Source organism: Butyricicoccus pullicaecorum (genome assembly GCF_002160355.1).
Classification (GTDB): Bacteria; Bacillota; Clostridia; order Oscillospirales; family Butyricicoccaceae; genus Butyricicoccus; species Butyricicoccus pullicaecorum.
Map to the genome: position 1 here is coordinate 115343 of NZ_NFKK01000005.1, position 56532 is coordinate 171874.

The 56532-nt window shown below is 56.1% G+C and carries 59 protein-coding genes and 1 riboswitch (1 of these 60 running past the window's edge); of the genes, 42 read left to right on the forward strand and 17 right to left on the reverse strand.

All coding sequences use genetic code 11. From position 1 onward, the window contains the following. Positions 1–127 precede the first annotated feature (127 nt). The 3 genes from B5F17_RS06310 (at position 128) to B5F17_RS06320 (ending at position 5178) form a co-directional block, all read left to right on the forward strand. The gene (locus B5F17_RS06310; protein WP_162608103.1) at positions 128–3217 is read left to right on the forward strand and encodes an alpha-mannosidase; all 3090 of its coding nucleotides are present in this window, start codon (positions 128–130) and stop codon (positions 3215–3217) included. 177 nt (positions 3218–3394) lie between these two features. Next, positions 3395–4366: a carbohydrate kinase family protein gene (locus B5F17_RS06315; protein ID WP_087372015.1), complete on the forward strand. Its 972-nt coding sequence runs from the start codon at positions 3395–3397 to the stop codon at positions 4364–4366. Further along, positions 4363–5178, forward strand: a complete 816-nt coding sequence (locus B5F17_RS06320) for a Cof-type HAD-IIB family hydrolase (RefSeq protein WP_087372018.1) — start codon at positions 4363–4365, stop codon at positions 5176–5178. Before B5F17_RS06315 ends, B5F17_RS06320 begins: the two co-directional genes overlap by 4 nt. A 46-nt stretch (positions 5179–5224) precedes the next feature. Here the strand turns inward: B5F17_RS06320 and B5F17_RS06325 are convergent, their stop codons facing one another. Then, complete coding sequence (locus tag B5F17_RS06325; protein WP_016146919.1) at positions 5225–5896, reverse strand: YoaK family protein; 672 nt, start codon at positions 5894–5896, stop codon at positions 5225–5227. Between the two features lie 363 nt (positions 5897–6259). On the opposite strand from B5F17_RS06325, the gene nrdJ reads away from it, so the two are divergent. From nrdJ to B5F17_RS06340, 3 genes are all read left to right on the forward strand, one after another. Further along, positions 6260–8614, forward strand: a complete 2355-nt coding sequence (gene nrdJ, locus B5F17_RS06330; RefSeq protein WP_087372021.1) for a ribonucleoside-triphosphate reductase, adenosylcobalamin-dependent — start codon at positions 6260–6262, stop codon at positions 8612–8614. Between the two features lie 128 nt (positions 8615–8742). Then, positions 8743–9312: a chromate transporter gene (locus B5F17_RS06335; RefSeq protein ID WP_164470502.1), complete on the forward strand. Its 570-nt coding sequence runs from the start codon at positions 8743–8745 to the stop codon at positions 9310–9312. Then, on the forward strand, positions 9309–9884 hold the full coding sequence (locus B5F17_RS06340) for a chromate transporter (protein WP_087372026.1): 576 nt from the start codon (positions 9309–9311) through the stop codon (positions 9882–9884). Before B5F17_RS06335 ends, B5F17_RS06340 begins: the two co-directional genes overlap by 4 nt. Positions 9885–10070: 186 nt before the next feature. Here the strand turns inward: B5F17_RS06340 and B5F17_RS15280 are convergent, their stop codons facing one another. Continuing rightward, positions 10071–10991 (reverse strand): GNAT family N-acetyltransferase, encoded by a 921-nt coding sequence (locus B5F17_RS15280; RefSeq protein WP_330396592.1) that lies wholly within the window; start codon positions 10989–10991, stop codon positions 10071–10073. Positions 10992–11192: 201 nt separating this feature from the next. Then, a riboswitch (Fluoride riboswitch) is annotated at positions 11193–11274 on the forward strand. A 52-nt stretch (positions 11275–11326) separates the two neighbouring features. Here B5F17_RS15280 and B5F17_RS06350 point away from each other — a divergent pair. Next, positions 11327–12508: a cation:proton antiporter gene (locus tag B5F17_RS06350; protein WP_087372030.1), complete on the forward strand. Its 1182-nt coding sequence runs from the start codon at positions 11327–11329 to the stop codon at positions 12506–12508. Between the two features lie 356 nt (positions 12509–12864). Here the strand turns inward: B5F17_RS06350 and B5F17_RS06355 are convergent, their stop codons facing one another. Beyond that, positions 12865–14175, reverse strand: coding sequence for an alpha-amylase family glycosyl hydrolase (locus tag B5F17_RS06355; RefSeq protein WP_087372032.1), 1311 nt, complete (start codon positions 14173–14175; stop codon positions 12865–12867). A 285-nt stretch (positions 14176–14460) separates the two neighbouring features. Between B5F17_RS06355 and rplS the strand changes: the two genes are divergently transcribed. From rplS to B5F17_RS06450, 19 genes are all read left to right on the forward strand, one after another. Continuing rightward, a complete protein-coding gene (gene rplS, locus B5F17_RS06360) occupies positions 14461–14802 on the forward strand; it encodes a 50S ribosomal protein L19 (RefSeq protein ID WP_016146911.1) in 342 nt (113 codons plus the stop codon). 239 nt (positions 14803–15041) lie between these two features. Further along, positions 15042–15620: a signal peptidase I gene (gene lepB / locus B5F17_RS06365; RefSeq protein WP_087372035.1), complete on the forward strand. Its 579-nt coding sequence runs from the start codon at positions 15042–15044 to the stop codon at positions 15618–15620. A 25-nt stretch (positions 15621–15645) separates the two neighbouring features. Beyond that, complete coding sequence (gene ylqF, locus B5F17_RS06370) at positions 15646–16524, forward strand: ribosome biogenesis GTPase YlqF (protein WP_016146909.1); 879 nt, start codon at positions 15646–15648, stop codon at positions 16522–16524. Continuing rightward, a complete protein-coding gene (locus B5F17_RS06375) occupies positions 16499–17152 on the forward strand; it encodes a ribonuclease HII (protein WP_242968716.1) in 654 nt (217 codons plus the stop codon). Before ylqF ends, B5F17_RS06375 begins: the two co-directional genes overlap by 26 nt. Further along, a complete protein-coding gene (locus tag B5F17_RS06380; protein WP_087372156.1) occupies positions 17149–17499 on the forward strand; it encodes a YraN family protein in 351 nt (116 codons plus the stop codon). The genes B5F17_RS06375 and B5F17_RS06380 overlap by 4 nt, the downstream gene beginning before the upstream one ends. A 13-nt stretch (positions 17500–17512) precedes the next feature. After that, a complete protein-coding gene (locus tag B5F17_RS06385; RefSeq protein ID WP_162608104.1) occupies positions 17513–18481 on the forward strand; it encodes a dipeptidase in 969 nt (322 codons plus the stop codon). Positions 18482–18507: 26 nt separating this feature from the next. Next, positions 18508–19995: a threonine synthase gene (thrC, locus tag B5F17_RS06390; RefSeq protein WP_087372043.1), complete on the forward strand. Its 1488-nt coding sequence runs from the start codon at positions 18508–18510 to the stop codon at positions 19993–19995. A gap of 9 nt (positions 19996–20004) precedes the next feature. Beyond that, entirely contained in the window at positions 20005–20706 is a 702-nt protein-coding gene (locus B5F17_RS06395; protein WP_087372046.1) for a metallophosphoesterase, read from the forward strand. Between the two features lie 72 nt (positions 20707–20778). Then, positions 20779–22107, forward strand: a complete 1329-nt coding sequence (gene tig / locus B5F17_RS06400; protein WP_087372048.1) for a trigger factor — start codon at positions 20779–20781, stop codon at positions 22105–22107. An 89-nt stretch (positions 22108–22196) separates the two neighbouring features. Further along, a complete protein-coding gene (clpP, locus tag B5F17_RS06405; protein ID WP_016146902.1) occupies positions 22197–22781 on the forward strand; it encodes an ATP-dependent Clp endopeptidase proteolytic subunit ClpP in 585 nt (194 codons plus the stop codon). An 87-nt stretch (positions 22782–22868) separates the two neighbouring features. Further along, entirely contained in the window at positions 22869–24140 is a 1272-nt protein-coding gene (gene clpX / locus B5F17_RS06410; RefSeq protein WP_016146901.1) for an ATP-dependent Clp protease ATP-binding subunit ClpX, read from the forward strand. A 209-nt stretch (positions 24141–24349) separates the two neighbouring features. Beyond that, positions 24350–26785 (forward strand): endopeptidase La, encoded by a 2436-nt coding sequence (lon, locus tag B5F17_RS06415; RefSeq protein WP_087372051.1) that lies wholly within the window; start codon positions 24350–24352, stop codon positions 26783–26785. A gap of 19 nt (positions 26786–26804) precedes the next feature. Then, on the forward strand, positions 26805–27410 hold the full coding sequence (yihA, locus tag B5F17_RS06420; protein WP_087372053.1) for a ribosome biogenesis GTP-binding protein YihA/YsxC: 606 nt from the start codon (positions 26805–26807) through the stop codon (positions 27408–27410). A gap of 651 nt (positions 27411–28061) precedes the next feature. Then, positions 28062–29216, forward strand: coding sequence for a BMP family ABC transporter substrate-binding protein (locus tag B5F17_RS06425; protein WP_016146898.1), 1155 nt, complete (start codon positions 28062–28064; stop codon positions 29214–29216). Between the two features lie 111 nt (positions 29217–29327). Beyond that, complete coding sequence (locus B5F17_RS06430; RefSeq protein WP_016146897.1) at positions 29328–30845, forward strand: ABC transporter ATP-binding protein; 1518 nt, start codon at positions 29328–29330, stop codon at positions 30843–30845. Then, positions 30842–31915 carry an ABC transporter permease gene (locus B5F17_RS06435; RefSeq protein ID WP_016146896.1) on the forward strand — a complete coding sequence of 358 codons (1074 nt, stop codon included), beginning with the start codon at positions 30842–30844 and terminating at the stop codon, positions 31913–31915. The genes B5F17_RS06430 and B5F17_RS06435 overlap by 4 nt, the downstream gene beginning before the upstream one ends. Before the next feature lie 3 nt (positions 31916–31918). Next, on the forward strand, positions 31919–32875 hold the full coding sequence (locus B5F17_RS06440) for an ABC transporter permease (protein ID WP_087372056.1): 957 nt from the start codon (positions 31919–31921) through the stop codon (positions 32873–32875). A 386-nt stretch (positions 32876–33261) separates the two neighbouring features. After that, the gene (locus B5F17_RS06445) at positions 33262–33654 is read left to right on the forward strand and encodes a TFIIB-type zinc ribbon-containing protein (protein ID WP_087372059.1); all 393 of its coding nucleotides are present in this window, start codon (positions 33262–33264) and stop codon (positions 33652–33654) included. A gap of 97 nt (positions 33655–33751) precedes the next feature. Next, positions 33752–34075 (forward strand): SCP2 sterol-binding domain-containing protein, encoded by a 324-nt coding sequence (locus B5F17_RS06450; RefSeq protein ID WP_087372062.1) that lies wholly within the window; start codon positions 33752–33754, stop codon positions 34073–34075. A gap of 197 nt (positions 34076–34272) precedes the next feature. Here B5F17_RS06450 and B5F17_RS06455 read toward each other — a convergent pair whose 3' ends face one another. Next, positions 34273–34827: a tRNA 5-(aminomethyl)-2-thiouridylate-methyltransferase MnmM gene (locus B5F17_RS06455; RefSeq protein ID WP_087372065.1), complete on the reverse strand. Its 555-nt coding sequence runs from the start codon at positions 34825–34827 to the stop codon at positions 34273–34275. A 128-nt stretch (positions 34828–34955) separates the two neighbouring features. On the opposite strand from B5F17_RS06455, the gene B5F17_RS06460 reads away from it, so the two are divergent. Beyond that, a complete protein-coding gene (locus B5F17_RS06460; RefSeq protein ID WP_087372068.1) occupies positions 34956–36152 on the forward strand; it encodes a pyridoxal phosphate-dependent aminotransferase in 1197 nt (398 codons plus the stop codon). 389 nt (positions 36153–36541) lie between these two features. On the opposite strand, the gene B5F17_RS06465 is transcribed toward B5F17_RS06460, so the two are convergent. Genes B5F17_RS06465 through B5F17_RS06475 form a run of 3 tightly spaced genes read right to left on the reverse strand, consistent with a single transcriptional unit; the run spans position 36542 to position 38412 of the window. Further along, complete coding sequence (locus B5F17_RS06465; RefSeq protein WP_087372070.1) at positions 36542–37201, reverse strand: ABC-2 transporter permease; 660 nt, start codon at positions 37199–37201, stop codon at positions 36542–36544. 3 nt (positions 37202–37204) lie between these two features. Next, complete coding sequence (locus B5F17_RS06470) at positions 37205–38035, reverse strand: ABC transporter ATP-binding protein (RefSeq protein ID WP_087372073.1); 831 nt, start codon at positions 38033–38035, stop codon at positions 37205–37207. 2 nt (positions 38036–38037) lie between these two features. Further along, positions 38038–38412, reverse strand: coding sequence for a GntR family transcriptional regulator (locus B5F17_RS06475; RefSeq protein ID WP_016146888.1), 375 nt, complete (start codon positions 38410–38412; stop codon positions 38038–38040). Positions 38413–39029: 617 nt separating this feature from the next. Here B5F17_RS06475 and B5F17_RS06480 point away from each other — a divergent pair. Beyond that, positions 39030–40364: an MATE family efflux transporter gene (locus B5F17_RS06480; protein ID WP_087372076.1), complete on the forward strand. Its 1335-nt coding sequence runs from the start codon at positions 39030–39032 to the stop codon at positions 40362–40364. Positions 40365–40401: 37 nt separating this feature from the next. Here the strand turns inward: B5F17_RS06480 and B5F17_RS06485 are convergent, their stop codons facing one another. From B5F17_RS06485 to B5F17_RS06510, 6 genes are all read right to left on the reverse strand, one after another. Next, positions 40402–41253 carry a tyrosine-type recombinase/integrase gene (locus B5F17_RS06485; RefSeq protein WP_162608105.1) on the reverse strand — a complete coding sequence of 284 codons (852 nt, stop codon included), beginning with the start codon at positions 41251–41253 and terminating at the stop codon, positions 40402–40404. 89 nt (positions 41254–41342) lie between these two features. Further along, positions 41343–41906, reverse strand: coding sequence for a Uma2 family endonuclease (locus tag B5F17_RS06490; protein WP_087372082.1), 564 nt, complete (start codon positions 41904–41906; stop codon positions 41343–41345). Between the two features lie 17 nt (positions 41907–41923). Next, positions 41924–43114: a type I restriction endonuclease gene (locus B5F17_RS06495; protein ID WP_087372085.1), complete on the reverse strand. Its 1191-nt coding sequence runs from the start codon at positions 43112–43114 to the stop codon at positions 41924–41926. Positions 43115–43191: 77 nt separating this feature from the next. Beyond that, the gene (locus B5F17_RS06500; protein WP_087372087.1) at positions 43192–44031 is read right to left on the reverse strand and encodes a hypothetical protein; all 840 of its coding nucleotides are present in this window, start codon (positions 44029–44031) and stop codon (positions 43192–43194) included. A gap of 44 nt (positions 44032–44075) precedes the next feature. After that, positions 44076–44492, reverse strand: coding sequence for an ImmA/IrrE family metallo-endopeptidase (locus B5F17_RS06505; RefSeq protein ID WP_162608106.1), 417 nt, complete (start codon positions 44490–44492; stop codon positions 44076–44078). Beyond that, complete coding sequence (locus B5F17_RS06510) at positions 44489–44836, reverse strand: helix-turn-helix domain-containing protein (RefSeq protein WP_087372093.1); 348 nt, start codon at positions 44834–44836, stop codon at positions 44489–44491. The genes B5F17_RS06505 and B5F17_RS06510 overlap by 4 nt, the downstream gene beginning before the upstream one ends. Positions 44837–44929: 93 nt before the next feature. Here B5F17_RS06510 and B5F17_RS06515 point away from each other — a divergent pair, with 93 nt between their 5' ends. After that, a complete protein-coding gene (locus B5F17_RS06515) occupies positions 44930–45190 on the forward strand; it encodes a helix-turn-helix domain-containing protein (RefSeq protein ID WP_162608107.1) in 261 nt (86 codons plus the stop codon). After that, positions 45187–45375 (forward strand): hypothetical protein, encoded by a 189-nt coding sequence (locus B5F17_RS06520; RefSeq protein ID WP_087372098.1) that lies wholly within the window; start codon positions 45187–45189, stop codon positions 45373–45375. Before B5F17_RS06515 ends, B5F17_RS06520 begins: the two co-directional genes overlap by 4 nt. On the opposite strand, the gene B5F17_RS06525 is transcribed toward B5F17_RS06520, so the two are convergent. Continuing rightward, a complete protein-coding gene (locus B5F17_RS06525; protein ID WP_087372101.1) occupies positions 45363–46010 on the reverse strand; it encodes a DUF4145 domain-containing protein in 648 nt (215 codons plus the stop codon). The genes B5F17_RS06520 and B5F17_RS06525 overlap by 13 nt on opposite strands. A 67-nt stretch (positions 46011–46077) precedes the next feature. Between B5F17_RS06525 and B5F17_RS06530 the strand changes: the two genes are divergently transcribed. Together B5F17_RS06530 and B5F17_RS06535 are read left to right on the forward strand one after the other, a co-directional pair. Next, entirely contained in the window at positions 46078–46341 is a 264-nt protein-coding gene (locus B5F17_RS06530; protein ID WP_087372104.1) for a hypothetical protein, read from the forward strand. Positions 46342–46348: 7 nt separating this feature from the next. Continuing rightward, entirely contained in the window at positions 46349–46816 is a 468-nt protein-coding gene (locus B5F17_RS06535; protein ID WP_087372106.1) for a helix-turn-helix domain-containing protein, read from the forward strand. Positions 46817–46963: 147 nt separating this feature from the next. On the opposite strand, the gene B5F17_RS14820 is transcribed toward B5F17_RS06535, so the two are convergent. Further along, a complete protein-coding gene (locus B5F17_RS14820) occupies positions 46964–47242 on the reverse strand; it encodes a hypothetical protein (protein ID WP_162608108.1) in 279 nt (92 codons plus the stop codon). Between the two features lie 31 nt (positions 47243–47273). Here B5F17_RS14820 and B5F17_RS06540 point away from each other — a divergent pair, with 31 nt between their 5' ends. Genes B5F17_RS06540 through B5F17_RS06550 form a run of 3 tightly spaced genes read left to right on the forward strand, consistent with a single transcriptional unit; the run spans position 47274 to position 49604 of the window. After that, positions 47274–47984 (forward strand): hypothetical protein, encoded by a 711-nt coding sequence (locus B5F17_RS06540; RefSeq protein ID WP_143287697.1) that lies wholly within the window; start codon positions 47274–47276, stop codon positions 47982–47984. Further along, positions 47981–49387, forward strand: coding sequence for a replicative DNA helicase (locus B5F17_RS06545; RefSeq protein ID WP_087372111.1), 1407 nt, complete (start codon positions 47981–47983; stop codon positions 49385–49387). Before B5F17_RS06540 ends, B5F17_RS06545 begins: the two co-directional genes overlap by 4 nt. Next, a complete protein-coding gene (locus B5F17_RS06550) occupies positions 49365–49604 on the forward strand; it encodes a hypothetical protein (RefSeq protein WP_087372113.1) in 240 nt (79 codons plus the stop codon). The genes B5F17_RS06545 and B5F17_RS06550 overlap by 23 nt, the downstream gene beginning before the upstream one ends. Here B5F17_RS06550 and B5F17_RS06555 read toward each other — a convergent pair. Then, the gene (locus B5F17_RS06555) at positions 49601–50956 is read right to left on the reverse strand and encodes an S-layer homology domain-containing protein (RefSeq protein ID WP_087372116.1); all 1356 of its coding nucleotides are present in this window, start codon (positions 50954–50956) and stop codon (positions 49601–49603) included. The genes B5F17_RS06550 and B5F17_RS06555 overlap by 4 nt on opposite strands. Before the next feature lie 201 nt (positions 50957–51157). On the opposite strand from B5F17_RS06555, the gene B5F17_RS06560 reads away from it, so the two are divergent. Further along, positions 51158–51592: a single-stranded DNA-binding protein gene (locus B5F17_RS06560; RefSeq protein WP_087372119.1), complete on the forward strand. Its 435-nt coding sequence runs from the start codon at positions 51158–51160 to the stop codon at positions 51590–51592. An 83-nt stretch (positions 51593–51675) separates the two neighbouring features. On the opposite strand, the gene B5F17_RS06565 is transcribed toward B5F17_RS06560, so the two are convergent. Beyond that, positions 51676–52137, reverse strand: a complete 462-nt coding sequence (locus B5F17_RS06565) for a hypothetical protein (protein ID WP_087372122.1) — start codon at positions 52135–52137, stop codon at positions 51676–51678. A gap of 471 nt (positions 52138–52608) precedes the next feature. Here B5F17_RS06565 and B5F17_RS06570 point away from each other — a divergent pair, with 471 nt between their 5' ends. The 6 genes from B5F17_RS06570 to B5F17_RS06600 form a co-directional block, all read left to right on the forward strand. Next, positions 52609–53361, forward strand: coding sequence for a rolling circle replication-associated protein (locus B5F17_RS06570; protein WP_087372125.1), 753 nt, complete (start codon positions 52609–52611; stop codon positions 53359–53361). A 354-nt stretch (positions 53362–53715) separates the two neighbouring features. Further along, a complete protein-coding gene (locus B5F17_RS06580) occupies positions 53716–54039 on the forward strand; it encodes a hypothetical protein (RefSeq protein ID WP_087372128.1) in 324 nt (107 codons plus the stop codon). Then, positions 54008–54256 (forward strand): hypothetical protein, encoded by a 249-nt coding sequence (locus tag B5F17_RS06585; protein ID WP_087372131.1) that lies wholly within the window; start codon positions 54008–54010, stop codon positions 54254–54256. The genes B5F17_RS06580 and B5F17_RS06585 overlap by 32 nt, the downstream gene beginning before the upstream one ends. Further along, entirely contained in the window at positions 54256–54585 is a 330-nt protein-coding gene (locus B5F17_RS06590; RefSeq protein WP_087372133.1) for a hypothetical protein, read from the forward strand. Before B5F17_RS06585 ends, B5F17_RS06590 begins: the two co-directional genes overlap by 1 nt. A 210-nt stretch (positions 54586–54795) precedes the next feature. Continuing rightward, positions 54796–55104 carry a hypothetical protein gene (locus tag B5F17_RS06595; RefSeq protein ID WP_242968712.1) on the forward strand — a complete coding sequence of 103 codons (309 nt, stop codon included), beginning with the start codon at positions 54796–54798 and terminating at the stop codon, positions 55102–55104. Continuing rightward, positions 55094–56532, forward strand: partial view of a terminase large subunit gene (locus B5F17_RS06600; protein WP_242968713.1) — the 5' portion only. The gene runs 253 nt beyond the window's last position; only the first 1439 of its 1692 coding nucleotides appear in the window; it begins with the start codon at positions 55094–55096; its stop codon lies beyond the right edge, outside the window. Before B5F17_RS06595 ends, B5F17_RS06600 begins: the two co-directional genes overlap by 11 nt.

Here is a 56532-nt window from a genome sequence, read left to right on the forward strand (position 1 = left end):
GAAACACATGCAATTGGGCGAAAAGCATGTATAATACCAGACAGAGGGAGTGATGCACTCCGGCTGCGGCCTTATGATAACCGCAGTCCAAAACACCCTGATCCCATTGTTTTGTTCTGGAGGAACTATGACACAGGAAAGACAGCTTGCGCGTGTGCTGGACAAGGCACACCGTTTGGAACACATCTATGAAGCCCGTATTTTTCACCGATTGGACGAAGTACCCATGCAGGCATTCTCCTGCCGGGAGCACCTGCGAAAACCACCCGCGGACGCGGCCTATCACCCGATTAAGGCCGGGGACGTATGGGGCGGAGAATGGGAAAACCTATGGCTGCACGGCACGTACACCGTACCCGCGCACCTGGCCGACCGTCCGCTCTATGTCATGCCGCGTCTGGGTGGCTGGGAAGGCTTTCTGTTTCTGGACGGCACCCCGCACGCGATTTTCACCAATAAATACACCACCGAGACCCACGGCAACCACTATGTTGCCCGCATTACGCCGGGCGTACCCGCGGGTACTGCCTTGCAGCTGGATTTTGAATACTACGCTGGACATTATATCCCGGGCTGCGCACCCTTTGAGGACAGCGGCCTGAAAGACTGCCGCCATACCTACGAGGGTGTGTACATTGCCGAGCGGGACGAGGAGATTCTGCGCTTTGTCATGGACTTGCGCGTGCTGAACAGCCTGGCCAAGGCCATGCCGCAGGACAGCTTCCGCCGTGGCGACGTGGTTCGCTGCCTGTATGACGTAGTCGGACTGTGCCCCACGGCTCCCGACGATGCCGACGAGTGGCGCAGCGGTCTGCGTGCTGCCACCCAACGCATGCAGCCGGTACTCGAGGCCAAAAACGCTGCGTCCGCACCCATTACGGCAGTCATTGGACACAGTCACATGGACACCGCTTGGCTGTGGCCGGTGGACGAGACCATCCGCAAGTGCGCACGCACCTACGCAAACGCTGTGCGCCTGATGGACGAGTACCCCGAGTACCGCTTTTTCCAAAGCTCGGCGTACCATACCGAGATGATTCGCCGTCATTATCCCGAACTGTTCGACAAGATGCGCGAGAAGATTGCAACCGGACAGTATGAGCCGGGTGGCGCGGTATGGGTCGAGTGCGACTGCAACATGGTATCGGGCGAGAGCTTGGTGCGCCAGTTCCTGTGGGGACAGAAGTATAACCAGAAACACTTCGGTCTGCGGTCGAATAATTTCTGGCTGCCGGATACCTTCGGCTATAACGCAGCCATTCCGCAGATCATGCGGGGAAGCGGCGTGAGATACTTTTTCACCACCAAGCTGTCCTGGAACGACACCAATATTTTCCCGCACGATACCTTCTGGTGGGAAGGACTGGACGGCAGCCGGGTATTCACCCACTTCAACGCCACCCACTGTGAGCCCGACCCCGAAACCCTGCTGCGCTACACCGTGGGCAATGATGACCCGACCTTTACGCAGGAGAGCAAGGACAAGCACGTCAGCCGCCGCAAGCTGATTGCCTACGGCTACGGAGATGGCGGAGGCGGACCGCAGTTTGAGCATCTGGAACTGGTACGCCGGGAGCACGATCTGGACGGCTGTCCGCGCACCGAGCACCGGTCGGTCGGGGAGTTTGCCGAGGAGATGGAGCGCAATGCGCACGACGTGCCGGTACATGCCGGAGAGCTGTACCTCGAATTGCACCGCGGCACGCTGACCAACCGCCACGAGATTAAGCGCAACAACCGCAAGGGCGAGGTGGCGCTGCACGATCTGGAAGGCTTAACCGTGCTGGATGCCATCGAGCGGGACGTGCCTGCCGATGATACGGCCATCCATCCGCTGATGGAAACGCTGCTCAAAAACCAGTTCCACGATATCTTGCCCGGCAGCTCGATCTCGCGCGTACACGAGGAGAGCATTGCCGAGATGCACCGCATGATCGCGGAGGCCAAGCAGCAGCAAAACGCGGTTATGAACGCCACAGGCGAGGGCGTGACCGTGTACAACCCGCTTGGATTTGCGCGCAATGACACAATTTACTTGCCCTTTGCCGCACCGGCATGGGGACAGACCTTTGAAAACGTCTTTGGTCAGACCGTGACCGCGATTGAGGGCGTAAGCCTTGCGCCGATGGAGACCTGTACCCTGAAAGACGGCGACCTGCACCCGGTGACCGACACCGTCTTTACGGTGACAGACGACGGACTGGAAACCCCGTTCTACCGTGTGACCTGGGGCGAAAACGGCGGTTTTGCCTCGCTCTTTGACAAGCGCGTGCGCCGAGAAGTGCGTTCCGGTCTGCCGCTCGGCACCTTTGTGCTGGCCGAGGACGTTCCGGCCAACTGGGATAACTGGGATGTGGACGCGGACACGGTCGAGGATCGTTTCCAGCCGACTGCCAAGCTGCTCAGCCGTACCTGTGTCAGTGTGGGCAGCAGTCAGGCACGTTTCCGCTGCACTTATCAACTCACCGCGCGCTCGACGCTCACGCAGGACGTGGTATTCTTCGCAAACCGTCCCGAGATCGTCTTTGAGACCCGCATGGACTGGAACGACAAACACCGCTTCTTAAAAGTTGCCTTTGATACCGACATCCACAGCCGTTTTGCCTCGCACGAAATCCAGTTCGGACACATCGAGCGCCCGACCACGCGCAACGGCTCGCGGGAGCAGGCTATGTTCGAGGTGTGCAACCACAAGTACACCGACCTTTCCGAGTCGCGTTACGGCTGTGCCGTGCTCAACGATGGCAAGTACGGCGTATCGGTGCGCGGCGGCAGCATCCGACTGTCCCTGCACAAGGCCGGATGCCGTCCTGACGCGACCGGTGACAGTGGTATCCACGATGTAACCTACGCCTTTTTGCCGCACACCGGTGCACTCAGTGCCCAGGCGGTCACCCATCCGGCATACTGCCTCAATGAACCCGTGCTGACCTTCCAGGGCATACGCCGCTTGCCCGAGGCACCGGTTACGACCGACTGTGACCATGTCATCATCGAGTCGGTCAAGCCTCTGCACGAGACCACAGCCCGTGCGCTGGTTGTCCGTCTGTACGAGTGCGAGGGTGCAGCCGATCACGCAGACCTGCGCTTTGCACCCTATATCCGCTCAGCTGCCCTGACCGACCTGCTTGAGGAGAACGAACAGCCGGTTGAGGTTCCCATGTGCACCTGTTCGTTCAGACCGTTCGAGATCAAAACGCTGGTATTAACATACTAAGTCGTTTGCCGGAAAAAGCGACCCATTGGGCACATCGTCAAAGCGAACAAAAAACCCGGACGAGCCGTTGACGCGGCTCGTCTTTGCATTCTATAATAAGACCGTATACAAGGAGCAAGTAACCTGCGGTCTGCCGGCGTGCGGCGCGCAGAAAGAATGAAAGGGAGGAACCTTCAGATGTTTGATGTAACAGCACTGGGCGAAGTGCTCATTGATTTTACTGAGTGTGGACATAATCCCGACACCGGTATGGCGCTGTTTGAGCGCAATCCGGGCGGTGCACCGGCCAATGTTGCCGCGGCGGTCAGCCGTCTGGCAGGCCGTGCCGCGTTTATCGGCAAGGTGGGCGAGGATATGCACGGCGCATACCTCAAGAAGACGCTGGACGAGATTGGCGTAGATACGAGCGGCGTGAGCGTGGATGCAGGCGCATTCACCACGCTGGCATTTGTATCGCTCGAGCCGTCGGGTGAGCGCGTGTTCTCGTTTGCCCGTAAGCCGGGTGCAGATACCTGCCTGACTGCGGAGGACATTCCGACCGAGCTTCTGACCGGCAGCCGTATCCTGCATTTTGGTTCGCTGTCTCTGACCAACGAGCCGGCACACAGCGCGACGCTGTATGCAGTTGCAATGGCCAAGAAGTCTGGTGCAATCATCTCTTATGACCCCAACGACCGTCCGCTGCTGTGGGACAGCCGCGAGCGTGCGCGCAAGGTCATGCGCTCGGTGCTGCCGCAGGTTGATGTTATCAAGATTTCCGACGAGGAGACCGAGCTTCTGACCGGTGCAGCCGATCCGGAAGAGGCTTCCCGCCGCCTGATCGAACAGGGCATCGGCTGCGTGGTTGTCACGCTGGGTGCAAAGGGTGCGCTGGTGCGCACGGCGGCACAGGCCGAGCAGTCCGAGATCGTTCCGGGCTTTGCCTCCAAGGTTGCCGACACGACCGGCGCAGGCGACTCCTTCTGGGGCAGCTTCCTGTACCAGATCGCACAGAGCGGCAAGCGTCCGGGCAAGCTGACCCTAGCAGAGGCGGCACAGTTTGCACGCTTTGGCAACGCAGTTGCGTCTCTGTGCGTAGAAAAGCGCGGTGCAATCCCGGCGATGCCCGATATGGACACCGTTCGTGCACGTCTGGAGGGCCGAGCATGAAGCTGATCGCAGTAGATTTGGACGGTACCCTGCTCAACCACGACAAGGAAATTCTGGAGGGCAGCCGCAAGGCCATTGCCAAGGCAACTGAGGCCGGCATTCGTGTGGTTGTCGCGAGCGGGCGCAGCAATCTGGAAGCACAGGGCTTTGTCAAGGATACCGCGTGCGACCGCTGGCTGATCTGCTCGAACGGTGCGGTGATCGTCGACCGCATGACCGGCGAGCGCCATAAGGTCTGGCAGATTCCGCGTGAAACAGCAGCCGAGACTGTACGCCGCGGTGAGGAATGCGGCTTGCGGATGTTCCTGTACGTGGACGACGAGATTTGGATGACCAACGATACTTATGAGCAGATTTTCTCTAAGATGCGCGGTTTTCAAGTGCCGGGCAGCATGCTGCACCTGACCGATGATCTGGTCGGGGATGTCGCATCCTGTGGGGGTGTCGTCACCAAGCTCATGGGTTGGAGCATGGACGCGGACAAGAAGCGCCGTGCAAAGGAGTGGATGAGCGAACTGCCCGGACTGACCTTCACAAGCTCTGGCCCGGATAACTTCGAGATCATGGCCGAGGGTGCTGGTAAGGGCGAGGCCATTCGCTGGCTGGCACAGGAGCTGGGCATTTCGATGGACGAGACCGCGGCAATCGGTGACTCGGACAACGATCTGAACATGCTGCACGCCGTGCGCCACCCGATTGCGATGGGCAACGCCTCCGATCATGTCAAGGAGCAGGTAGAGTTTGTAACCGGAACCTGCAACACCGATGGCATTGAACGTGCGATTGCCTGGGTCATGGAACAGGACGCATAAAACCGAACATATAACAAAACGCTCCCAATCGGGAGCGTTTTTTCTGTCAGTCGATATGAACGGGGTCGGGTTCGTGGGCGAACATGAGCAAAAAGCCAATGAGCTGCAATCCGGCTGCAATCCAGATGGCGCGCTCACCGATGCGCTGAGTGAGCACAGCGCCGATGGCGGCGCCCACGGCAAAGACCGCGATGACGAAGTAATAGTGCATGCTTTTGCGCTTGAGTTCGGGGTCACCGGTCGTGTGGTAACCGCACAGCAGCGAGGCAGCCGAGCGCATATTGCCGATGCACATGGTGGTCGCGCAGGGCAGTCCGCGGAACTTGCGGAAAGCGTTGACCTGCATGGCACAGGCGAAGGATAACAGGACGTTGGCCGCGACGCTCAGCGACTGGGGCAGCAGTCCGGCAATGACGAGCAGCACGATTTCCGCGAGCAGGATGGTCTGCCGCCAGTGGATGCGCGTGCTGTTCTGATAGCGTCTGCACACCAGTTCGGCCAGATACACACCCAGCATGAAGGCCAAAAGCGGGAAGAGGTAGTGCAGCGCACGCCCAGGGTGACCGGTTGCGAGGTTTTGACCGAGCAGGACGATGTTGCCGGTCTGGGCGTTGGCGAATACCTGGCCGCGGCAGTTGTACGAGTAGGCGTCCTGAAATCCGCCTGCAAGCGTCAGAAAGACCGCGAGCGTGAGCGAATCGGACATCTGTTTTTTCATGGGGGGTCACATCCTTATACGAGACAAACGGGGTTATTTTTACCGAGTCCTATTATACGCAGGTCGCCCTGCCCGCGCAAGTGCCGCAGAAGGGACAAAGAAGGATGTCAGAATGGCCAAAACGGGGGAGAATCAGCTGGAAAGCATAGGGAATGTGTGGGAAACAGGAAATAGATACCATATCTAGCGGTTACAAATTCACTTGGGTGTTGACGGGATGATAGGAATTTGAGCTGTTTTCGACCGGAATTTCGTATGCTTTTGCCCTTTCGCTCGGGCGCAAAAACGCTTACAATAGAGAAAGCTTATTGACGCCCCTGCCTGCTGCGGGGCGTTTTGAATGTCTGGAAGGAGCCCGAAAACGTGAGAGTAAAGTATGTAAAAAAACGTACGGGTAAAGTTGTACCCTATGACGGCCGCTTTATCGAGCGCGCCATCCGACTGGCCGCGGTATCGGCTGGAAACTATGAGGAGTCGGTGGTAACCGATGCCATCGCACACATTGAAAAGCACCTTGCCGATCAGCCGGACGAGATCATCCAGATCGAGGCCGTACAGGATCTGGTAGAGCGTGCCCTGTTTGAAGCCGGACGATTTGACGTAGCAAAGGCATACATTCTGTACCGCATGGACAAGGAAAAGAGCCGCGGTCTGTATGAGCACCGCGACGGCCTGCTGCGCAAGGAGTTTTTGAGCCCCTTCAAGCACGCGCCCGGCCCCATGCAGCAGCTGGGCTCGTTCGTCTACTCGCGTACTTATTCGCGTTACCTGTCCCACCTCGGACGCCGTGAGTTCTGGTGGGAGACCGTGCGCCGTGCGGTTGAGTATAACTGCTCGCTGGCCAAGACCAGCCGCGAGGAGGCCGAGGCGCTGTACCGCAACATCTATGAGATGAAGCAGTTCCTGTCCGGCCGTACCCTGTGGGTAGGTGAGACCCGCGTCGGTGAACAGTACCCGATGGCAAACTATAACTGCGCCTTTGAGGTCATCGACAACTTCCACGCATACCACGACCTGTTCTATTTGCTCATGGTCGGCTCGGGTGTCGGCGTGCGTGTGCTCAAGTCGGACGCAGCCAAGCTGCCGCGCGTGCGCACCAACTTAAAGCTGCTGCACGAGATGTATCAGGAAGTGCCCAAGAACGAGCGTCTGGAGTACACCAACCTCACGTTCTCGGGCGATACCGCTTACATCACCATCGGCGACTCCAAGGAGGGCTGGGCACAGGCACTCGACGCGTACTTTAACCTGCTCTACAACAACGAGTACAACAAGATCGGTCATATCGTGGTCAATTACAGCAATATCCGTCCCAAGGGCGAAAAGCTCAAAGTGTTCGGCGGTACGGCATCGGGCTACCAGTCCATGATGCGCATGATCGATAAGATTCACAAGATCATCGGTCAGGCCGGTGCGCGTGACGGTAAGACCCGCACCCAGCTCCAGCCCATCGACCTGCTGGATATCGCCAATATCATCGGTGAGAACGTGGTTTCGGGCGGCGTGCGCCGTACCTCGGAGATTGGCCTCATCGATCAGGACGACCCGACCTGCATCCAGGCAAAGAGCAACCTGTACAAGCAGGTTGGTGACCGCTGGGAGATCGACAAGTCGATCGCGCACCGTCAGATGAGCAACAACTCGATTTTCTATACCCATAAGCCCACCCGTGAACAGCTGCACTGGCACTTGCAGCAGATGCGCTACTCGGGCGAGCCGGGCTGGGTCAACCAGGAGGCAGGCGCAAAGCGCCGTCCGAACTTCAACGGCGTCAACCCCTGCGGCGAGATTCTGCTGGACAACCACGGCCTGTGCAACCTGACGACGGTCAACGTCATGGCCTTCGTTCAGCCCGACGGCACCCTTGACCGTGCAGGCCTGCTGGAAGCACAGCGCCTGTCCGCACGTGCAGGCTACCGTATGACCTGCCGTGAGCTGGAAATTCACGAGTGGAACGCTGTACAGCAGCGCGACAAGCTGCTGGGCTGCTCGCTGACCGGCTGGCAGGACATGGTGAACGCAACCGGCATGGAGCGCGAAGAGGAAGCCGAGCTGCTGGCCGAGCTGCGCAAGACCGCACACGAGGCGGCACGCAAGTACGCCGACGCGCTGGGCATGGCTGAGCCGCTGCTCGTGACCACGGTTAAGCCCGAGGGTACGCTGTCGCTGCTGCCCACCGTATCGAGCGGTGTGCACTACTCGCACGCACCCTACTACGTGCGCCGCGTGCGCATCTCGGCGGAAGATCCGCTGTGCAAGGTGTGCGAGGAGCTGGGCTACCCAGTATTCCCCGAGGTCGGCCAGACCGCCGAGGACTGCCGCACCAAGGTCGTCGAGTTCCCGGTTAAGGCACCGGCTGGCCGCGTCAAGGCCGACGTTTCGGCCATCGAACAGCTGGAAAACTACAAGATGTTCATGACCCATTACGTCGATCACAACTGCTCGATCACCATTCACGTCCGTCAGAACGAGTGGGACGCAGTTGAGGAGTGGGTTTGGAAGAACTGGGACGATATTGTTGCCCTGTCCTTCCTGAGCCTGGACGACAATTTCTACGAGCTGATGCCCTACGAGGAGATCAGCCGCGAGGAGTACGAGCAGCGCCGTGCGGCGATGAAGCCGTTTAACCCGTCGCTCATCTCCAAGTATGAGAAGGAAGAAACCGAGCTGGATATCGGCGCAACCGAATGCGTCGGCGGTGTCTGCCCGGTACGATAACACAGACAGACCGGGAAGGGGGACGTTACCCCATCCCGGTTTTTGTTTGAGATCTGTTTACAATGCCGGGGGAGCGGTGTATGCTAAAAAGGGGTGTCGGCTCGCCGCGCACCCGGAAGGGGGAACCTATGCAAAAGAAAAATTGCTATCTGACACTGTTTCTTTCAACCCTCAAGCTGAGCGCGTTTACGTTCGGCGGGGGTTATGTCATTGTTCCGCTGATGCGGCGGCGTTTTGTAGAGGGTTTGCACTGGATTGATGAAAACGAGATGATCGATCTCATCGCGATTGCCCAGTCGTCACCCGGCCCGATCGCGGTCAATGCGTCGATTATCATCGGCTATCGCGTGGCCGGTGTGCTGGGTGCACTGTGCACCATTCTGGGCACCGTTCTGCCGCCGCTTGTTATCCTGTCGCTGGTCTCGCTGGTGTATGCCGCTTTCCGCGATAACGCCATCGTCAATGTGGTCATGGGCTGTATGCAGGCAGGCGTGGCCGCGGTCATCTGTGACGTGGTCATCTCCATGGCACAGGGCATTTTGAAACTCAAAAAAGCCCTTCCGATCATCGTGATGGTGCTGGCGTTTGTCGGTCAGGCGGTCTTTCACCTCAATGTCATCCTTATCATCGTGCTTTGCGGCCTGATTGGCGCGATCAATACGCTGCAAATGCGCAAAAAAGGAGGACAGGACACATGATTTACGCCCAGCTCTTATGGAGTTTCATTCAGATTGGCCTGTTCAGCATCGGCGGCGGTTATGCATCCCTGCCGCTCATCGAGCATCAGGTTGTAGACGTGCACGGCTGGCTCACACCCTTGCAGCTGACCGATATCATCACCATTTCCCAGATGACACCCGGTCCCATCGCGTTAAACGCCGCAACCTTTGTCGGCACACGCGTCGGCGGACTGCCCGGGGCACTGGTCGCAACCTTCGGCTGTGTCCTGCCCTCGTGCATCATCGTGCTGGCACTTGCCTGGGTCTATACCAAGTATAAAAACCTCGGCATCCTGCGCGGTATTCTGGACGGCCTGCGTCCGGCAGTCGTCGCACTCATTGCATCTGCCGGTTTGACCATCTTGATTTCTGCCTTTTTCACTTCGGGCACGTTTTCTGCGAATCTGTCCGATGTGAACGGCGTAAATGTTGTGATTTTCGCCGTGTGCCTGATTGTCTTGCGGAAATGGAAACCAGACCCGATTTTGGTCATGGTAGGTTCGGGCGTGCTCGGCGGCCTCGCCGTCTTTGCCTTGCAATATTTGAGCTGATTCCCGCCCGCAGGCGAAATGAAGCTTTCGCTCAAGCCTTTCTCGAAAGGCTTGCGGGTTCTCAGGGCAGCGCCCTGAGTCGCTCTCCGCAGAGAGCGAAATCCCCTCTGGATTCCCGGTGCCCGACCCGGGAATCCACCGAAACATACCAAAAAGGTCATGCCGCGTCGGCATGACCTTCTTTTTTTATTCCGTATCCTTCTTCAAATACAACAGCGGGAACGGCTGTCCCATCTCGTCGAGCGGTGACCGACGATATACTACAAATCCAGCATGCGTGTAGAATGCGCGGGTCTTGGGATTCTGCTCATTGACACAAACCTCGCGGACACCGTAAACCTCACACACAAAGTTCAGCAGACGTGTTCCAAGCCCCTGGCCCAGATGGTCGGGATGGAGGAATAACATTTCCAGCTTGTCGCCACTCACCCCAGCAAAACCGATCGGCTGACCGTTCGTGCCCTGTACTGCAATCAGCACGGGCACATTGCGCAGCGCGTCGGGAACATACTGCGCAATCTGGTCGATCTCGCGTGCAGTCAGGAAGGTGTGCGTGGCTGTCACCGACGCTCTCCATACTGCGGTCAGTGCGTCAATGAGCGCAGGGGTGCGCTGGTCGGGTGTTGTGACCGAGAAATCAGCAGGCGGTGCAGATAGCAGCTCATGAACGGCGTCAAGCGGAATGTCCATACGGGCGGCAATCTGCGTTTCCGTCATGCCAGCATTACGAAAACGTCGTGCAACGGCGGTCAGACGCTCGCCGACCTCGATGATGTGCTGGTCAGGGTCGTGAAAGCGGATGACGCGCTGACCCCAGCTGTGTTCGATGATCGGGTGCACCAGCGCTACCCCGTGCGCTTGCAGCCGCTCGGCCAATGCGTCTAAATCATCGGTTTCAAAGTAGAGTTCGCTTGCGTTGTGTCCGAGCGTGACCGCGTCGGTACGCAGGAAAGACTTCCAAGTGTCCATCGTTTGCAGAGAGATGCGGCCGTCAAGGGTGATGTTTGCGCCGAAATCGGCGGTAACGGTCATACCAAGCACGTCGCAGTAGAAACTGCGTGCACGTGCCAAATCGGTGACCGAGAGCAGGGTGCAGATATATTCCATAACTTAAAAGCTCCGATTGTAAAAACGTTGCTTTCAGCATAGCATACAAACCGGATTGATACAATGCCTGCTTTTGTAAAATTATGAAAAACGCGAGATTTCGTATAAATAACTAGAAAACAGGAGAAAATAAGACCGAAAATCACCAAATTGAAGATCGAAAAAACAGGGATTGACAGACAGGCGTGCGCGTGCTATGATAACAGCCGAGGGAATGAATGTCTCCCGCGGCCTTTGCGCCGAAACCGCTTGAATGACGAGAGCTGATGACTTCTGCAACGATTTTTGCAGGAGTTGTCAGCTCTTTTTGTCTGTGTAAGGAGGAAAAAAGAACTATGTTATGGAGTTTGGCACTGGTTTTTCTGGGCGGATTGCTCGCCGGAGAGGTTTTTAGGCGATTGCGCCTGCCGCCGCTATTGGGTATGCTGCTCGTCGGCATTGCCTTCGGCCCCTATGCGCTGGGATTGCTCGACGATAGCCTGCTGGCCATCTCGGCTGACCTGCGCAAGGTTGCGCTCATCATCATCCTGACCCGCGCCGGTCTGAGTCTGGACATTGGCGATCTGCGCAAGGTTGGCCGTTCGGCGGTGCTGCTGTGTTTTGTGCCTGCAACCTTTGAGATCGTTGGTACGGTCATCTTGGCACCGCGCCTGCTGGGCGTGAGCGTGCTCGAGGCTGCGATTATCGGCTCGGTCATCGCGGCAGTCTCCCCGGCAGTTGTTGTACCGCGTATGCTGCGCCTGATGGATGAAGGGTACGGCTCCGGGCAGGGCATTCCGCAGATGATTCTGGCGGGTGCGTCGGTCGATGACGTGTATGTTATCGTGCTGTTCTCGTCCTTTACCAGCCTCGCAGCGGGCGGTACGCTGTCGCCGCTTGATTTCGTCCGCATCCCGACTTCACTGGTGCTCGGCATTGCAGCCGGTGTGCTGTGTGGTCTGGCGCTGGCGTGGTGGTTCTCTCATGTGCACATGCGCGACAGCATCAAGGTCGTCATTTTCCTGGCGCTGTCCTTTGTACTGGTCACCATCGAAGATCACTGCACGGGTATCATCGGTTTCTCTGGTTTGCTGGCCGTTATGAGCATGGGCATCATGTTGGGACAGCGTATTCCGGTCGTGTCCAAGCGGCTGTCTGCCAAGTATGACCGCCTTTGGGTCGGTGCAGAGCTGCTGCTGTTCGTATTGGTCGGTGCGATGGTCAATATTACATACGTTGCGTATGCCGGCGTTGCAGCCATTCTGCTGATTCTGGGCGCAATGGTATTCCGTATGGCAGGCGTATTTTCCAGCGTGGTTGGTACCAAACTCAATGGCAAGGAACGCGCATTCTGTATGTTGGCGTATACGCCTAAGGCAACCGTGCAGGCAGCCATCGGCGGTGTACCGCTGGCAATGGGACTTGCATGCGGTGAGACCGTGCTGACCGTCGCTGTTCTGGCGATCTTGATCACCGCACCGTTTGGCGCGATTGCGATTGATTGTACGTATAAGAAGTGGTTGCAAAGAGCGGTATAAGCACCGCACCCCTAATTGAAGTTTGGATCAAACCTTTTCAAAGGTTTGCGGGTTCTCAGGGCAGAGCCCTGAGCCGGACTCCGCAGAGTCCGGAACTCTCTTTTGATTCCGGTCTTTGACCGGAATCAACCAAAAAAGAATAAAAAAAGCGCGTCCGCAGACGCGCAATTCTCTGGAAAGACCGTCCGAAAGGGACGGTCTTTCCTATTTTGTTTGTTTGAGTTGATTCCCGGGGCGGACACCGGGAATCAATGGGGCGTTTCGAGCCTGCGGGCTCGACCAGGTTCCACCTGGACGGGCTCAAGGGACGCAGTCCCTTGAGAATCCCGAGCTGGGCTGCGGTGCTGGACGTTAGATCAGTGCTCGGTCTTCCAGAACGCGACCGAATACGGCGGGAGTTCTGAGCCGCCGCCGAAGTCGTGCAGCTGACCGGTGATCAAATCCACTGCCTGACCCGAACGCGCGTCAAAGTGTGCGGTGTACGGCTCACTGTCGGCATTGATGGCAACCAGAACGCGCTCACCCTCGGCTTCACGCTCCCAGACGCACTGTTTATTGGTCAGAACCAGCTGCTTAAAGCTGCCGTAGCACAGTGCCTTGGACTGTTTATGTGCCTTTGCCAGTTTGGTGATCCATTCGGTCAGCTCGTTTTCGATCGGTGCGTCGAAGGACGGACGCAGAGCATCGTCCCCCTGTTCCTTTTTGCCTTCTGCGCCCCATTCACTACCATAATAGATGCAGGGGATGCCGGGCATACCGAACAGCATACCGTAGAGCAGCGGCAGGTGCTTGGGATTGGTCAGGATGGAGGCAGCACGGGTCACGTCGTGGTTATCGACAAAGGCTAACAGATGCTTACCTTTATATAAGGTCCAATTTTCCGGGCCGAACTGACGGAGCAGGGAATGGGTGATCTCAAAGAGATTCATGGAGTTGAGCGAGGAGTACAGACCCTTGTAGCACTCGTAGTTGGTGCACGAGTGCAGCATACCCTCGCCAACGCGCTGGTTGTAGTCACCGTGCAGCAGCTCGCCGATCAGGAAGAAGTCGGGCTTGAGCGTATCGCAGAACGCACGCAGCTGGCGGAGGAATTCGGGCGGCAGGCAGTAGGCAACATCCAGACGCAGGCCGTCGATGTCGAACTGCTGGGCCCAGCCGCGGATACAGTCAAAGATATGGTTTACGACCTCGGGGTTTTGCAGGTTGAGCTTGACCAGCTCGTAATGACCTTCCCAGCCCTCGTACCAGAATCCATCATTATAATTGGAGTTGCCGTCGAAGCTGATGTGGAACCAATCCTTGTACGGAGAGTTCCATTTGTTCTGCTGGACATCCTGGAACGCCCAGAAGCCGCGTCCAACGTGGTTGAACACGCCGTCGAGAACAACGCGGATGCCGTTGCGGTGCAGGCAGGCGCAAACGTCGGCGAAATCGGCATTGGTGCCCAGACGGCAGTCGATGCGGCGGAAATCACGGGTGTCGTAGCCGTGCGAGTCGGACTCGAAGAGGGGAGAAAAGTAGATCGCGTCTGCACCCAATGCGCGGATATGTTCGGCCCAATCGCTGACCTTGCGGATGCGGCTCTGGTATACGCCGTCATTGACGCGCGGTGCGCCGCAGAAACCAATCGGATAAATCTGATAAAATACGCTTTCGTATGCCCACATAAAACCAAGACTCCTTTTTTGCAGGGTATCAGCGGAAAGCCGCTCGTCCGGCTTCCCGGTGCTTTCAGTATATCCGATTCTGTGCCTTTTGTACAGAGTGCTCAGAAAAAAACCGCAAAAGCCGCGAAAAATCTCAGAGACCATACAAAAAAATGCTTGCAAACCACCGCGCGGATATGATACACTATTACAGAACGACGGACATTCCTCTGTCTACCGGCCTGAAGGATATGGCCTTAATCGAAGGATAGGCATGAATGCCCAGTATGAAAGGAAGACTGAAAGATGGATTTAGTAAAGGTTCTGTCTGAGCAGCAGCTCAAGAGCGATCTGCCCGAACTCAAGATCGGTGACACCGTAAAGGTTCATGCAAAGATCAAGGAGGGCAACCGCGAGCGTATTCAGGTATTCGAGGGCATCATCATTGCGATGAAGCACGCTGGCATCAACAAGACCGTAACCGTTCGCCGCATTTCTTACGGCGTTGGCGTTGAGAAGACCTTCCCGGTTCACTCTCCCAACATCGCGAAGTTCGAGGTTGTTCGTAACGGTAAGGTTCGCCGTGCAAAGCTGTACTACCTGCGTGGCCGCGTTGGTAAGGCTGCAAAGGTTGCAGAGAAGGTTTAATTACCAGATTGCAAACCCAAAGAGAGGAAGAGGTATCTTCCTCTCTTTTTCTTTTATCCCCATCCCACAGTCTGAAACAACCCGTCATCGCTGTCCGCGGTCAGCGGACAGAACACGCAGATTTCACACTTTTTTGCGATCTAGCACGATAAAATCGCAAGATTCAGTTGCGCGGGAACGGGTTTCGTACTATAATGAGTGCATGTGTCAATCTATCGTCTCAAGGAGGAGAGCCTAACATGAAGCAGCCAAACAGCGCACCGGTGGATACAAAAGACCAGGAAAATGACACCGGACGCTTTACAAACGGTCTGTTCGACTGGTGCGAGGCCATGATCTTTTCGCTGATCCTTGTGGTCGTGGTATTTACCTTCTTTTTCCGCCTGATTGCGGTCGATGGTACGTCCATGCTGCCCACCCTGCAGGATCACGATATGATGATCGTGAGCGATCTGGGTTATAACCCTAAGCGCGGGGACGTGATCGTGGTCAATAAGGAGACTTTCTCCATCGGCCCCATCGTCAAGCGCGTCATTGCAGTCGGCGGTGACACCGTAGATATCAACTTTGCCACCGGCGAGGTGTTCGTCAACGGCGAGGTGCTGGATGAGCCCTATATCAACGAACCGACCTACACGGCAGAGGGTATGGAATTCCCGCTGACCGTGCCCGAAGGCCAGCTGTTCCTGCTCGGTGACAACCGCAACGGTTCGAGCGACAGCCGCGACCCGCGCATCGGTCTGGTGGACGAGCGCTACGTGATCGGTCATGTACTGGCCGTCATCTTCCCGTTCAGCTCGTTCGGCGTGGTGTCGTAAGCCCCGCTTATTTTGGAGGAATCGCATGAATATACAATGGTATCCCGGCCATATGGCCAAGACCCGCCGCCAGATGCTGGAAAACCTCAAGAATATCGATCTGGTGTGCGAACTGGTGGATGCACGCATCCCGCAGGTCAGCCGAAACCCGGATATGGACGACATCGCAGGCGATAAGCCGCGTATGATTATCCTGAACCGTACCGATCTGGCCGATCCCGACGAGACCCGCCGCTGGGCGGCGTGGTATCGTGCGCAGGGCTACGCGGTTTTGGAGACCGACAGCCAGCACGGCGCGGGCACGTCCCGCTTTGCCGCTGCCGCACGCGAGCGTCTGGCCGATAAGATCGCGGTCTGGAACGAGAAGGGTCAGACCGGCCGCTCGGTGCGCGTCATGGTCGTGGGCATCCCGAACGTGGGCAAGTCCACCTTTATCAATCGTGTGCTCGGACGCAAATCGGCCAAGGCAGCCGACAAGCCGGGCGTCACACGCGGCGCACAGTGGTTCCGCGTGCAGGGCGGCATCGACCTGCTGGACACCCCGGGCATTCTGTGGCCCAAGTTCGACGACGAGCGCGTGGGCATTCTGCTCGCGGTCACAGGTGCGGTCAAGGACGACATTCTGGACATCGAGACCCTGGCGTGCAAGCTGTTCGAGCTGCTTGCTGAGCGTGCGCCGCAGGCCATTATCGACCGCTATAAACTCACCATCCCCGAGGAATCGGACTTTCTGGGCTACGACCTGCTCCAGCAGGCGGGCAGAAAGCGCGGTTTCCTGATTTCGGGCGGTGAGATCGACACCGAGCGCATGGCGCGCATCCTGCTCGACGAGTTCCGCGGCGGTGTGCTCGGACGCATTACACTGGAGACCCCGGAGGATTACGAAAATGCCCCGGAAGCGTGAGACAACGACCGTCACACAGGACTATGAGCAGGCTGCACAGGAACAGGGCTTTGGCGCTGTGTGCGGCGTGGACGAGGCCGGACGCGGCCCCCTCGCAGGGCCGGTGGTTGCGGCAGCGGTCATTTTGCCCGAGGGCTGTGTGATCGACGGCTTAAACGACTCCAAGAAGCTGACCGAGAAGCGCCGCGAAGCGCTCTACGACGAGATCTGCAAAAAGGCGCTGGCTTATGCCATCGCCTCGGTCGATCATACGGTCATCGACGAGATCAATATTTTACAGGCCACTTATCAGGCCATGACGCAGGCGATTGCCGGTCTTTCCCTCCCGGCAGACTTTGCCCTCATTGATGGCAACCGCGCCCCCGTGCTGGACATTCCCTGTCAGTGTATCGTGGGCGGCGATGCCAAGAGTGCATCCATCGCCGCGGCATCCATCCTCGCCAAGGTCACGCGTGACCGCTATATGGTCGAGATGGACGCAAAATATCCGGTCTACGGCTTTGCCGGACACAAGGGTTACGGCACCAAGGCACATACCGAAGCCATTCTGGCGCACGGGCCCAGTCCCATCCACCGCATGACCTTTTTAAAGAAGCTGTACGACAAGCACCCCGAGGCCAGACCGTGAAGCGCGGCGACTGGGGTGAGCAGGCGGCAGCCGACTACCTGACCGCGCGAGGCTACACCATCGTAACGCGCAATTATCGCACGCGCTGGGGTGAGATCGACCTCATTGTACAGGACGACCGCTATCTGGTCTTTGTCGAGGTCAAAACCCGTAAGTCGAGCGCATTCGCTGCGGCACGGGAGGCAGTCGGTGCGGCCAAACAGCATAGAATGCTGGAGACCGCGCAGATTTGGCTGTCCGAGCACCCGACCGCACTTCAGCCCCGGCTGGACGTGATCGAGGTCTATGGCTCGGAAGGTGGACCTGCGCGGCACATTGAGCACATTCCGAACGCATTTGAAGCGTAGGGGAGGGAAAAATATGCAGTTATTTGACCTGCACTGTGACACTTTGTTTGCATGCTGGGAGACCGAGCAGCACCTGCGGGAGAACACCCTGTGCGTCAGCCGGGACGAAGCCCGCAAGTACGCCATGTACACGCAGGTTTTCGCGCTGTTCTGTGGTGCCAAACCGCCTGTGCCCATGCCGGGACGGCGCATCCTAGCCGATCTGTCCATGGAAGAACGGCTGGACATCCTGCTTGCGACGGCAAAACAGGAGTTTTCGGCCAATGCCGACTGGCTCATGCTGTGCCGGGACATGGACGACTGGGCTTGGGCACGCGACCACGGACGGCACGCGGCGTTCCTGTCCATCGAGGGTGCGGAGCTTTTGGAAGCACCCGGCGCGCTGGACAAAGCATACGACGCGGGCGTGCGATTGGTGACGCTGGCGTGGAATTATCAGAACGCCTTTGCCTGCGGCGCGGCGACCGATAACGACAAGGGACTGACCGACCGCGGACGCGCACTCGTACAAGAACTGGTGAGACGGAACATGATCATCGACGTGTCCCATCTGTCCGAGGCCGGATTCTGGGACGTGTGCCTGGAAACTGAGGCACCATTTGCCGCAACGCACTCCAACAGCCGCGCATGCTGTGACCACAAACGCAACCTGACCCCGCTGCAATTTTCCGAGATCGTTCGACGCGGGGGACTGGTGGGACTCAACCTGTACAGCCCGTTTTTGCGGGAGGACGGCAAATCTGCCACGATCGACGACGTGCTGCGGCACGCAGACGATCTGCTGAGCCGGGGCGGGGAACACTGCCTTGCGCTGGGCACAGACTTTGACGGCTGTGAGGACACCCCGGAGGGGCTGCGCACGGTCGGAGACATGGAAAACCTGGCCGAAGCCATGCTGCGGCACGGATACTTAGAAAGCACGGTGAACGCGCTGTTTTACGGCAACGCGGTCACGTTTTTCACCCGGATGCTGGGTGCATAAAACCCGAACATGGAGGTTTCAAAGATATGGACTATGTAAGCAGCAGAGACAAGAAGCTGCGCGTGAGCGCGGCACAGGCCATTGCAGCCGGTATCGCACCGGGCGGCGGACTGTTCTGCCCGACCGAGTTCCCGGCACTGACCGCGGACGAGATGCAGGCGCTTCTGGGCAAGGACTACAAGGGACGTGCCGCGCACATTCTGGGCAAGTTCCTGACCGACTTTACCACAGAGGAGCTCTCCGACTTTGCCGCCAAGGCATACGCCGACGAAAAGTTCGGCGGTGCGGACACCGCACCGGTCAAGAGCCTGTCGGACGGCGTACACATGCTCGAGCTGTGGCACGGCCCGACCTGCGCGTTTAAGGATATGGCATTGCAGATGCTGCCGCACCTGCTGACCGCATCGCTGCGCAAGACCGGAGAGACCCGCACCTGCTGCATTCTGGTCGCCACCTCGGGCGACACCGGCAAGGCAGCGCTCGAAGGCTTTGCAAACGTTCCGGGCACCAAGATCATGGTTTACTACCCGGTAGACGGCGTTTCTCCCATGCAGAAGCTGCAGATGGTCACCCAGCAGGGTGACAACGTCGAGGTTGTCGCCATTCAGGGCAACTTTGACGACGCACAGTCTGCCGTCAAGCGTATCTTCACCGACGATGCGACCGCAAAGCGCATGGCCGATGCAGGCTGCATCTTCTCGTCTGCAAACTCGATCAACTGGGGCCGTCTGGCACCGCAGATCGTCTACTACGTCTCGGCGTACTGCGATCTCGTGAATGCTGGTGCGCTCAAGATGGGCGACAAGATGAACGTCTGCGTTCCGACCGGTAACTTCGGCAACATCCTCGCGGCTTACATCGCAAAGCAGATGGGTCTGCCGGTGGGCAAGCTGGTCTGCGCGTCCAACCAGAATAACGTCCTGACCGACTTCTTCCGTCAGGGCGGCGTCTACGACCGCAACCGTCCGTTCTATACCACCGACTCGCCCTCGATGGACATTTTGATTTCTTCCAATCTGGAGCGTTTACTGTTCTACGTTTCCGGGCAGAATGATGCACTGGTAGCGAAGATGATGGCCGAGCTCAACGAGACCGGCCGTTATGAGGTTCCGGCAGAGCTGCGCGCGCGCATTGCCGCGGACTTCGACGCAGGCTGCTGTGACGATGCCCAGACCGCGGACACCATCCGCCGTACCTTTGAGCGCGAGGGTTACCTGCTCGACACCCACACCGCAGTTGCCGTCAAGGTCTACGAGGACTACCGCGCACGCACGGGCGACATGACCCCGGTTGTGATCGCATCCACCGCAAGCCCGTTCAAGTTCTGCGGCCCGGTTGCCGCTGCACTGGGCAAGACGGTCGACACCGCGAGCGTCAGCCAGCTTTCCGAGCTGTCCGCGCTGACCGGCGTTGCCGCACCCGCTCCGCTCGCGGCGCTCGCAGACAAGACCCCGCGCTTTGACCGCGTGGTCGACAAGGCCGACATCCTGTCCACGCTCGACCTGCTGCTGTAAGAGGTACCGATGGCGCTTTACACCATTGCCGACCTGCATCTTGCCTGTGCGGTCGATAAACCTATGGACATTTTTGGCGGTAAGTGGCAAAATTATATGGAGAAGATCAAGAAGCACTGGAACGCGATTATCACCCCGGAGGACACGGTCGTCATTGGCGGCGACCTGTCCTGGGGTATCAGCTTCGCGCAGTCCAAGGCCGACTTCGACTATCTGCACGCACTTCCCGGCAAAAAGATCCTGCTCAAGGGCAACCACGATCTGTGGTGGAACACGGTCAAGAAGATGACCGAATTCTGCACGCAGAACGGCTACGATGACGTATCTTTCCTGCACAATAACTGCTATGTCTACGATGATGTCGCCATTTGCGGCACGCGCGGCTGGTTTTTCGAGGAGGATTTTCAGGAGAGCCACGACGAGAAGATCTTCCGCCGTGAGCTTTTGCGTCTGGAGACCTCACTCAAGGCCGGTCGGGACAGCGGCGCAAAAGAGCTGTACTGCTTTTTGCACTATCCGCCCATTTACGCGAACTTCCGCTGCGGCGAGATCATCGATCTGATGAAAAAGTACGGCGTGACCCGCTGTATTTACGGTCATCTGCACTCGGACAGCCTCAGATGGGCGGTCACCGGCCTTCACGAGGGCATTGAATTTATCTTGGTATCAGGGGATTATCTGGATTTTACGCCAGTTCTGTTAAAAAAGTGAAAAATGGACTAGTAATTTCGGATATAATCTGATAAAATAGACTGGATACAATTTTAGGAGGAATAAATTGTAATGGAACTGAAAAATGTTGAAAAGCTGGAAAAGAGCATTGTTGCTCTGACCATTGAGATTTCCGCAGAAGAGCTCGAGGCCGGCAAGGAGCAGGCATTCAAGAAGAACGGCAAGAAGATCACCGTTCCGGGCTTCCGTAAGGGCAAGGCTCCGCGCAAGGTTATCGAGAGCCTGTACGGCGACGGCGTATTCTTCGAGGATGCACTCAACATCTGCTACCCCAAGGCTTACGAGGCTGCTCTGGAAGAGTCCGGCATCAAGGCTGTTGCAGCAGCTGACGTTTCGGTTTCCGAGATGACCGACGCAGGCGCAGTTGTTCTGGTCTGCAAGGTTCCGGTTGAGCCCGAAGTTACCCTGGGCGAGTACAAGGGCCTGTCCGTTGAGAAGGAAGAGGCTAAGGTTCTGGTCGCTGACGTCAAGGCTGAGCTCGAGCGCATGGCACAGCGTCTGTCCCGCACCCAGACCGTTGAGCGCGCTGCTAAGAAGAACGACACCGTTGTTATCGACTTCGAGGGCTTCGTAGACGGCGTTGCTTTCGAGGGCGGCAAGGGCGAAGGCTACGACCTCAAGCTGGGCTCCGGCACCTTCATCCCGGGCTTTGAAGATCAGCTGATCGGCCTGAAGGCTGGCGAGGAGAAGGACGTTGTTGTAACCTTCCCCGAGGAGTACCATGCAAAGGAGCTGGCTGGCAAGGAAGCTACCTTCAAGTGCACCGTACACGAGGTTAAGGAGACCGTAACCCCGGCGATCGACGACGAGTTCGCAAAGGACGTATCCGAGAAGGCTGAGACTCTGGAAGACCTCAAGAAGGAAGTTAAGGAGCGTCTGCTGGCGCAGAAGGCTGAGACCTTCGAGCGCGACTACGAGGAAGCTCTGCTGACCGCTGTCATCGACGGCATGCAGGCTGAGATCCCGGACGCTATGTTCGAGGCACAGCTCGACAACGTAATGCAGGACTTCGGCTATCGCCTCCAGATGCAGGGCATGCAGCTCGAGCAGTACGCAAAGATGACCGGTTCCGACATGCAGCAGCTGCGCGCTATGTTCATGCCGCAGGCTGAGCGTCAGGTAAAGGTTCGTCTGGCTCTGCAGAAGATCGTTGAGCTCGAGAACCTGGACGTTACCGAGGACGAGATCGAGGCCAAGTACAAGGAGCTGGCTGAGCAGTACGGCATGGAAGTTGAGCAGATCAAGAAGGCTCTGCCGGCTGCATCCATCACTTCCGACATGAAGCTCGACAAGGCGATCGAACTGATCAAGGATACCGCAAAGCCCAAGAAGAAGACCAAGAAGAAGGCTGAGGACAAGACCGAGGAGACCGCTGAGTAAGCATAAAAGGGAGGAAGCCGTACATATCTTCCCAGAGAAATACCCATTCTAAGGGGTGCGTGGGGGATTATGGAAAGGAGTTTTCTTTTATGAGTTTAGTACCTATGGTCATCGAGCCGACCAATCGCGGCGGCGAACGCTCGTATGACATCTTTTCCCGCCTGTTAAATGACCGCATCATCATGCTGTCCGACGAGGTCAACGACACCACCGCGTCGCTCATCGTCGCACAGCTGCTCTACCTCGAGAGCCAGGACCCGGATAAGGACATCTCGTTCTATATCAATTCTCCTGGTGGTTCGGTCACCGCAGGCATGGCGATCTACGACACCATGAACTACATCAAGCCCGACGTCTCCACCATCTGCGTGGGTCTGGCGGCTTCGATGGGTGCGTTCCTGCTGTCGTCGGGCGCAAAGGGCAAGCGTTTCGCGCTGCCCAACTCCGAAATCATGATCCATCAGCCGCTCGGCGGTGCCAAGGGTCAGGCTTCGGACATCAAGATCCACGCTGACTGGATTCTGAAGACCCGTGACAAGCTCAACCGCATCCTCGCGGACAACACGGGCAAGCCGCTCGAGATCATCGAGCGCGACACCGACCGCGATAACTTCATGAGCGCGGAGGACGCCTTGGCCTACGGACTGATCGACAAGGTTTACGACAAGCGCTGAGTGAGCCCAAACTGCACCATCGGCGGGACATTTTCCCGCCGATGGTTTGCGCGTTTTTGACGCATGGCGCTTTCTATGAGGTGAATCATGGCAAATTTTGATGAAAACAAAACCGTGCGCTGCTCGTTCTGCGGTAAGCCGCAGAATAAGGTGCGCAAGCTGGTCGCCGGCCCGAACGTGTATATCTGTGATGAGTGCATCAACGTGTGTGCAAGCATTCTCGACGATGAACTGAGCATGGATTACGGCGACGATACGCCCGACGTTCAGGACGCGCCCGAAACCCTGCCCACGCCCCGTGAGCTCAAGGAAGTCCTGGATGCTTACGTCATCGGTCAGGACGAGGCAAAGGTCGCGCTGAGCGTGGCGGTGTACAACCATTATAAGCGTATTTTCCGGGGCGGCGGAGACGATGTCGAGCTGTCCAAGAGCAATATCCTGATGCTCGGCCCGTCCGGCTCGGGCAAGACCCTGCTGGCGCAGACGCTGGCAAAAACCCTGCAGGTTCCCTTCGCCATCGCGGACGCAACCACGCTCACCGAAGCGGGTTACGTCGGTGAGGACGTCGAGAATATCCTGCTCCGACTGATCCAAGCGGCTGACTTCGACGTAGAAAAGGCCGAGCGCGGCATCATTTACGTCGACGAGATCGATAAGATCGCACGTAAGTCGGAAAACCCGTCCATCACCCGAGACGTATCGGGCGAGGGCGTACAGCAGGCACTGCTCAAAATGCTCGAGGGTACGACGGCGAACGTTCCGCCGCAGGGCGGACGCAAGCACCCGCATCAGGACTTTATCCAGATCGACACCACCAACATCCTCTTCATCTGCGGCGGCGCATTCGATGGCATCGAGAAGATCATCGGCAACCGCATCGGCAAGAAGGGTATTGGCTTCGGCGCCGAGGTACAGAGCAAGAAGGACGACAAGATCGACCAGATGATCGAGAAGATCGAGCCGCACGACCTGATGAAGTTCGGCCTGATCCCCGAGCTGATCGGCCGCCTGCCGGCCATCGTCGGCCTGCATTCGCTCGACGAGGACGCGCTTGTCCGCATCCTGACCGAGCCCAAGAACGCATTGGTCAAGCAGTACCAGAAGCTGTTCGCGCTGGACGGCGTCAAGCTGGTCTTTGAGCCCGACGCACTGCGCGAGGTGGCCAAGATCGCGGTCGAGCGCAACACCGGCGCACGCGGTCTGCGCGGCGTACTCGAGGGCGTGATGACCGACATCATGTTCGAGATTCCGTCCGACAACACCATCGAAAAGGTGGTCATCACCCGCGATGTCGTGCTGGGTACGGCTGGCCCTGAGGTCATCCACCGCACGGGCGGCGAGGACGGTCAGAGCGCGTAACCACGGCAAAACCGCTTAAAATTGTCAATCGAAAGGGCACGACGACCTTCGCCGTGTCCTTTTTTGTCGATTCCGCCAATGCTTTCCGCTTGAAACTACCGCCGCGGTATACTATACTATATGATAAGAACAAATCAGGGTTCAACGACGCCGCCCGTTTCCCGGCGGCATGCAATCGAATTTTTCCCCGTTTAGGAGCGTTGAGAAGTATGAACGTGAATGATACAAACAACCAGCGGATGCTCCCCGTTCTGCCCTTGCGCGGACTGACGGCGTTCCCCGATATGCTGATCCACTTCGACGTAGGCCGTGCCATGTCCATCAAGGCGCTCGAGGCCGCGATGAAGGATGGACAGTGGATCTTCCTGACCGCGCAGAAGGATCTCAAGACCGACCGTCCGACCGCAGACGATCTGTACGAGGTCGGCACCATCTGCATCATCAAGCAGATTCTGCGTTTGCCGGGTGATAATATCCGCGTGCTGGTCGAGGGCAAGGATCGCGCCCGCGCTTTGCACTATCAGAAGAGTGAGGACGGCGGCGAATGCCTCAAGGCACAGGTCGAGGTGCTCTACGACATCCTGCCGCTCGGCGGCGAGCGCCGTGAGCAGGCACTGGTACGCACCGTGCAGAACCGCTTCGAGGAGTACGCTGCACTTGCACCTCGTCTGTCGTCCGACGTGGCGCTGACCGTCGCCGCAGGCGGCAACGCCGGCTATCTGGCCGACTACATCGCACAGAATATCCCGATCGATTTCAGCGTCAAGCAGGAAGTGCTCGAGGAACTCAACGTCAACCGCCGTTTGACCTTCCTCATCCGTCTGCTGACCGAGGAGACCGAGATTCTGCGCATCGAGGGCGACATTCAGGAGCAGATCAAGGCTGCAATCGACAAAAACCAGAAGGACTATTACCTGCGCGAGCAGATTAAGGTCATCCAGTCCGAGCTGGGTGAGCAGGACGTATCTGCCGAGGCAGAGGAGTACCGCGAGAAGATCGAAAAGCTCGGTCTGCCCGAGGAGAGCGCGAGCAAACTGCGCAAGGAGACCGAACGACTGGCCAAGATGAGCGGTTCGTCGGCAGAGGCCGGTGTCATCCGCACCTATCTTGACACCGTGCTCGAGCTGCCTTGGAAGACATCCACCCGTCCGCGTCACGATCTGGAACGCGCCCAGAAGATCCTCGACCGCGACCATTACGGTCTGGAGAAGGTCAAGGAGCGCATTCTCGAGTTCATGGCAGTTAAGACTCTGGCGCCCGACCTCAAGGGTCAGGTGCTCTGTCTGGTCGGCCCTCCGGGCGTCGGCAAGACCTCCATTGCACGCTCGATCGCAGAAGCCATGAACCGCAAGTATACCCGCATGTCGCTGGGCGGCGTGCGCGATGAGGCCGATATCCGCGGTCACAGAAAGACGTACATCGGCGCGATGCCCGGACGCATTATTGCTGCCCTGCGTCAGGCAGGCAGCCGCAATCCGCTCATCCTGCTCGACGAGATCGACAAGATGGGCAACGACTTCCGCGGCGACCCGGCTTCGGCGATGCTCGAAGTGCTGGACACCGAGCAGAACAACGCCTTCCGCGACCATTACATCGAAATTCCCTTTGACCTGTCCGACGTGCTGTTTGTCACGACGGCAAACGACCTGTCTACCGTGCCGCGCCCGCTGCTCGACCGTATGGAGGTCATCGAGCTGTCGTCCTACACGGCAGAGGAGAAGCTGCACATCGCACACGACCACCTGCTGCCCAAGCAGATCAAAAAGCACGGTCTCAAGGGTACCCAGCTGATCGTGCCCGAGGAAACCCTGTCGGCTGTCATTTCGGGTTATACCCGTGAAGCCGGCGTGCGCCGCCTTGAGCAGGTCATCGCTAAGCTGTGCCGCAAGGCGGCTAAGAAGATCGCAGACGGCTCGGCCAAGCGCGTCACCATCCATCCGGCTGACCTGGAAGCCTACCTGGGCGCACCCAAGTTCAAGGAGGATAACGTGTCCAAGGAGGACGAGGTCGGCATCGTAAACGGTCTGGCGTGGACGAGCGTGGGCGGTGAGATGCTGCAAGTCGAAGTCGCTGCCGTACCCGGTACGGGCAAGATCGAGATTACCGGCAACCTCGGCAAGGTCATGGAGGAAAGCGCAAAGGCTGCGGTCACCTTCGTCCGCTCGCGTGCCGAGATGCTGCGCATCGACCCCAATTTCTACAAGAACACCGACATCCATATCCATTTCCCCGAGGCTGCCATCCCCAAGGACGGCCCGTCTGCCGGTATCACCATGGCGACGGCTATCATCTCGGCGCTGACCGGTGCACCGGTACGCCACGAGATCGCAATGACCGGTGAGGTCACCCTGCGCGGCCGCGTCATGCCCATCGGCGGTCTGCGCGAAAAAACCATGGCGGCTTACCGTGCCGGTATTCGCACCATCATCATCCCCAAGGACAATCAGGTCGACCTCGAGGAGGTCGAGCAGGTGGTCAAGGATCACGTGCAGTTCGTGATCGCCGCCCACATGGATACGGTCATGGAGACCGCAATCGATTTCTCCCGCCGTCCGGCAGTCACCAGCCGCCGCGACGAGACTACACAGGAAACCCAAATGCCGCTGTCTGCACCCGGTTCCACCCGAACCACCCTGCGGCAGTAAGAGACAGAGAGGGGACACTATGCTCAATCTGCACAATGCTGAGTTTATTCGCTCGGCGGTCAAAACCGCTGACTTTCCCGCCGACGGCCTGCCCCAGATCGTTTTCGCCGGTAAGTCCAACGTCGGTAAATCGTCGACCATTAACAAGATTCTGAACCGCCGCAACTTCGCTCGCGTCGGCGGTCAGCCCGGTAAGACCATTCACATTAACTTTTTCTCCATCGATAAACAGGCCTATTTTGTCGATCTGCCCGGTTACGGCTACGCGAAGGTATCCAAAACCGAGCGCGATCGCTGGGCTGGTCTGCTCGAGACCTATTTCACTTCCGGCCTGATCACCCTCGGCCTGCAAATCGTGGATATTCGCCATAAACCCACCGCGGACGATAAAACCATGGCCGATTGCTTCTTAGGCACCGGTCAGCCCTTCGCCGTCATCGCGAATAAGTGGGATAAGATCAAGAAGAGCGAACTCGAGGGCAATGTCGCACGCATCCGCGAGACCTTGCTGCTGCCCGAGGAAGTCCCGGTCATCCCGTTCTCGGCAGAGAAGGGAACTGGCCGCGATGAAATTCTGACACTGATCGAGGAACATATCGCCGCATTCACTCCCGAAGCGGAATAAATCCCGCCCGCAGGCGACAAGCGGGTCCGGGTCTGCGACCCGGCGCGGTCCAGCCGCGCAGGCTGGCCGCCGTCCGCAGACGGCGGAATTCCCCTTTGATTCCCGGTGTCCGTCCCGGGAATCAACCAAAAAATGAACCCAATCGCTCGCCGCAGCGAGCGAAATCCCCGGCGCACAAAGTGCGCTCATAAGACCCAACCTGCCGGATTGGGTCTTTTTTCTTTGCCTCGGCACCTGCACACTTCCTCCGCAACCACACCCAGCATACATTTCGAGACACCTCGCAAACCTGTTTCCATGCTTCTCGTATTGCCTTAAACCCGCCTGTCGCAAACGTAAAAAAATCATCATAAATTTTGTATAAAATGTAAAATTTTTATGTCGCCTAATAGACCAAAAACCCTGAAAATTTGAGGTAAAAAGAACGAAATTTGCAACTTTTTTGATTTGGTCAAATGGTAAAAACGAAGAAAATCGCAAAAAACCTTGACAAAAACCCTCTTTTTCATTATACTTACTTTCGTAAGGAAGATATGGTCGCCCGACCCGGTCGCCCCACCAGAGCAAAGCCTGTGTTTTGCTCTATTTTTATGGCGCTGCCGCGTCGTACGCACCAGTCTCACAACCGAATATTAGGAGGATACAAAGAGCATGAAGAGATTTCTGAGTGCAGTACTCGCAGGCGTTATGGCTCTGTCGCTCATGGCAGGCTGCTCGTCCGGCGGGGAGGAAACCACCACCACCGAGTCCGGCAACGACACCACCGCTGAATCCACCGGCCTGTTCCCGGCAGTTGCCAAGGAAGACCTCAAGGTCGGCGTCGTTCACATCACCGACCCTGCTGAGGGTACTGGCTACACTTACACCCATGATCTCGGCATCCAGGGCATGCAGAAGAACCTCGGCCTGGACGACAGCCAGATCATCCGCAAGAACAACGTCGACGACACCGACGCAACCGCAATCCGCACCGCACTCGAGGAGTGTGTTGAGGAAGGCTGCCAGATCGTCTTCGCAACCTCTTGGGGCTACATGGACTACGTTGAAGAGATCGCTGAGGAGTACCCGGACGTTCTGTTCGCACACGGCACCGGCTACAAGTCCAACGGCAAGAACTTCATCAACTACTTCGGTAAGATCAACCAGGCTCGTTACCTGTCCGGTATCGCTGCTGGTATGAAGACCACTTCCAATAAGATCGGTTACGTTGCCGCTCAGAACAACGAGAACGGCGAGGTTACCTCTGGTATCGACGCATTCGCTATGGGCGTTGAGTCTGTAAATCCGGACGCTAAGGTTTACGTCAAGGTTACCGGCTCTTGGTTCGACCCCGAGGGCGAGGGCCAGGCTGCTAAGTCCCTGATCGATATGGGCTGCGACGTGATCGCACAGCACTGCGATACCGCAAACCCGGCAACCGAGGCTGAGAAGGCTGGCGTATTCGCAGTTGGCTACAACTCCGACATGGCTCAGAAGGCTCCGGGCGCAACCCTGACCTCTGTTATGTGGGATTGGTCGGTATTCTACACCGAGGCTGTTCAGAAGGTTATCGACGGCACTTGGGACGGCCAGAACTACTTCGGTTCCATGCAGGACGGTCTGGTAACTCTGGCTCCGTGCTCTGACCTGTGCGCTGAGGGCACCGCAGAGAAGATCAAGGAAGTTCAGGACAAGATCATCTCCGGCGAGTGGGATATCTTCGACGGCACCACCGAGTACGAGGACAACCAGGGTCAGACCCACACCCTCAAGGCTGAGGATTACGGCACCTGCAACTGGTACTACAAGAACGTAGAAGTCGCTTAAAGCCAAACGGCTGGACGGCGAAAATCGAATATTTGCCTTAGGCGTAGAGGGGCGGTCAAACATTACTTTGGCCGCCCTTTTTGCCAGGAAAACAGACAGAAAGGGGAAGCTATGGCAAACAACGGATATGCCATCGAATGCCGCGGTATTACGAAAACATTCGGCACGGTGGTCGCAAACGACGGGGTAGACCTGACCGTTCGCTACGGCGAGGTGCTCGCACTTTTGGGTGAGAACGGTTCGGGCAAAACGACTCTCATGAATATGCTCTCGGGTATTTATCACCCGGATGCCGGTACAATCAAAATCGCAGGGCAGGAGGTATCTATTTCCTCACCCGAGGACGCAATGGCGCTTGGCATCGGCATGATCCACCAGCACTTCAAGCTGGTCGATGTGTTCACCGCTGCGGAGAATATCGCGGTCGGCACCCCGGGCAAGCGCCTGTCCGCACGCGTTATGCGCGAAAAAGTCTGCCAGATCAGCCGCTCGATCGGTCTGGACATCGATCCCGACCGCCGCGCCTTTGAAATGTCGGTCTCGGAGAAGCAGACCGTCGAAATCCTCAAGGTGCTCTATCGCGGCCAGCGCATCCTGATTCTGGACGAGCCCACCGCCGTCCTGACCCCGCAGGAGACCGAGCGCCTGTTTGACATCCTGCGCTCCATGCGCGAGCAGGGCTGCGCGATCATCATCATTACCCATAAGCTCAATGAGGTTATGGCCATTTCCGACCGCGTCACCATCCTGCGAAAGGGTAAGTACATCGACACGGTCAACACGTCGGAGACCAACGAGAAGCAGCTCACCGAGCTGATGGTTGGCCGTCCGGTTTCGCTCGAGATCGAGCGTCCCGACCCGGTCGATCCCCAGTCCATCCTCAAGATCGTTGACCTGACCGTGCGCAAGCCCGACGGCACCATCGCCATCAATGACGCGAGCTTCGAGGTGCGCACCGGTGAGATTCTGGGTGTCGCTGGTATCGCAGGTTCCGGTCAGAAGGAGCTGTGCGAGACCATCGCCGGTCTGTGCCCGGCAGAGAAGGGCGCCATCCTGTACAAGAAGGAAAACCTCATCGGAAAGTCGCCCCGTGAGATCATCCGTCTGGGCGTTCACCTGGGCTTCGTTCCCGAGGATCGTCTGGGCATGGGTCTGGTTGCGTCCATGGGCATGGTAGGCAACATGATGCTCAAGACCTACGACGCAAACCCCGGCCCCTTCGTCGACCCGGCACCGGCACGCGCACGCGCAGAGGAGCTGGTCGAGCGCCTGGAGATCGTTACCCCGTCGGTTGACACACCGGTACGTATGATGTCGGGCGGTAACGTACAGAAGGTTCTGCTTGGCCGTGAGATCGAGTCTAACCCGCAGGTGCTGATCACCGCGTATCCGGTACGTGGTCTGGATATCAACTCGTCCTACACGGTCTACGACCTGCTCAACGAGCAGAAGCGCAAGGGTGTCGCTGTGGTCTTCATCGGTGAGGACCTCGACGTGCTGATGGCACTGTCCGACCGCATCATGGTCATGTGCCACGGCGCAGTCACCGGCATCGTGGACGGCCGCACGGCAACCAAGGACGATATTGCGCGCCTGATGGTCGGCGCAGGAGAGGAGGTACAGGCATGATTCGTATTGTCAAGACCAAAGAGAAATCCAAAAAGCAGCAGATGCTTCTGCGTCTGGCAGCTTTTGTGCTGGCACTGTGTGCGGGTGGCCTGTTCCTGCTTGTGCTGGGCAACAATCCCTTTGCCATTTACGGCACCATCCTGTCGGGTGCGTTTCGCTCGGAGATGGCGATTCAGGCAACCATTAAAATTATGATTCCGCTGCTGATCGCCTCGCTCGGCGTCATGCTCGCCTTCAAGATGAAGTTCTGGAACATCGGCGGTGAGGGTCAGCTCATCATGGGCGGCGTGTTTGCCTCCTATTTCGCCCTCTTTCACGCAGACTGGCCGGGCTTCATCCTGTTCCCGGTCATGTTCATCGCCGGTATCATCGGCGGTGGTATCTGGGCACTCATTCCAGCCTTCTTCAAGGTCAAATTCGGCACCAACGAGACGCTGTTCACGCTGATGCTCAACTATATCGCACTCTATCTGGTCAGCTGGCTCCAGGAAGACCCCTGGCGCGACCCGGCGGCCAACGGTTTCCCCAAGATTGCAAGCTTTGACAAGAGCGCGGTTCTGCCCAAGCTGTTCGGCGTACAGATCGGCTGGGTCATCGCACTCATTCTGGTCGCTGTCCTCTTCGTCTACCTGCGCTACACCAAGCAGGGTTATGAGATCTCGGTTGTCGGTGAGAGTCGTGCAACCGCAACCTATGCAGGTATGAACGTACAGAAGATCATCCTGCGCACCATGTTCCTGTCCGGTGCAGTTGCTGGTATCGCGGGCATGGTACAGGTTACCGGTTCCGACCGCACGCTGACCACCGGCGTTGCAGGCGGTGTCGGCTTTACCGCAATCATCGTCGCATGGCTTGCACAGCTCAACCCGGTGTCCAGCCTGATTATCGCGTTCCTGTTCTCGGTTCTGGAGAAGGGCTCCTCGGTCGTACAGTCCCAGTTCGGCCTGTCCACCGACTGCGCAGACGTACTGCAGGGTATCATCCTGTTCTTCGTCCTGGGCTGTGAGTTCTTCATCCGCTATAAGTTCGTCCGCGACAAAAAACAGTCCGCAGCAGAAGGAGGCAAATAAGCGATGGAAATGTTCTTGAAATTTTTAGTCGCAGCAGTCGCCGCAAGTATTCCGCTGCTGTTTGGTACGGTCGGTGAGATCCTGTGCGAGAAGGTCGGTCACCTGAACCTCGGCGTTGAGGGTCTGATGTCCATTGGCGCGTGCGCGGGCTTCATGGTCGGTATGCAGACCGACTCTTTTGTCCTCGCACTCATTGCAGCCTTTGTCGCTGGTGTGCTCGCTGCACTCATTTACGCCGTCCTGACCGTCACGTTCCTGGCCGATCAGAACGTATCCGGCCTGACGCTGACCATCTTCGGTATCGGTCTGGCAAACTTCATCGGTATCTACATGCTCGGTGCCTCGGAAAACGGCACGCTCAAGCTGCCCGAGGGCATCACCGCGCAGATGAACAACATCCACATTCCCGGTTTGAGCGATATTCCGGTTGTGGGTCAGCTCATCTTCTCGTACAGCCCCTTTGTTTATCTGGGTGTTGTCATCGCCATTCTGGCTGGCCTGTTCCTCAAAAAGACCAAGCTCGGCCTGAACGTACAGGCGATCGGTCATAACCCCGCAGCGGCTGACGCGGCCGGCATCAACGTCACCCGTTGGAAGTATGTCATGATCCTGCTCGGCGGCGGTATCTGCGGCATCGGCGGCGCATACTGCGCCATGATTATTAACAGCGGTGTCTGGATCTCCAATAACGTTGGCGGTCTGGGCTGGATTGCCGTTGCACTGGTTATCTTTGCAAAGTGGAATCCCTGGCTGTCCATTCTGGGCTCGTTCGTATTCGGCGCACTGCGCGTCCTCAAGTATTACATGCCCCAGTCGGTCGTCAACCTGCCTACCGCGTTCTATGACATGCTGCCGTTCCTGATTACCGCAATCATTCTGGTCATCAGCTCCATTCGTAAGAAGCGTGATCTGAATATCCCGGGTTCGCTGGGCGTCAATTACTTCCGCGAGGAACGCTAATCAAAGCACCGCACCCCTAACTGAAAGTTTCGCCAGCCTTTTCAAAGGCTGCGGGTTCTCAGGGCAGCGCCCTGAGCCGTGACCCGCAGGTCACGGAATCCCCCTTTTTGAAACCCGGAACCCATTCCGGGTTTCAACCAAAACAAACCCCAAGCGCGTCCGCAGACGCGCAATCCTCCCTTTTACCCGTCTCACACACTTACAAAACCGTCCCAATCTGGGACGGTTTTTGCATTTTCACCCCGATTTCACAGCCTTTTCGCAAAAAACTGCAAACACCATATTACTAAAATTTAACCAGTTTGTGAACTTTTCTCGACACACATTGAACCCCTCGCACTCTTCGCGTATAATAATAGTAATCTAAAGTTAAGGTGGCTTTTACTATGTTCGATTTTTTGCGTCGCCTGATGTATGGCCGTTATGGAAGCGATGCGCTCAATCAGTTCCTGATGGTTATTGCCCTGGTGCTGCTCATCCCTTGGTTCTTTACCCACTGGGCAATTTTCTCCATCCTCATTCTTGCCCTTATTATTCTCATCTACTGCCGCATGTTCTCGCGCAATATCTATAAGCGGTCGGCGGAAAACCAGAAGTTTCTCGCTTGGTTTACGCCTATCCAGCGCAAATTAGCCGGTCGGAAGATGCAGATGCAGGACAAGGCGCATCGGTATTACAAATGCCCGTCCTGCGGCCGCACGCTTCGCGTACCGCGCGGCAGAGGTCGTATTGAGATCACCTGTCCGCACTGTAAACGCAAGTTTACCAAGAAAACATAAGTTTTGCGACATAAAATTCTTGCTCTTTTTGGGATTTTGCGCGATAATGGAATAAGATATAAAAAACGCGACAAGATTCAAGGAGAGAGGGAGAACCATGACACTCGAACAACTGACTGCAAAGACGTACAAGAAGCTCAAAGATCAGGATTTCGGCGGCGGAGAAGGCCGTCAGCTGGCGATTCAGGTCGACCTGACCGGCAAGATCGGCGGCGTGTTTTACATCGAGGTAAAGGACAGCTGCGTTTCGGTGATGCCGTATGAGTATCTGGACAGAGACGCGATTCTGGCTGTGACGATGACGAATTTTGATCGTATGCTGACGGGCAAGCTGGACGTTAAGCAGGCATATGTGGACGGCAAGCTCAAGATTGAGGGCGACGTCGAGAAGGTAATGGAGCTTGCACGGCATTTTGGCTGATGGACAAGCACAGGTCAATAAGAAAAGCACGCTTTCGAGCGTGCTTTTTTGTTATTTGTTTTAAATTGAAACCCGGGGCGGACACCGGGTTTCAAAAGGGGATTTCGCCATCTGCGGATGGCGACTTGAGGCTCTGCCTCAAGACTCCGCAAACCTTTGAAAAGGTTTGATCCAAACTTCAATAAGGGGTGCGGTGCTTAGGCGCGCCAAAGGAACACGGGAATCGGGGGATCATTTTTCCGATTCGCCCAATCGCAGGTCAGCACCGAATATTTATGGTCGTCGATGGTACGGAAATATTCCAGCAATGCGTCGCGCTCTTCGTAACCGTTCGCACCGCCGTAGTACAGCGACAGACTCATCACGCCGCCGGGTTTAAGCAGGCTGAGGCCGGTTTCCACTGCCTGAATGGAGGCATCCGGGGTGGTGAAGATGTTCGGGTCACCACCGGGCAGGCGGCCAAAGTTGAACACGATGCAGTCGATGCTCTCGGGTGGGACGTACTGCGCCATATTGACGTGTGAGTCCAGAATAACCTCAGCTGACAGGCCGCGGGACGCGAGCAGGGCATTGGTCTGATCGATGGCGCTTTGCTGGATGTCGAATGCCCAGACGTGACCGGAAGACCCAGCGAGTTCACATAATAAAGCGGTATCGCGTCCGCGTCCGGCGGTGGCATCGATGCAGTGCGCACCAGGCTGAACGTGACGGCGGATGAAGTCGTGGGCGAGGGATAGGGTGTTAAGGCCCATATTGCCAAACCTCCTTGTGTTTGCTGAGTCTATTGTATCAGAAGGAATGCGAAGACGCAAATTGACTCTTTCTTTCACGCTGTGCTATAATAAAGTCACATGGACATTTGAGGGAGGTCATGATAGATATGCTCAATGAATCGGTAGTTGCGCTTGGCAAGAAGCGTTCGACCATCCGCGAGCTGTTTGAGTTTGGCAATCAGCGTGCCGCGGTGGTCGGTCGAGAGAATATTCTGGATTTTTCGCTGGGTAATCCCAACGTACCGGCACCGGAGGCGGTCAAACAGGCGATTTTGGACACGCTGGACACCGAAGACCCGGCGGTCACGCATGGCTATACGTCGGCGCAGGGCGCGGACTTCGTGCGTGAGACCATCGCACAGGACTTGAATCGTCGTTTTGGAACACAGTACGGTGGACGCAATCTGTATATGACGGTCGGCGCAGCGGCGGCGCTGTCGATTTGCTTTAAGGCGCTGACCGCATCCTCGGACGATGAATTTCTGGTACTTGCACCCTATTTCCCCGAGTATCTGGTTTTTATCGGAGAGGGCGCAGGCGCAAAGCCGGTCATTGTCCCGGCACGCAATGAGGATTTCCAGATCGACTTCGACGCACTCGACCAGCGCATCAACGAGCACACCAAGGCTGTGGTCGTCAATTCGCCGAATAACCCGTCCGGCGCGGTCTACTCCGAGGACACCGTACGCCGTCTGGCTGAACTGCTCACCCAGCGCTCACAGCAGTACGGTCATCCGATCTATTTGATTTCTGATGAACCGTATCGTGAGCTGGTGTACGATGCCGATACCGTCGTGCCCTTCCTGCCGAAGTATTACGACAATACACTGGTCTGCTATTCCTATTCCAAGTCGCTGTCCCTGCCCGGTGAGCGCATCGGCTATGTGCTAGTGCCCGACAGCGTGCAGGACTTTGCGGACATGTATGCGGCCGTGTGCGGCGCAGGACGTGTCTTGGGCTATGTCAACGCACCCAGCCTGTTCCAGCGCGTCGCGGCCAAGTGCACCGGCCTCACGTCCGATTTGTCGGTCTACAAAAAGAACCGTGATTTGCTCTATGAGGCATTAACGTCTTACGGCTATCAGTGCGTCAAACCGCGTGGTGCGTTCTATATTTTCCCGCAGACCTTGGGTATCGATGATTATAAGTTCTGCGAGATGGCGAAAAAGTATGATCTGCTGGTCGTACCGGGTACTGATTTCGGCGCACCGGGTCATATGCGCATTTCGTATTGCGTCAAGACCGAGACTGTCGAGCGTGCTCTGCCGATCTTCGAGAAACTTGCAAAGGAAGTTCTCGGCTAAAAAAAGCACCGCACCCCTAATTGAAGTTTTCGCCGGCCTTTTTTAAAAGGCCGCAGGTTCTCAGGGCAGCGCCCTGAGTCGCGTCCCGCAGGACGCGAAACCCCCTCTTTGATTCCGGTCTTTGACCGGAATCAACCAAAACAAAAACAAAAGCGCGACCCGCAGGTCGCGCAATTCTTCGCGCACAAAGTGCGCTCATAAAAAGACCGTCCGAAGGGACGGTCTTTTTCTTGTGTATGGATAGATTGAAACCCGGGGCGGACACCGGGTTTCAAGAGGGGAGTTCCGCCGTCTGCGGACGGCGGCTTGAGGCTCTGCCTCAAGGCTCCGCAAGCCTTTCGAGAAAGGCTTGACCGAAAGCTTCATTTTTGGCTGCGGTGGTTAGATTTTCAGTCCACGTCATGTCGATTGACAATGGCAATCGAGATTACAGCGGACAGGACGTTCAGCATCAGCGCGCCGACAATCAGCACCCACATTCGAGGCTGGAAAAAGCCAGCCATGTGTGTAATGATGTTCTGTACAAAGGTCTCGTGAACCGCAATCACATTGCCCTTCATCACAAGAATGGGCAGACCAAGACACAGCAGGAGCAGGGCAGCCATCGAGGCGAAGCGACCGCGCTCCGGACCGAAGCGGAACAAAAAGGGCATCTGAAAGGCCAGAATGGTTAGACCAAGTGTAATCATCAAAATGATTTCACTCCAAGATGTAGGGTCGGTGATGAGGTCGGTGTAGCGATCGATCAGCAGGTAGACCAGACAGGGAACAATGGCAGCGAGGATGCCCAGTCCGGCGAGGATATACTTGCTCAGCACGCCCATGCTGCGCGGGATGGGCAGGCAGGCGGCGTACGCGTTCCAGTGACAGCCCTTGTCGATGGTCATGGCGTTGATGGGCAGCATGATGGACAGCACGGTGATGAAGGCCATGAAGAAGCTGGAATTGCCGGAGAAGATGCCGATAGCGCAGTAGATGACCAGAAAAGCGGCATAGATGCGTAAGGTTCGTTTGAGTGCCAGAATGTCTTTGAGCAGCAGTGCATACATGATTTAACCCTCCTTTCGGGCGAGAAAGAGCAGAATATCGTCCAGCTTGACCGGCTCAAGCGGCAGACTGGAGGGCACGCGGTCGCGCTCGACCAGAGCCTGTGTCTGGAACTGTCCGCGCCGCACGCCGAGGATGGCATCGGGGGCGAGCGACGAAAGCACGGACGGGTCAGCGTGCAGGATGCCCAGCCGTGCGAGCAGGCTGTCCTTTTCCTCAAAGAAAGCGATCTGGCCCTGATGGATGAAGGCGACGTAATCGCAGATTTTCTCCAAATCACTCGTGATGTGGGAGGAAATAAGGATGGAATGGGAGTCATCCTGCATAAAATCATAGAAAATATCCAGAATTTCGTCTCGGATGACCGGGTCGAGACCGCTGGTCGGCTCGTCGAGCAGCAGCAGGCGGCAGTCGTGGGACAGCGCGCAGGCAATGGATAGCTTCATCTGCATGCCGCGCGAGTAGTCTTTGACCGGCTTTTTGCGGGGCAGGTCGAAGCGGGTGAGGTAGTCCTCGAAAGTCTTGTCCGACCAGGTGCGGAAGGAGGCAGACAGGACGCGGCCAATGTCGCGGGCGCTCAGATCACCCGGGAAATGGCAGCTGTCAAAGACCACGCCGACGTGCTCAAGATCGCGGCACCCGTCCTCGCCAAAGACCTGCACACTGCCGCTGTCGGGCATGAGCAGACCCAGAATCAGTTTGATCGTGGTGGACTTTCCCGCACCGTTTTCCCCGATGAAGCCGACCACGCTGCCGGTTGGAACGGTCAGGTCAAGCGGCCCGAGGGTGAAGGCGGGATAACGCTTGGAAATGTTGTGTAAATGGATGGCATCCATAGTTATTCTCCTTTGCAGAGCAGCGAGAGCATTTCGTGCAGCTCGTTTTCGGTCACACCAGCCTGTGCAGCCAGCGCGATGCAGGCGGACAGGTGGGTTTCGATTTGCCGCAGATTTTCCTCTCGAATGAGTTCGGTGTTGGTTTGCGCCACGAAACTGCCTTTTCCGGGCACGGTTTCGACGAATCCCTCGCGTTCGAGTTCCTCGTAGGCGCGTTTTGTGGTAATGAGACTGATGCGCAGGTCTTTTGCCAGCGCACGCATGGACGGCAGTGCATCTCCGGGAGCGAGTTCACCCGACAGAATCATGGCCTTGATCTGTGCGGTGATCTGGTCGTAGATGGGCTGGCCGCTGGTATTGCGGATAATGAGATTCACGGTGCACCTCCACTGTGATTTGCAAATCTAGTGTATATACTCAATATATACAGTTATACACAGTTTGTCAAGAGGGCGGAGAAAAAATAAATGGGGAACTTGTCAGAATAGTACCGCACCCCTAATTGAAGTTTTCGCCGGCCTTTTTCAAAAGGCCGCAGGTTCTCAGGGCAGCGCCCTGAGTCGCGGCTCGCAAGCCGCGAAATCCCCTTTTTGATTCCGGTCAAAGACCGGAATCAACCAAAACGAAAACAAAAGCGCGACCCGCTGGTCGCGCAATTCTTCGCGCACAAAGCGCGCTCATAAAAAGACCGTCCGAAGAGACGGTCTTTTTCCTGTGTATGTCTAGGTTGAAACCCGGGCCGGACACCGGGTTTCAAAGGGGAGTTCCGCCGTCTGCGGACGGCGGCTTGAGGCTCTGCCTCAAGGCTCCGCAAGCCTTTCGAGAAAGGCTTGAGCGAAAGCTTCATTTTTGGCTGCGGTGCAAATTTTTTGGTCTTGCGTCAGGTTCCCCGATGTGTTATAATACCTAAGTCTCAAATGATTATAAAGACATGCACGCCTTCCCGCATTCAACAGGCTGGGAAGGCGATTTTTTTGTGCAGAAAGGGGTAAAAATGAACGAAAAACAAGAATTTATGCGGCGAAAACCGGTGTTTGGACTGCTGATTTCCATGTCCATCCCGGTTGTGCTGTCCATGCTCATTCAGTCGCTCTACAACATTGTCGACAGTATCTGGGTCACTAAACTGGGTACCGATGCACTGACCGCAGTATCTCTGGCTTTTCCATTGCAAAATGCCATCATGTCGGTCGGCGTCGGCATGGGCGTAGGTATCGGCTCGGTCGTATCCATGCACCTTGGCGCAGGTGAGCGCAAACAGGCTGATCGAGCGGCCTCGCTGGGTGTGCTGCTCGTGCTCATCCATTGCGTGATCTTCGTTATCGCGGGTGTGGTGCTCACCCGACCGTTCCTGAGCATGTTCACCGACGATGCACGCACGCTGTCCTGGGCGTGTGATTACACCTACATCGTCATGTGTCTGTCGTTTGGTGAGCTGCTGCAAATGTGCTTTGAAAAGATCTTTCAGGGCATTGGACGCATGAAAACCACCATGGTGCTCATGGCGAGCGGCTGTATCATCAACATCGTGCTCGATCCCATCCTGATTTTCGGCTGGTTTGGTCTGCCTGCGCTCGGTGTGCGCGGTGCGGCCATTGCGACGGTCATCGGACAAATTGTTGCCATGCTGCTCTACGTCGTAATCTTCCTGACTCGCGATGTCGGCGTGCAGATCACGCTGCGCGGCGTGAAACTGGACAAAATCCTGGCAAAGCGTATCTATAATATCGGCATTCCGTCCTCGCTCATGCTCGCGATGCCGTCCGTGCTCACGGGTATCTTAAACGGCATGCTCGCTGCGCTGGGCAGCGTCTATGTCGCCGTGTTCGGTCTTTATTACAAGCTTCAGACCTTTGTCAACATGCCTGCCTGCGGCGTCATTCAGGGCATGCGCCCGATCATCAGCTATAACTACGGTGCGGGTGAGCATGCTCGCGTGCGTCAGACCATTTCGTATAGTCTGCGCATCGTCGCGGTCATTATGATCGTGGGAACGGTGGGTGCACTGTGCTTCCCGGCAGCTATTCTGCGCGTCTTTGATGCCGATGCCGAGCTAATGGCGAGCGGCATAACCGCGCTGCGCATGATTGGTTTGAGTTTTGTGGTGTCCACGGTCGGCGTGGTTGCGTCAGGCGTATTTGAGGCGCTTGGTCAGGGACGCGATTCGCTCGTGATCTCGCTCCTGCGTCAGCTCGTCGTCATCGTTCCGGTCGGCTGGTTGCTCTCCCGTTTTCTGGGCGCTTCGGGCATCTGGCTGGCCTTTCCCATCGCAGAAGCGGTCGGTTTGGTCGTTGCTGTGATTAAACTTCGCAAAGCAAAACTGATTTGACCCCAAAACCATCGGTTTTTACCGGTGGTTTTTCTTTTTAGGTAAAAAAACGCCCTGTGCAGCATGTGCACAGGACGGTGCGCGACTGGGTGAACAGCAGCGCATCCGGGGAGGAGGGAAGCGCGGCGCGCAGATCGTCCATGAGCAGGTCGGGGATGGGAATGGTGCGCACACCCGATGCACTTTTCGGCCCCTTGACCTTGCCTGTCACGGCTTCCAGTGCCGCGTGTACCGACAGACGGCGCTTGTCCAGGTCGATGTCGCGTGCGCGCAACACGATGGCTTCGCCCGGCCGCAGACCACAGTACAGCATGAGCTTGACCCACAGCCCGGCGCGGTGGGTGCGTGCAACATCCAGAATCAGGCGCTCTTCCTCGTCGGTGATTGGCCGGTGTGACGTGCCCGGACGCTCAGGGCGGGGCAGGGTGAGGTGTTCTGCCGGATTGCCCAGAATTAACCCCTCCAGCCGCGCCTGTTCAAAGATGGCGCGCAGCGTGTAGCGCACCTTGGACGCATGCGACGCAGAATAGCAGCTCTGGCGGTTGAGGATGCGCTGTAAGTCGGCGGGCTGCACGTCGCACAGACGCTTGCGGCCCAGACTGGGCGCGATGTGCCGGGTGATATTGGCGCGGTAGTTGAGGTATTGTCCATGCCCGCAGCGCGGCCGCTGGTACTCTTCCAGCCAGCGCACACACCAGTCGGCAGCGTAGGTGTTCTCGGTCGGAATGAGCATACCGGCTTCCAGCATACGCTTCTTTTCAGCGAGTTTGGTAAACAATCCCTTGAGCGTTTTGGAGCGCACAGCATATTTTCTGCCGCGAAAGGTGATGTCTTTGCGGTAGTATCCATCGGCGTTTTTGCGGGGAAGATCGTTTTCTTTGGCAGGCATGACAGGCTCCTTTTTGATAAAATAGAATATTTGTTCGATTACAAGCATGATATTTTTCCCGCCCCGGTGACAGGGCGGGATTTTTTGCGTTATCGGAAGATTTTGGACACGTCCACCGAGAACCCGGGCAGCACGGTCGAGGCGACCGACATACCGGGGGTGAAAATATCCGATGCCCGGAAGGTGCCGCCATCCAGCGTGAACAGCTGCACGGTCTCCTCGAGCGGACTGACCAGCCAATACTCACGCACCCCGGCGCGCTGGTAGGCATTGAACTTTACGATGCGGTCGGCGCGCGCCGTGGAAGGGGACAGGATCTCGAATACCACATCGGGTGCACCCATGCAATACTGGTGGTGCAGCTTGTCCGGGTCGCACACGACGGTGAGATCGGGCACATAAACCGTGTCCACGTCGTCGGCCTTCTGGCTGGACGAGGACGGCAGCAGCACTTCGATCTCCTGGAACGCACGGCAGGGCTTGCCATCAAGAAAGCCGCGCAGGGCAAAGAAAATGTTGCCGGATACCGTCTGATGCTGGATGGATGGACGTGCCTGCATGACGGCTTGACCCTCCCAGAGCTCATAACGCTCCTCGGTCACCCAGGACAGGTAATCTTTGTATGTGTAGTGTTCTTCAAGGGGTAAGGGCATGGGACACCTCCTGACAATTAGACGCGCTGCTTTTTGGGAAAGCGTCGCTTGAGAATAATCTGATAAATCGGGGGATCTTCGCGTTCCAGCGGACGCAGCAGCGTACCGCCGTAGCGGGCAATCACGCTGGTGATGTACCGGCGATAGCTTGCCAGCTCGTAAATATTGGCAACCTGACGGCGGATGGGATTCTTGTCCGCGTCGGGCAGATAGACCAGCTTTTGATTGTCGGACAGTACCAGACGGCACAGCCATTTGCGGGTGTTGTTCTGGTAGAGAATGGCAAAGTAGGAGTCGGTCTTTTTGTATGTAATCGAGTCCAGACTGACGTCATCCTTGAGCAGGTTTTGCAGCTCATAGTATGCGTTCATTTCTTCCTCAGTGGGTTCAGGAGCACTTTCCACGACAGGCGCGGGTTCTTCCTCAGCGGGAGCGGACGCGGGAACAGGTGCGGGTACCTTGCTGGCAGGTGCAGCGGGTGCTACGGGCGCTGCATTTGCCGTAGACAGCGCGGACTTGATCTTGTCGTTCATGGTCTCGCTGATGAATTCCTGCATGGATGCCTTGAGGATCGGACGGAACTTCTCGACAACCGAGTGAGTCATACGACCGTCGTATACGTCCTGCAAAAAGAAGCGCACAAATTCATCCGAGGGATTTTCAAACTGTTCGGACAGCGTTTCCTTGAACTTTCCGGCATATTTGAGTACAGATGCCGCGTCAAAGATACGGGCGACGCTGAAATTTTCCTTTTTGAACTTTTTCAGCTCCTCGATCTGCGCGTCACGCAGATGCAGCAGGTCGATGTCGAGGAAGGGGAGGGAGTCCATGAGGTTGGCTTCTTCCAGATCGGTATAGAAGCGGTAGCGGATGCCGTTGGTCAGGATGGCGAACTTGGCCGAGGTGGTGGAGAAGTAGCGGAAAAGCTGGGAATCATGCTTTTCCAGATTGCGGCCCATCGCCTTGGCCTCGATAATGATGATCGGCTTGCCGTCTTGCAGGATGGCGTAATCGACCTTCTCACCGCGCTTGATGCCTACATCGGCTACAAATTCCGGGACAAACTCGGTGGGGTCAAAAATATCGTAGCCGAGCAGGTGGAAAAACGGAAGGATGACCGAGGTCTTGGTCGCCTCTTCGGTCGTGATGGAGTCCTTAAAGCCAGAGATCTTCTTTACAAATTGCTGTAATTGATCGATGAAATCCATTCAAAATCCCCCTTATCTAGTGCTCAGATTGGACAAAAGCTTATTTATGGTCAATGGACAGAGAATTAACCATGGGCTCAAACCTTTTGAACATAGGCGCCGGCAACTACAATAACATTGGTAACGCCACCGCTAACATTATCAAAACTAGAGACCGCAATAGGTAATGCATCTACGCTGATGACATCCTGATTCAGTACATCGGGTAATGCACCATCATAAACTAATTGATAAAAATTATCATCGCTATTAAGAAGGAATACGCAGGTAAGCGTATGACCGATAAAATTTAATTCAACAATCTCACCTACAGTTATATTATCAATATGAATAAGCGCGGAACTATTATTGGCGATAGATTTTCTAAGCATTGGATAAGTAATGGAGTTATCTACTGCATTTTTTATGGAAGAAAGCGTCTCTTGCGTGGTAGCAGGGAAATATTCAGGATGTGCATCTAGATATGCAACAGCATTCTCTGTTAGGGTATATTTGGCAAAGCATCTGTATGAGGCATTAGCAAAAAATTCTCGTTTGGTTGGGGTAAATAATCCATCCGTATATGTTCCAGACTGCTCATAATCTGACGATGCAATAGTACCTTGGCCGTTAAAGGTACCATTTTCAAAGTTTCCGCTATAAGTCCAGGTCTCTCCTTCTGAATTCTGAGATTTAAAAGTACCGTCTCCTGAGGGAACTCCATCGACTAGCGTACCAGAAAAAGTTCCTGTTTGCTCCATTGGTGTTGCATCGATGCCGTTTTTCTCAAAAGACTGAATTGAAATGGTGATTTCTTTGTTTTCAACAGTTTCCGTTACTGGTTGAGCATTTGTAAGATCAGATGCAGAATTTGTGGAGCAACCAGCAAGGGAGAACGTGAGTACAAGTGCCAAAATCCATGTTATTACTTTTTTCATAAAATAACCCCCTAGTGTCCAAATTGGACACATTTTTTATTTTATCAATCCAAGGAATAATCTTTGCGTTCTAAGTAGTATTCAAGCGCGAGATTTATAAACGCCTCGGTGACTGAAAAATACTCAGCCAGCTCCCGAGGCTCGGTGATGCCGTTATGGATAGCCTCGTGCAACTCGTCCCAGGGAACGAGAAATTTCACTGCCCAGACGTTGGCTTTGTATTCATGCTTTTCCCGCGTATAAAGAGGCGTGAGGCGAGAGTAGAATCCCCCATACAGGCAATGTCCAAGCTCATGGGCAATTTTCGTGTTTTCGTCCGCGTAAGACTCGATCCGGTTTGGGTCGATTGCAATTGCACAGCAGCCATTATCATATTCGACAGACAAAGCATCCAGAGAAAAAAGTGGTATCTGATCGACTTCGATATTATGTTCAGCTGCATACAGTCTTGCGGATTTCATATTTTCCCTTGTTTTTTCCATTGCTCCAGCTTAAAGCGTGCGTATGCCTTGACATCTTCCATGATTTCGTCGGTGATTTCTTCATGGGTTCCGAATAAAGCAAACTGGAATTTCTCCAACTCAGCATCTTCCTGCGATCTGTTGGAATCGGAATCCTTTCCAAGAAGATAGTCCACAGATACATCAAAATATTGCGCGATTTTCAACAAAACATCTGGAGAAGGAGTCACTTTTCCAGATTCGTATTTTGCAACTGAAGAAGCATCTAAGTTTAAATAATTTGCTAACTTTGCCTGAGTAACGTGATTTTTTTTGCGAAGTTCACGCAGCTTGTCACCTAACATGGGTTCACCCCCTTTATCTATATCATATTGAATTTAATTCAAGTTGTAAAGATAACTTGAATATATTTCAATAAAATGCTTGACTTATTGAAAATGAATCAATATAATAAAGACATACTTGAATATAAATCAATAAAAGAGCTGATGAACTTGAAAAAAATGCAAGTATTGAGGCGTAAGAACAATCTTACACAGGCAGAGGTCGCGATGGCTCTTGGGGTTTCAGCAAGTTCAGTTGCAAAGTGGGAGACAATAAACACCTGCCCGCGCGCAGAACTGTTGCCCACGCTGGCCGATCTGCTGCATTGTACCATTGACGACCTGTTTGGACGAGGAAAGGAGGAAACTCAGTGAAAGAATTGAATGCTTATTTAGACAAAGATCGTCTCATGATTTCGGTTGAAAATCTGCCCGGCCTTGCTGAGAAGATTTCAAAGATTGAGGGATTGGAAGAAGCACTTCGACAGGCGGTTAAGGACTTGCGAGATTATCAAATCCAAGTTTTGTTGCAGGTAAAATCCGATGATCAGGCTTTCTGAATTTGTTCAATAGCGAGTTGCGAGGCGATTTCTAAATCAATCCATTTGATTACCATTTCAAGGATTTTTTTGAGATCATTCAAATCTTTGTCAGGATGTTTGGAAATGTAATGTGCATGGTCATTGCCAAGCCATGCCACTCGTTCAGCAAGTTGCGAAATAACACGCTTGTCTATGTATTTTTTTATACATTGCGCAAGCGGCATTGCAAGGATTTGCTCATATTCGTCAGGATGAAGTGATACGGCATAATCTTTACAAAGAAATTCCAGAGCACGACGATATCCCATCCCGGCAATAAGATCAAGATGTTCCTGTTCCGCTTTGCAAGATTGAGCATAAACGTCGCAAAAATTGGGGGATAGCTGATGAATATGTTCAGATAATTGAACTGGCTGCACCGTTTCTGGGTAATAAGCTAATATCTCATTGTTGGAATATGTTGCAAAGAAAAACTCTTCACAATGGTTGCAAAAATAAATGGCTGCGGCTACCCCTTCATCCTGATAATGCGCACAACGAACAGGATTAAATGTACCAATCCGATGACACATGGGACAAGCAGGAGGGAGCTCAAATTCCAAAGTTTCAAGATACTCTGCTTGAACATCATAAGAATCAAAATCACGAATCATAAGATCACATCCTTTCGCCTTTATTCTATCACAGGTGAGAGGAAAGTACAAAACGGAGGTGTAACAAATGGCATCTTATAACAGAAAAAGGGAGATCGTGCGCGGCATTGAGAGTCATTTCGGCGGCGCGGGCGCGCTGTGTTTACAGGACGTGGCGCGGTATCTGCACCTGAGTCAGTCGTCAGCGCGGACGTTCTGCCGGGACATTACATGGTTCACATTGGGCAAGAAACGCATGTTTTTGGCCATTGATTTGGCAGATAAGATCATCCGAACCTCGGTAGAAGGCAACCCGGACGATAAGTCTATTGTAGTCCCAAGGTGGAGGTGAGAACAGGATGAAACCGAGCCGTAACATCTACCAAACCGCGCGCGAGCGTGCCGGAATGACGCAGGAAGCGGCATCCGACCGGCTGTACATATCGACCGAGAGCCTGCGCATGTACGAGACCGGCCGCCGCCGTCCGTCGGACGAGATGGTGGTCATGATGGCCGAGCTGTACCGCGACCGTGCGCTGGCATACTGGCACCTCAAAGCTAGTCCCGCCGGTCAGATTCTGCCCGAGGTGAGCGAGCGGTCGCTCGAGCAATGCACCATGCGGCTGTTCCGGCTGCTGCGCAATTTCGCCCGAGAGGGTCGCGTCGAGACGCTGCTGGAGATCGCCGAGGATGGCATCATCGACGACCGTGAACGCCCGATCTATAACAGCATCATGGACGAGCTGCGCGAGATCGTCGCCGCGTCCCTGAGCCTGTCACTGACCGGCGCAGGGCAAGAAAAAACGCCTCACCAGTTGAACCGGTAAGGCGTGTGAGCGTTTGGAATACACTCGATCTAGCAAATTTAGTGTACTCCAAACGAGGGGAAAAGTCAACAAAAAGCCGTAAAATCAGCCGGAAAGGGTGAAAACAAGACCGGCTGGTCGCGGCGTGCCCAAATGCAGGCGGACATGTCAATATGACATGCGCCGGGTGGAATGGCCGGTCAAAATCTGATAAGGTGGAGACAAGAGAGGACAGGAAGCGCGGTGGTTCGCAGGGACGCCTGCCCGAAAGGAGTACAGATGAAAACAGTATGCAAAGTTGCCGCCATCGTGTGTATGGTGGCCATTTTTGGACAAGTCGGTCGGTGTGACACCGGGGATATTGACGTGCTGGCGTGCCTCGCGGGAATTGTCCTGTGGAGCATGCTCGGTGCGCTCTTCCTTGCGCTCACCGGTTGGCTGGAACATGTGAGGTGAGTGTGTGCAATACGCATTTGATATGGATTTAGCCCAGCGTTACGGCGTGCCCGAGGCCATTTTTGTGCATCGCCTGTACTGGTGGGTGCGGGACAATGCGGCCAACGGCAGAAACTATCGCGACGGCCGCTACTGGACGTATGACAGCCTGAACGCCTTGACCAAGATTTTTCCCTGGTGGTCACGTCGGCAGCTGCAAGGCATCATTTCCCGGTGCCGGGAAAAGGGCCTGATTTTGACTGCGGCATACAACAAGAGCCGGGGCGACAGTACGACCTGGTTCACGGTGACTGAAGCTGTCATCCAGGCGTACGCCCCGATCAAATCAGGTGTACCCGAACGGTGCCAGGGGGAGCACGAAACGGTGCCAGGGGTGGCACCAAATGGTGCAACGGGTGGCACGAAACGGTGCCGCCTATATAAGGAACAGTTAGAAGACCAGTTAGAAGACGAGAGAGAGGGCGCACCCGCGCAGGAAGAACCGGCCAAACCGGAAGAAGACGAGTGCAAAGGCTATGGCGAGTTTGGCAATGTCCGACTGACCGACGACGAGATCGCACGCCTGACCGCTCGCTGGACACCGAACCAAGTCGCTGCCGAGATTGAAGCGCTGTCGGCCTATATGGCATCCAAGGGCAAACGATACCGTAACCACTGCGCAACCCTGATCAGCTGGCTCAAGAAGGACTATCCTGACGTACCAGCTGAGAGCAGGAGAGTGAGAAAGCTATGATGAACGATGCTTTGTACTTAGAGGCTGAGCGCACGCTGCTGGGTTCGCTGCTGAACGACCCAGAATGCGCGGCAGAGATATTTCAGACCGTCCGCGCAGATGACTTCCTGCACAGCGATCACCGCGCCATCTTCGAGACTGCGCTGGCGTTGTTTTCCGACGGTTTGAGCATCGCACCGGTCACGGTAGCCGGTCGCATGGGTGGAGACGACGCGCTCAAACTGTGCAAGCAGATCGCACTCGTCACGCCGACCTCAGCAGTCTGGCCGGAATATGCAGCTATCCTGCGCGAGGGCGCGGCGCTTGCCAAGGCAAAGGACAGTCTGGACAAAATGCAGCTTGCGCTGCACCACGGTGACGACCGCAAAGCCTTGCTTGCTCAAGCCGAGGCGCTGGTGGGCGTGCTCAGCGAAAACGACGGCGCAAACCGCCGCAGCACAGCATCCCAGATGGCGCAGCGCTTTTTGAGTCGCCCGACCGGTGTGCGCACGTTCCTGGACTGGGGCTTTGATAAGCTCAACCAGCATATTTTCGCCGAGGGACGTGAGTACATCGTGTTAGCTGCCCGGCCGTCTGTGGGTAAGACCGCTTTTGCATGGCAGCTTGCCTCGTACATCGCCCGCACGCGGCGGATTACGCTGTTCTCGTTCGAGACCGACGAAGATCAGACCATGGATCGCATGATGACCGAGCAATCCTATGTCGATTATGCGGATATTCAGCACTGGGACATCAATCAAGAGCAGATGACTAAGCTGGTGCGCGCGGCGCAGAGATTCGGGCAAAGTAAGCTGGACTATGTAGATGCCGTGGGCATGACCGTCGAGGATATCCGCGCCTATATCGTTCGATACCGGCCAGAGGTAGTGGTCATTGACTATATCGGCCTGATTGAACACCATGACCAACGTCTCAAAGAGTATGACCGGGTGACCGATGTCTCGCGCAAGCTGGCCATGCTATTCCGGCAGCAGGGCGTGATCGGTATTGTGCTGTCGCAGCTCAGTCGTTCGGGTGGCAACCGGGATGTGCCCCAGCTCACTGACCTGCGCTCGTCCGGTCAGATCGAACAAGACGCAGATGTGGTCGCTTTCTTGTACCGCTCCATTGACATCAAGGACGATGATCCCGACCGATTTCGCACGCTGTTCATCGCAAAGAACCGACGCGGCGTGTGCGGGGAGATCGACTTCCTGTTTGACGGTGAGCACCAGCATTTCACGCAGCTCAACACCGACTGGCAGACGATCGAGGTGGACGGGCAACCGACCGCGATCAAGATGGATCGCAGGCTGGCCGCGCAGGAACAAGACCCGAACGAATGGCACGATGTCGAGCTAAACCAGATTCCGTTCCCAGAATTCCAGCAAGGAGGCAAGCATGCGCAAACCCAAAGAATGTAAAATCATCCAGCTGACCTTCAAGCCGGCATCAGGCAGGGGAACGGTGACCGGGCACGTTATCCGATATATCAAAAAAGGCCCTGGGCGCGGCTATGTGGTCGCACAGTACCGCGTCCGGCTCAAAAACGGCAGCTGGTCGCAGCCCATCCGCGAATGCTTCCCAGTTGTGAACGGTAAGATTTTGGATATTATCGGTCGGAAAACTTCTCGAATTTAGACAGTGACATCCTGCAGCACGATGGGGGTGATGTGATACGCGGTATGTCCGAAGAAAGCGCTGCCGCTGACCGTGATCTGCTTGCCAATCATCGACTGCATATTATCCCGGGCAAACTTCAGCTGTACGCGGTCAACCGTGAACGTACCCTCGTCGGACATGGTAAAGGTGTGGGGCGTGTCCAGACGCAGAACGTAGTACGTGAAGGTCCAGCCGTTGGGTGCGGTCTCAGTTTCCTGCGTGAGTACGCCGGTCAGCGTCAGCCGGTCGCCGTCCTTCAGCGTGGTGGACGGCTTGGACTGGCTGTTTTGCGGCTGCACGGCGCGTGTGGAGGGAACCAAGTAGAATGCCTGCTCAGGGGCATCCGTGGGGACAAAGGAGGTCTCGTAGAAGAAGGGCGTGCCTGCGGGCAGTTCTTCCAGAATGGATTCGCCCATCGCTGCGAGGGTCTCGGGGGTAATCAGCTCGAGCGTCGTCTGGAAACCGCCAGAGTACGTCAAAATCATGTGGTTGCCCTCAATGCGGTACTGGGAGGTTTGCGATTTCTGGAACTTGCTCGGGTCGAGGGGAGCGGCGGGGTCAGCGGAGTAGGATACGACCGTTCCGTCCGAGCGGAACTCATAAGCATAGGGAGCCTGGATATTATTCACCCAGTAAACGCTGAAATCGAGTGCGGGAGCCTGCTGCAAGGATACCTGCTGACGCAGATCGGGGTTGACTGCACGGGTGACCAGAGCGGCAACCGCACTACGCTCAATGGAGGCAGAGGGCGTAAAGGTGCCCGCACTGTCATTTCCGGTCAGCACACCGGCGCGGTAGAGACGGTAGATTGCGTCGGCATTTGCAGCGCTCATGGGGACATCCGGGATTGCACCATCGGCAATATCGTTGCGTGCAGCCAGCGCCTCATCGGGCAGAGCTGCCGACAGAGCTGCTGCAAACTGCGCACGGGTTGCAGGTGCGTCGCAGTTGAGCGTATTTGCATTTTTGACAATCCCATTCTGTACGGCATAGTCAACATAGACAGCGTACCAGGGATTGCTTGTCGTGAAGGAGGCTGAGCCGGTATGGTAGATTGCATGTACGCGGCAGACCAGAGCCAGCATTTCCCCCACGGTCAGACGGCCGGACGGGTTGAACTGTCCGGCACCGCTGCCCTGCATCAGACCGAGCTCGTAGGCGGATGCCACATTTTCAGCGTACCATGCATTGGCAGGTACATCGGAAAAAGTTGCGTTTGTGTAGCTCGCCTGCGGGACAAAAGAGTCGAGACCGGCAGCCAAGGCGGTGGGGCTGAGCATCGCGGCGGCAAGTACGGCGGCAAACGAACATTTCACAAGAGGCTGTTTCATGTTTTTTTCTTCCCTTCTTCATCCCTCTTTTTCAAAGAGGAAAAGTAATACTTTGATTCTATCAGATCGCGTATCAGGAATCAAGCGGGGCAGGGAAATGGAAGTGCAAGGAGTATTTTTTTACCGATGTGCATGTCGAGAATAAATGCATGATTTTGTGATGGTTTAACATGGAATTTAAACATATTGGGAGGTATTTGTATGCTTAACAAAACAATTCTGATGGGTCGCCTCGTGCGTGACCCCGAAAGACGCTACACACAAACCAATACTGCGGTTACATCATTTACCCTTGCGATTGATCGTGACCGCAAAGGTGCGAACGGCGAACGGCAGACCGATTTCATCGACTGTATCGCTTGGGGTAAACAGGCTGAGTTTGTCAAACAGTGGTTCACCAAAGGGATGCTTGCCATCGTGGTCGGACGTATCCAGTCACGCGGCTGGGAGGATCGGAACGGCAACAAGCGCGTGTCCATTGAGGTCAATGTGGACGAGATCCAGTTCGGCGAGACCAAGAAGGTCAGAGAGCGTGTGCAAGGTAATGATCCGGTGCCGGAGCTGCCGGAGGCCCACCCGGATGCGCTGAGCGCGGATGATTTCGCACCGCTGGACGACAGCGATGTGCCGTTTTGAGAAGGGGGGCACTATGACCATCCGAGCATATAAAAACAACCGCTTTGTAAGCGGTTGTTTGTCATTTTATAGGAATATAGCTATTATCTCGGATGATAGGGGTCTTGTACGACGCTGTCATAGGGAATGGCAATCGCACAGGGCGCGTGCCAGGAATATTCTTGCTTGCGGATTTCAATACCTTTGTCTGCTAACACTTTCTTGTCATGCTTCCAGGAGCTTTTCCACCATGCCCAGAAATAATAGAGTCCGTTAGACGGATCGGGGCTGGGTTCGTCATCGCAAAGCAAAGTAACCCATTCACCTTCAGGATGATCCTTGGTTTTCAACTTGATGGACATGTTTACGTCTACCCATAGCAGAAAGCCAGAAGGGACAGACGGTACATCCCATAACGGATCGGTGGGAGTTTCAGCGGTAAGTACATTTGCTGGCGGTGCATCTGCATCTTTTTGGGGGGCACTTTTCAGGGCTTCGGGGGATTCGGGATGCAGGGATACATAAGCTGATTCCAAAATGTTTTCGTTTTCCAATTGCTGTGCCATTCTGATTGCTCCTTTCTAAAGTGGTAATTTCATTATACCATCAGAAAATACTTTTATAATGGTGATATTTGTAAAATTTTGTCGATAAATATTATTCCATTAGATTTTATGCATTGTGCCATTGTCTGCAAAACTAGATCAGTGACTTCTTCGACGCTAGAGGCAACCAGCCTAGAAAGGGGATTGTTCAGTCCGTGGATATGTGGCACCGGTGGGCGCTCAAGATCGAGCGCCGCAAGTAGAAAAATTACCAAATTTGCCCGTATCATTTTGTGCACCCAAAACGAATGTTCGCCCTTTGCTTAACAAGATCGCAAAAAACGGCTATATTAAATAACAGAAAGAAGGAATCATCCCAGCCCAGACTTGGGGCTGGACAACAATAGCATAAGGCACTGTGCGGGGCTGAGCCCCGCATTTTTATACCCTTTTGCAGAAAAGTGTCCAATTTGGACACGGAAAGGAGAGGGGATGGCAAAACGAAGAAAAGTCATCAGGGCGGGGAGGCTAGTGTACGCAGCGGTATACTCGACCGTGCACCCGTCAGACAGCCCAGAAGCCAGAGCGGCAAAGACCAAGTGCAGCTCGGCTGCACGTCAGCGGATGAACATGAAATATGCCTGGCAAAAGCTCGAGCTGCTGCTCGCAAGCAATTTCACGCCGCGCGATCTGGTCGTGACCCTGACCTATGACGACGATCATCTGCCGAATGATCGGGACGGCGCGGTGGATAAGATCAAGCGATTCTGGGTGCAGCTGCGCAAGGCGCGTCGCCTGGCCGGTCAGTCCCTGCGCTATGTCTATGTGACCGAGGGCGTGCACGGCGACAAGCGATTGCATCACCATGTCGTGATCGACGGCACGGGCGGGGACTTGGAAACCCTGCAAAGCCTGTGGCCGCACGGCAAGGTGTACATCGAGTACGTGGACGCCTACGGCTATGAGGCGCTGGCGGGGTACCTGACCAAGGAGCCGCGCGAGCACGGCAGCCCGAACGGTCTGCGCAGCTGGACACCCAGCCGGGGACTGAAAAAGCCCGAACGGGAAAGCGGCTGGGTGCCGGATGACGTGACGCTGTGCGCACCGCCGGGTGCAACCGTGCTCGACAGCGACAGCATGGTCAATCAGTGGGGCGAGGTCAAGTACCTCAAGTACCTGCTGCCGGACAAGCGGCCGGAACGCAAGACACGACCAAGACGGTCAAAACCGAGGAAAACAGCATAAGGTCTTATATTTTTCGGGCTTGAAACCCAGTATATCTTATGGAACACAATAGAGAATGCGCGCGCGGGCGCTTTACGAGGAGGGAACCGAGTGGTAAAATATAATCAAGGCAGAACACAACACAGATTATGGATGTGCTGCCCGAATTGTGGAAAGAAGCTCTTGCAGATCATCCCGGACGCGCGGATCGTTGGCGCGTACATGATATGCCGGGGATGCCGCAAAGAGATCGAACTGAATACCCCAAACAGCGCCGGGGATCTGAAAAAGATTTGAGCCGATCATCGAGACACACAACGTGTGTGGTCTTGGTGGTCGGCTTTTTGTTTGCCCAAAAACGAGGAGGTGGGCCAAATGGCCGAATGGAAAAGCCTGGATGTCCTGATCTGTGAATACACCGAGGCCCAGCGCCGCCTGGAGGAGGCGATCGAGCGCAATCGCGCGCAGGCGGCTGAGAGCCGCAACATCGTCCAGCGCATGAAGCTCGACCGTGCGTGCGAGGTCATGCGGCTGGAACTTGCCAGCCTGACCCGTCGCATCATCGAGATGCAGAACATTGTGAAGGAGCGTGAGAACCGTGAACGACATCAGCGAGAACAAGCGAGCCACGGACGAGGTGCTGGCCGCAAAGCGGTATGGCCTGATTGTGACTGTCCTGACAGAGCATATCACACTTGACCTGCCTGCGCGCATTGCACCTGAGCTGCGCGGTGACTGGGTGACGGTGTACGGCTATCACGGCGTGCAGGACAGTTTTCCGGCGCGCATTGTGCGCGGCATCTCGGCACAGCCTGCGGTGCGCTGTCCGATCTGCGGCGAGTCGGTCAAGCCGGTGGGGCAGACCTTCCGGTGTCCGTTCTGCACCCAGATGCTGCGGCGGGAGGACAAGGCGTAATGGCGCGAGCGTTTGCCAAGAAATTTTACAACAGCAAGGCGTGGAAGTCCTGCCGAGCGGCGTACATTGCCGAGCGCGTGGCCATTGACGGCGGTCTGTGCGAGACCTGCGGCTTGGTTCCCGGTCTGATCGTGCACCACACGGTCTGGCTGACCGAAGACAACGTGAACGACCCGGACATCGCGTTAAACCATGCGCTGCTGCGCTACGACTGCCAGGCGTGCCACAACCGCGAGAGCGAGGACGGCAGCGGTGACCGGTGCATCATCGGGCCGGACGGCCAGCCGGTCGAAGTCCGACCGCCCCCCAGTCCGCTGACCCGGGTGTGATGCAAAACGACCGAACGCCCCTCCTCGGAAAAATACACGGCTGACGCACAGGACCCCCACCCGTTGACAGCCGGGCGAAAACGTGGCACGGGGGCGCGAATCACACAGCGCGCGCCATGCGCGTGCGCAGGAAGGAGGTGCCGGAAAATAACCGGATGTGAGGACAAAAAGGCGCTGGAAAGCGCGATCAAGAAAGAACAAAGGCGGCTTTTGAAGCTGTTTTCAGGCATTGAGGAGACCAAGCAGAAACTTGTCCTGGGTCTTATCGAGCGCGCGGCTTTTATGCGCGTGCAGCTCGACGAGCTTGAGGACGACCTCAACACCTACGGCTGGACCGAGTGGTTTTCCCAGGGCGATCAAGAGCCGTACAAGCGCAAGCGCCCGGAGGCCGAGGTCTACAACCAGACCAATGGCAATTATCAGAAAATCATCCGTCAGCTGACCGACCTGCTGCCCAAGTCGGTCGAAGCGCCGCCCGATGACGGGTTTGACAGCTTTGTCACGAGCCGTGAGACCTAACGAAACCCCGTTTGCCGACCCCATCCGCGCGTATTGGGCAGCAATTGAGCGCGGGGACGTGGTGGTCGGGGACAAGATACGCCGTACCTACGCACACCTTGTGTCCAAATTGGACACCGATGCCGACGGTTATCATTACAGCCCGGCGCGCGCTTGGCACGTCATCGACTTCATCGAGCGCTATTGCCATCACTCCAAGGGCAAGGTAGGCGGTCAGTCGGTGCGCCTGGAGCTGTGGGAAAAGGCCATGCTGGCCGCCATCTTCGGCTTTGTAGACATGGACGGCAACCGCCAGTACCGCGAGGCGCTGCTGATCGTCGGCAAGAAGAACGGCAAATCCCTGCTGGCATCGGCGGTCGGTCTGTACCTGATGATCGGCGACGGCGAACCCGGCCCCGAGGTGTATGCGGTGGCGACCAAGCGCGATCAGGCGAAAATCATCTGGCAGGAAGCCAAGCGCATGGTGCGCAAGTCGCCCGCGCTCTTAAAGCGCATCAAGACCCTGACCCACGAGCTGACCAGCGAGGCATTCAACGACGGTGTGTTCAAGCCGCTGGCGTCCGATTCGGACACGCTGGACGGTCTGAACGTCCACGGCGTTCTGATGGACGAGATTCACCAGTGGAAGGACGGGCGTGCGCTCTATAACATCATGGCCGACGGCACGACCGCGCGCGAGCAGCCGCTGGTGTTTATTACTTCGACGGCGGGCACCGTGCGCGAGGACATTTACGACGACCGGTACGAGTACGCTGCGCGCATCATCAACGGCTATGGAGACCCGAAGGGCGCACACGACCCGCACTTTATCGCCTTTGTCTACGAGTTGGACGCGCGGCGCGAGTGGACCGACCCGAACTGCTGGGCAAAGGCCAACCCCGGTCTGGGTACGATCAAGAACCGGCAGCAGCTGGCCGATAAGGTCGCGCGCGCCCAGGCAAACCCCAAGGAAGTCAAGAACCTGGTCTGCAAGGAATTCAACATCCGCGAGACCACGACCGAGGCCTGGCTCACGTTTGAGGAGCTCAACAACACGGCCTGCTACGATCTGGCCGAGCTGCGGCCGCGCTATGGCGTGGGCGGCGTCGATCTGTCCGCGACCACCGACTTGACCGCCGCTGCCGTGATCTTCCAAGTGCCGAACGACCCGCACTATTATGTGCGCATGATGTTCTGGCTGCCCGAAGCGCTGCTGGAGCAGCGCGTCAATGAAGACAAAATCCGGTATGACCAGTGGGTCGATGAGGACTATGTGCGACTGTGCCAGGGCAACAAGATTAACTACCATGACGTCGTCCAGTGGTTTGTCGAGGTGCAGGAGCAGGAGGACATCTACTTGCCGTGGATTGGCTACGATAGCTGGTCTGCGACCTATTTTGTGGACGAGCTGACCGACACCTTTGGCCCGTCCTGTCCTGAACCGGTCAT

What these genes read in the sequence shown, in the direction of transcription:
- clpP (WP_016146902.1), top strand. Translation starts at nt 22,197, where the DNA reads ATGAGTTTAGTACCTATGGTCATCGAGCCGACCAATCGCGGCGGCGAA.
- B5F17_RS06505 (WP_162608106.1), bottom strand. Translation starts at nt 44,492, where the DNA reads ATGAAATCCGCAAGACTGTATGCAGCTGAACATAATATCGAAGTCGAT.
- ylqF (WP_016146909.1), top strand. Translation starts at nt 15,646, where the DNA reads ATGAATATACAATGGTATCCCGGCCATATGGCCAAGACCCGCCGCCAG.
- B5F17_RS06490 (WP_087372082.1), bottom strand. Translation starts at nt 41,906, where the DNA reads ATGCCCTTACCCCTTGAAGAACACTACACATACAAAGATTACCTGTCC.
- B5F17_RS06465 (WP_087372070.1), bottom strand. Translation starts at nt 37,201, where the DNA reads ATGTATGCACTGCTGCTCAAAGACATTCTGGCACTCAAACGAACCTTA.
- B5F17_RS06445 (WP_087372059.1), top strand. Translation starts at nt 33,262, where the DNA reads ATGTTCGATTTTTTGCGTCGCCTGATGTATGGCCGTTATGGAAGCGAT.
- B5F17_RS06430 (WP_016146897.1), top strand. Translation starts at nt 29,328, where the DNA reads ATGGCAAACAACGGATATGCCATCGAATGCCGCGGTATTACGAAAACA.
- clpX (WP_016146901.1), top strand. Translation starts at nt 22,869, where the DNA reads ATGGCAAATTTTGATGAAAACAAAACCGTGCGCTGCTCGTTCTGCGGT.
- B5F17_RS06570 (WP_087372125.1), top strand. Translation starts at nt 52,609, where the DNA reads ATGGCAAAACGAAGAAAAGTCATCAGGGCGGGGAGGCTAGTGTACGCA.
- tig (WP_087372048.1), top strand. Translation starts at nt 20,779, where the DNA reads ATGGAACTGAAAAATGTTGAAAAGCTGGAAAAGAGCATTGTTGCTCTG.
- B5F17_RS06580 (WP_087372128.1), top strand. Translation starts at nt 53,716, where the DNA reads ATGGCCGAATGGAAAAGCCTGGATGTCCTGATCTGTGAATACACCGAG.
- B5F17_RS06535 (WP_087372106.1), top strand. Translation starts at nt 46,349, where the DNA reads ATGAAACCGAGCCGTAACATCTACCAAACCGCGCGCGAGCGTGCCGGA.
- B5F17_RS06525 (WP_087372101.1), bottom strand. Translation starts at nt 46,010, where the DNA reads ATGATTCGTGATTTTGATTCTTATGATGTTCAAGCAGAGTATCTTGAA.
- lepB (WP_087372035.1), top strand. Translation starts at nt 15,042, where the DNA reads ATGAAGCAGCCAAACAGCGCACCGGTGGATACAAAAGACCAGGAAAAT.
- B5F17_RS06485 (WP_162608105.1), bottom strand. Translation starts at nt 41,253, where the DNA reads ATGCCTGCCAAAGAAAACGATCTTCCCCGCAAAAACGCCGATGGATAC.
- B5F17_RS06425 (WP_016146898.1), top strand. Translation starts at nt 28,062, where the DNA reads ATGAAGAGATTTCTGAGTGCAGTACTCGCAGGCGTTATGGCTCTGTCG.
- B5F17_RS06540 (WP_143287697.1), top strand. Translation starts at nt 47,274, where the DNA reads ATGGATTTAGCCCAGCGTTACGGCGTGCCCGAGGCCATTTTTGTGCAT.
- lon (WP_087372051.1), top strand. Translation starts at nt 24,350, where the DNA reads ATGAACGTGAATGATACAAACAACCAGCGGATGCTCCCCGTTCTGCCC.
- B5F17_RS06450 (WP_087372062.1), top strand. Translation starts at nt 33,752, where the DNA reads ATGACACTCGAACAACTGACTGCAAAGACGTACAAGAAGCTCAAAGAT.
- B5F17_RS06310 (WP_162608103.1), top strand. Translation starts at nt 128, where the DNA reads ATGACACAGGAAAGACAGCTTGCGCGTGTGCTGGACAAGGCACACCGT.
- B5F17_RS06545 (WP_087372111.1), top strand. Translation starts at nt 47,981, where the DNA reads ATGATGAACGATGCTTTGTACTTAGAGGCTGAGCGCACGCTGCTGGGT.
- B5F17_RS06455 (WP_087372065.1), bottom strand. Translation starts at nt 34,827, where the DNA reads ATGGGCCTTAACACCCTATCCCTCGCCCACGACTTCATCCGCCGTCAC.
- B5F17_RS06460 (WP_087372068.1), top strand. Translation starts at nt 34,956, where the DNA reads ATGCTCAATGAATCGGTAGTTGCGCTTGGCAAGAAGCGTTCGACCATC.
- B5F17_RS06510 (WP_087372093.1), bottom strand. Translation starts at nt 44,836, where the DNA reads ATGTTAGGTGACAAGCTGCGTGAACTTCGCAAAAAAAATCACGTTACT.
- rplS (WP_016146911.1), top strand. Translation starts at nt 14,461, where the DNA reads ATGGATTTAGTAAAGGTTCTGTCTGAGCAGCAGCTCAAGAGCGATCTG.
- B5F17_RS15280 (WP_330396592.1), bottom strand. Translation starts at nt 10,991, where the DNA reads ATGGAATATATCTGCACCCTGCTCTCGGTCACCGATTTGGCACGTGCA.
- B5F17_RS06515 (WP_162608107.1), top strand. Translation starts at nt 44,930, where the DNA reads ATGAATCAATATAATAAAGACATACTTGAATATAAATCAATAAAAGAG.
- B5F17_RS06590 (WP_087372133.1), top strand. Translation starts at nt 54,256, where the DNA reads ATGGCGCGAGCGTTTGCCAAGAAATTTTACAACAGCAAGGCGTGGAAG.
- yihA (WP_087372053.1), top strand. Translation starts at nt 26,805, where the DNA reads ATGCTCAATCTGCACAATGCTGAGTTTATTCGCTCGGCGGTCAAAACC.
- B5F17_RS06470 (WP_087372073.1), bottom strand. Translation starts at nt 38,035, where the DNA reads ATGGATGCCATCCATTTACACAACATTTCCAAGCGTTATCCCGCCTTC.
- B5F17_RS06435 (WP_016146896.1), top strand. Translation starts at nt 30,842, where the DNA reads ATGATTCGTATTGTCAAGACCAAAGAGAAATCCAAAAAGCAGCAGATG.
- B5F17_RS06350 (WP_087372030.1), top strand. Translation starts at nt 11,327, where the DNA reads ATGTTATGGAGTTTGGCACTGGTTTTTCTGGGCGGATTGCTCGCCGGA.
- B5F17_RS06495 (WP_087372085.1), bottom strand. Translation starts at nt 43,114, where the DNA reads ATGGATTTCATCGATCAATTACAGCAATTTGTAAAGAAGATCTCTGGC.
- B5F17_RS06530 (WP_087372104.1), top strand. Translation starts at nt 46,078, where the DNA reads ATGGCATCTTATAACAGAAAAAGGGAGATCGTGCGCGGCATTGAGAGT.
- B5F17_RS06565 (WP_087372122.1), bottom strand. Translation starts at nt 52,137, where the DNA reads ATGGCACAGCAATTGGAAAACGAAAACATTTTGGAATCAGCTTATGTA.
- B5F17_RS06500 (WP_087372087.1), bottom strand. Translation starts at nt 44,031, where the DNA reads ATGAAAAAAGTAATAACATGGATTTTGGCACTTGTACTCACGTTCTCC.
- B5F17_RS06440 (WP_087372056.1), top strand. Translation starts at nt 31,919, where the DNA reads ATGGAAATGTTCTTGAAATTTTTAGTCGCAGCAGTCGCCGCAAGTATT.
- B5F17_RS14820 (WP_162608108.1), bottom strand. Translation starts at nt 47,242, where the DNA reads ATGTTCCAGCCAACCGGTGAGCGCAAGGAAGAGCGCACCGAGCATGCT.
- B5F17_RS06480 (WP_087372076.1), top strand. Translation starts at nt 39,030, where the DNA reads ATGAACGAAAAACAAGAATTTATGCGGCGAAAACCGGTGTTTGGACTG.
- B5F17_RS06560 (WP_087372119.1), top strand. Translation starts at nt 51,158, where the DNA reads ATGCTTAACAAAACAATTCTGATGGGTCGCCTCGTGCGTGACCCCGAA.
- B5F17_RS06320 (WP_087372018.1), top strand. Translation starts at nt 4,363, where the DNA reads ATGAAGCTGATCGCAGTAGATTTGGACGGTACCCTGCTCAACCACGAC.
- B5F17_RS06340 (WP_087372026.1), top strand. Translation starts at nt 9,309, where the DNA reads ATGATTTACGCCCAGCTCTTATGGAGTTTCATTCAGATTGGCCTGTTC.
- B5F17_RS06315 (WP_087372015.1), top strand. Translation starts at nt 3,395, where the DNA reads ATGTTTGATGTAACAGCACTGGGCGAAGTGCTCATTGATTTTACTGAG.
- B5F17_RS06395 (WP_087372046.1), top strand. Translation starts at nt 20,005, where the DNA reads ATGGCGCTTTACACCATTGCCGACCTGCATCTTGCCTGTGCGGTCGAT.
- thrC (WP_087372043.1), top strand. Translation starts at nt 18,508, where the DNA reads ATGGACTATGTAAGCAGCAGAGACAAGAAGCTGCGCGTGAGCGCGGCA.
- B5F17_RS06385 (WP_162608104.1), top strand. Translation starts at nt 17,513, where the DNA reads ATGCAGTTATTTGACCTGCACTGTGACACTTTGTTTGCATGCTGGGAG.
- B5F17_RS06550 (WP_087372113.1), top strand. Translation starts at nt 49,365, where the DNA reads ATGCGCAAACCCAAAGAATGTAAAATCATCCAGCTGACCTTCAAGCCG.
- B5F17_RS06335 (WP_164470502.1), top strand. Translation starts at nt 8,743, where the DNA reads ATGCAAAAGAAAAATTGCTATCTGACACTGTTTCTTTCAACCCTCAAG.
- B5F17_RS06325 (WP_016146919.1), bottom strand. Translation starts at nt 5,896, where the DNA reads ATGAAAAAACAGATGTCCGATTCGCTCACGCTCGCGGTCTTTCTGACG.
- B5F17_RS06555 (WP_087372116.1), bottom strand. Translation starts at nt 50,956, where the DNA reads ATGAAACAGCCTCTTGTGAAATGTTCGTTTGCCGCCGTACTTGCCGCC.
- B5F17_RS06355 (WP_087372032.1), bottom strand. Translation starts at nt 14,175, where the DNA reads ATGTGGGCATACGAAAGCGTATTTTATCAGATTTATCCGATTGGTTTC.